Annotated in this window: 53 protein-coding genes and 2 tRNA genes (2 of these 55 cut by a window edge); 38 read left to right on the top strand and 17 right to left on the bottom strand. The window is 64.7% G+C overall.

The features are described 5' to 3' along the window. The 4 genes from RLDS_RS42650 to RLDS_RS42635 all read left to right on the top strand — a co-directional run. Positions 1-1062 carry the 3' portion of an ATP phosphoribosyltransferase regulatory subunit gene (locus tag RLDS_RS42650; RefSeq protein WP_021226543.1) on the top strand. Its footprint begins 69 nt before the window's first position, so 1062 of the gene's 1131 nt are visible here — the last part of the coding sequence; its start codon lies beyond the left edge, outside the window; its stop codon occupies positions 1060-1062. A 1129-nt stretch (positions 1063-2191) separates the two neighbouring features. After that, a complete protein-coding gene (locus RLDS_RS42645; RefSeq protein ID WP_021226542.1) occupies positions 2192-3481 on the top strand; it encodes an adenylosuccinate synthase in 1290 nt (429 codons plus the stop codon). Positions 3482-3486: 5 nt separating this feature from the next. Beyond that, on the top strand, positions 3487-3669 hold the full coding sequence (locus RLDS_RS42640; protein ID WP_021226541.1) for a hypothetical protein: 183 nt from the start codon (positions 3487-3489) through the stop codon (positions 3667-3669). Positions 3670-3762: 93 nt separating this feature from the next. Then, the gene (locus RLDS_RS42635; protein ID WP_021226540.1) at positions 3763-4647 is read left to right on the top strand and encodes a bestrophin family protein; all 885 of its coding nucleotides are present in this window, start codon (positions 3763-3765) and stop codon (positions 4645-4647) included. 11 nt (positions 4648-4658) lie between these two features. Here RLDS_RS42635 and RLDS_RS42630 read toward each other — a convergent pair whose 3' ends face one another. Both RLDS_RS42630 and pdxH read right to left on the bottom strand, forming a co-directional pair. Further along, positions 4659-5990, bottom strand: coding sequence for a dicarboxylate/amino acid:cation symporter (locus tag RLDS_RS42630; protein ID WP_021226539.1), 1332 nt, complete (start codon positions 5988-5990; stop codon positions 4659-4661). Between the two features lie 182 nt (positions 5991-6172). Continuing rightward, positions 6173-6748 (bottom strand): pyridoxamine 5'-phosphate oxidase, encoded by a 576-nt coding sequence (pdxH, locus tag RLDS_RS42625; protein WP_021226538.1) that lies wholly within the window; start codon positions 6746-6748, stop codon positions 6173-6175. Positions 6749-6887: 139 nt separating this feature from the next. On the opposite strand from pdxH, the gene RLDS_RS42620 reads away from it, so the two are divergent. The 6 genes from RLDS_RS42620 (at position 6888) to RLDS_RS42595 (ending at position 13658) form a co-directional block, all read left to right on the top strand. Beyond that, on the top strand, positions 6888-7832 hold the full coding sequence (locus RLDS_RS42620) for a DnaJ C-terminal domain-containing protein (protein ID WP_021226537.1): 945 nt from the start codon (positions 6888-6890) through the stop codon (positions 7830-7832). Positions 7833-7849: 17 nt separating this feature from the next. After that, entirely contained in the window at positions 7850-8815 is a 966-nt protein-coding gene (locus RLDS_RS42615) for a YihY/virulence factor BrkB family protein (RefSeq protein WP_021226536.1), read from the top strand. Then, the gene (fabI, locus tag RLDS_RS42610; protein ID WP_021226535.1) at positions 8812-9618 is read left to right on the top strand and encodes an enoyl-ACP reductase FabI; all 807 of its coding nucleotides are present in this window, start codon (positions 8812-8814) and stop codon (positions 9616-9618) included. Before RLDS_RS42615 ends, fabI begins: the two co-directional genes overlap by 4 nt. A 12-nt stretch (positions 9619-9630) precedes the next feature. After that, complete coding sequence (gene aroC / locus RLDS_RS42605; RefSeq protein ID WP_021226534.1) at positions 9631-10713, top strand: chorismate synthase; 1083 nt, start codon at positions 9631-9633, stop codon at positions 10711-10713. A 298-nt stretch (positions 10714-11011) separates the two neighbouring features. Then, positions 11012-12793: an SLC13 family permease gene (locus RLDS_RS42600; RefSeq protein ID WP_021226533.1), complete on the top strand. Its 1782-nt coding sequence runs from the start codon at positions 11012-11014 to the stop codon at positions 12791-12793. Positions 12794-12872: 79 nt separating this feature from the next. Continuing rightward, positions 12873-13658 (top strand): PhzF family phenazine biosynthesis protein, encoded by a 786-nt coding sequence (locus RLDS_RS42595; protein ID WP_021226532.1) that lies wholly within the window; start codon positions 12873-12875, stop codon positions 13656-13658. On the opposite strand, the gene RLDS_RS42590 is transcribed toward RLDS_RS42595, so the two are convergent. Beyond that, positions 13655-14779, bottom strand: a complete 1125-nt coding sequence (locus RLDS_RS42590) for a serine hydrolase domain-containing protein (protein WP_021226531.1) — start codon at positions 14777-14779, stop codon at positions 13655-13657. The two genes, RLDS_RS42595 and RLDS_RS42590, sit on opposite strands and share 4 nt — an antisense overlap. 37 nt (positions 14780-14816) lie before the next feature. Between RLDS_RS42590 and RLDS_RS42585 the strand changes: the two genes are divergently transcribed. The 4 genes from RLDS_RS42585 (at position 14817) to RLDS_RS42570 (ending at position 17463) form a co-directional block, all read left to right on the top strand. Next, the gene (locus RLDS_RS42585) at positions 14817-15137 is read left to right on the top strand and encodes a hypothetical protein (RefSeq protein ID WP_021226530.1); all 321 of its coding nucleotides are present in this window, start codon (positions 14817-14819) and stop codon (positions 15135-15137) included. Between the two features lie 113 nt (positions 15138-15250). Continuing rightward, the gene (locus RLDS_RS42580) at positions 15251-16102 is read left to right on the top strand and encodes a D-amino-acid transaminase (protein ID WP_021226529.1); all 852 of its coding nucleotides are present in this window, start codon (positions 15251-15253) and stop codon (positions 16100-16102) included. Positions 16103-16335: 233 nt separating this feature from the next. Then, complete coding sequence (locus RLDS_RS42575) at positions 16336-17340, top strand: helix-turn-helix domain-containing protein (RefSeq protein WP_021226528.1); 1005 nt, start codon at positions 16336-16338, stop codon at positions 17338-17340. A gap of 47 nt (positions 17341-17387) precedes the next feature. Continuing rightward, positions 17388-17463: transfer RNA gene (locus RLDS_RS42570), tRNA-Val, on the top strand. Between the two features lie 119 nt (positions 17464-17582). Here the strand turns inward: RLDS_RS42570 and RLDS_RS42565 are convergent. Both RLDS_RS42565 and RLDS_RS42560 read right to left on the bottom strand, forming a co-directional pair. Continuing rightward, the gene (locus tag RLDS_RS42565; protein ID WP_021226527.1) at positions 17583-18989 is read right to left on the bottom strand and encodes a sensor histidine kinase; all 1407 of its coding nucleotides are present in this window, start codon (positions 18987-18989) and stop codon (positions 17583-17585) included. After that, on the bottom strand, positions 18979-19632 hold the full coding sequence (locus RLDS_RS42560) for a response regulator transcription factor (protein ID WP_021226526.1): 654 nt from the start codon (positions 19630-19632) through the stop codon (positions 18979-18981). Before RLDS_RS42560 ends, RLDS_RS42565 begins: the two co-directional genes overlap by 11 nt. Positions 19633-19742: 110 nt before the next feature. Between RLDS_RS42560 and RLDS_RS42555 the strand changes: the two genes are divergently transcribed. Genes RLDS_RS42555 through RLDS_RS42545 form a run of 3 tightly spaced genes read left to right on the top strand, consistent with a single transcriptional unit; the run spans position 19743 to position 23662 of the window. Then, entirely contained in the window at positions 19743-20816 is a 1074-nt protein-coding gene (locus tag RLDS_RS42555; RefSeq protein ID WP_021226525.1) for an ABC transporter substrate-binding protein, read from the top strand. A 1-nt stretch (position 20817) separates the two neighbouring features. After that, on the top strand, positions 20818-22323 hold the full coding sequence (locus RLDS_RS42550) for an OprO/OprP family phosphate-selective porin (protein WP_021226524.1): 1506 nt from the start codon (positions 20818-20820) through the stop codon (positions 22321-22323). A gap of 31 nt (positions 22324-22354) precedes the next feature. Then, positions 22355-23662, top strand: a complete 1308-nt coding sequence (locus tag RLDS_RS42545) for a CitMHS family transporter (RefSeq protein ID WP_021226523.1) — start codon at positions 22355-22357, stop codon at positions 23660-23662. A 53-nt stretch (positions 23663-23715) separates the two neighbouring features. Here RLDS_RS42545 and RLDS_RS42540 read toward each other — a convergent pair whose 3' ends face one another. Then, positions 23716-24369 (bottom strand): YjbE family putative metal transport protein, encoded by a 654-nt coding sequence (locus RLDS_RS42540; RefSeq protein ID WP_021226522.1) that lies wholly within the window; start codon positions 24367-24369, stop codon positions 23716-23718. 90 nt (positions 24370-24459) lie between these two features. After that, complete coding sequence (locus tag RLDS_RS42535) at positions 24460-25911, bottom strand: ATP-binding protein (RefSeq protein WP_021226521.1); 1452 nt, start codon at positions 25909-25911, stop codon at positions 24460-24462. Positions 25912-26020: 109 nt separating this feature from the next. On the opposite strand from RLDS_RS42535, the gene RLDS_RS42530 reads away from it, so the two are divergent. Further along, complete coding sequence (locus RLDS_RS42530; RefSeq protein ID WP_021226520.1) at positions 26021-26461, top strand: c-type cytochrome; 441 nt, start codon at positions 26021-26023, stop codon at positions 26459-26461. Positions 26462-26528: 67 nt separating this feature from the next. Further along, positions 26529-29228, top strand: coding sequence for a phosphoenolpyruvate carboxylase (ppc, locus tag RLDS_RS42525; RefSeq protein WP_021226519.1), 2700 nt, complete (start codon positions 26529-26531; stop codon positions 29226-29228). Between the two features lie 39 nt (positions 29229-29267). On the opposite strand, the gene RLDS_RS42520 is transcribed toward ppc, so the two are convergent. Continuing rightward, positions 29268-30011 carry a hypothetical protein gene (locus tag RLDS_RS42520; protein WP_021226518.1) on the bottom strand — a complete coding sequence of 248 codons (744 nt, stop codon included), beginning with the start codon at positions 30009-30011 and terminating at the stop codon, positions 29268-29270. Between the two features lie 158 nt (positions 30012-30169). Between RLDS_RS42520 and RLDS_RS42515 the strand changes: the two genes are divergently transcribed. Both RLDS_RS42515 and rarD read left to right on the top strand, forming a co-directional pair. Continuing rightward, positions 30170-30391: a hypothetical protein gene (locus tag RLDS_RS42515; RefSeq protein ID WP_021226517.1), complete on the top strand. Its 222-nt coding sequence runs from the start codon at positions 30170-30172 to the stop codon at positions 30389-30391. 32 nt (positions 30392-30423) lie between these two features. Beyond that, a complete protein-coding gene (rarD, locus tag RLDS_RS42510) occupies positions 30424-31296 on the top strand; it encodes an EamA family transporter RarD (RefSeq protein WP_052034141.1) in 873 nt (290 codons plus the stop codon). A 6-nt stretch (positions 31297-31302) separates the two neighbouring features. Here the strand turns inward: rarD and RLDS_RS42505 are convergent, their stop codons facing one another. After that, complete coding sequence (locus RLDS_RS42505) at positions 31303-32634, bottom strand: dihydroorotase (protein WP_021226515.1); 1332 nt, start codon at positions 32632-32634, stop codon at positions 31303-31305. Positions 32635-32704: 70 nt separating this feature from the next. On the opposite strand from RLDS_RS42505, the gene ygfZ reads away from it, so the two are divergent. From ygfZ to RLDS_RS42465, 8 genes are all read left to right on the top strand, one after another. Further along, positions 32705-33451: a CAF17-like 4Fe-4S cluster assembly/insertion protein YgfZ gene (gene ygfZ / locus RLDS_RS42500; protein ID WP_031298330.1), complete on the top strand. Its 747-nt coding sequence runs from the start codon at positions 32705-32707 to the stop codon at positions 33449-33451. After that, positions 33448-34206 carry a glutaminyl-peptide cyclotransferase gene (locus tag RLDS_RS42495; protein WP_021226513.1) on the top strand — a complete coding sequence of 253 codons (759 nt, stop codon included), beginning with the start codon at positions 33448-33450 and terminating at the stop codon, positions 34204-34206. The genes ygfZ and RLDS_RS42495 overlap by 4 nt, the downstream gene beginning before the upstream one ends. 193 nt (positions 34207-34399) lie before the next feature. Then, positions 34400-34768, top strand: coding sequence for a 30S ribosomal protein S13 (gene rpsM / locus RLDS_RS42490; RefSeq protein ID WP_021226512.1), 369 nt, complete (start codon positions 34400-34402; stop codon positions 34766-34768). A gap of 111 nt (positions 34769-34879) precedes the next feature. Next, positions 34880-35269, top strand: coding sequence for a 30S ribosomal protein S11 (gene rpsK, locus RLDS_RS42485; protein WP_004208752.1), 390 nt, complete (start codon positions 34880-34882; stop codon positions 35267-35269). Positions 35270-35389: 120 nt separating this feature from the next. Continuing rightward, positions 35390-36454 (top strand): DNA-directed RNA polymerase subunit alpha, encoded by a 1065-nt coding sequence (locus RLDS_RS42480; protein WP_021226511.1) that lies wholly within the window; start codon positions 35390-35392, stop codon positions 36452-36454. A gap of 206 nt (positions 36455-36660) precedes the next feature. After that, a complete protein-coding gene (gene rplQ / locus RLDS_RS42475) occupies positions 36661-37086 on the top strand; it encodes a 50S ribosomal protein L17 (protein WP_021226510.1) in 426 nt (141 codons plus the stop codon). Positions 37087-37192: 106 nt separating this feature from the next. Continuing rightward, positions 37193-39433: a prolyl oligopeptidase family serine peptidase gene (locus RLDS_RS42470; protein WP_021226509.1), complete on the top strand. Its 2241-nt coding sequence runs from the start codon at positions 37193-37195 to the stop codon at positions 39431-39433. Between the two features lie 2 nt (positions 39434-39435). Then, positions 39436-40056 (top strand): hypothetical protein, encoded by a 621-nt coding sequence (locus tag RLDS_RS42465; RefSeq protein ID WP_021226508.1) that lies wholly within the window; start codon positions 39436-39438, stop codon positions 40054-40056. 60 nt (positions 40057-40116) lie between these two features. Here the strand turns inward: RLDS_RS42465 and RLDS_RS56010 are convergent, their stop codons facing one another. Both RLDS_RS56010 and RLDS_RS55365 read right to left on the bottom strand, forming a co-directional pair. Further along, positions 40117-40749 (bottom strand): hypothetical protein, encoded by a 633-nt coding sequence (locus RLDS_RS56010; RefSeq protein ID WP_152528060.1) that lies wholly within the window; start codon positions 40747-40749, stop codon positions 40117-40119. Positions 40750-41041: 292 nt separating this feature from the next. Further along, positions 41042-41374, bottom strand: coding sequence for a transposase (locus RLDS_RS55365; protein ID WP_084514829.1), 333 nt, complete (start codon positions 41372-41374; stop codon positions 41042-41044). A gap of 513 nt (positions 41375-41887) precedes the next feature. On the opposite strand from RLDS_RS55365, the gene guaA reads away from it, so the two are divergent. Together guaA and RLDS_RS0128315 are read left to right on the top strand one after the other, a co-directional pair. Beyond that, positions 41888-43459, top strand: a complete 1572-nt coding sequence (gene guaA, locus RLDS_RS42460; RefSeq protein WP_021226506.1) for a glutamine-hydrolyzing GMP synthase — start codon at positions 41888-41890, stop codon at positions 43457-43459. Between the two features lie 161 nt (positions 43460-43620). After that, complete coding sequence (locus RLDS_RS0128315; protein ID WP_021226505.1) at positions 43621-44319, top strand: GntR family transcriptional regulator; 699 nt, start codon at positions 43621-43623, stop codon at positions 44317-44319. A gap of 55 nt (positions 44320-44374) precedes the next feature. Here the strand turns inward: RLDS_RS0128315 and polA are convergent, their stop codons facing one another. Together polA and RLDS_RS42450 are read right to left on the bottom strand one after the other, a co-directional pair. Continuing rightward, positions 44375-47161 (bottom strand): DNA polymerase I, encoded by a 2787-nt coding sequence (polA, locus tag RLDS_RS42455; RefSeq protein WP_021226504.1) that lies wholly within the window; start codon positions 47159-47161, stop codon positions 44375-44377. 41 nt (positions 47162-47202) lie between these two features. Beyond that, positions 47203-48339 (bottom strand): serine hydrolase, encoded by a 1137-nt coding sequence (locus tag RLDS_RS42450; protein ID WP_031298326.1) that lies wholly within the window; start codon positions 48337-48339, stop codon positions 47203-47205. Between the two features lie 173 nt (positions 48340-48512). Here RLDS_RS42450 and RLDS_RS42445 point away from each other — a divergent pair, with 173 nt between their 5' ends. Further along, positions 48513-49352, top strand: a complete 840-nt coding sequence (locus tag RLDS_RS42445) for an alpha/beta fold hydrolase (RefSeq protein ID WP_031298325.1) — start codon at positions 48513-48515, stop codon at positions 49350-49352. A 108-nt stretch (positions 49353-49460) separates the two neighbouring features. Here the strand turns inward: RLDS_RS42445 and RLDS_RS42440 are convergent, their stop codons facing one another. Beyond that, positions 49461-49775 carry a hypothetical protein gene (locus RLDS_RS42440; protein ID WP_021226501.1) on the bottom strand — a complete coding sequence of 105 codons (315 nt, stop codon included), beginning with the start codon at positions 49773-49775 and terminating at the stop codon, positions 49461-49463. Between the two features lie 70 nt (positions 49776-49845). After that, the gene (locus tag RLDS_RS42435; protein WP_021226500.1) at positions 49846-50352 is read right to left on the bottom strand and encodes a MarR family winged helix-turn-helix transcriptional regulator; all 507 of its coding nucleotides are present in this window, start codon (positions 50350-50352) and stop codon (positions 49846-49848) included. A gap of 124 nt (positions 50353-50476) precedes the next feature. Between RLDS_RS42435 and RLDS_RS42430 the strand changes: the two genes are divergently transcribed. The 6 genes from RLDS_RS42430 to RLDS_RS42405 all read left to right on the top strand — a co-directional run bounded on the left by RLDS_RS42430 (position 50477) and on the right by RLDS_RS42405 (position 54825). Then, positions 50477-50551 (top strand) — tRNA-Gln (locus RLDS_RS42430). A 66-nt stretch (positions 50552-50617) separates the two neighbouring features. Further along, on the top strand, positions 50618-50845 hold the full coding sequence (locus RLDS_RS42425; protein WP_021226499.1) for a zinc-finger domain-containing protein: 228 nt from the start codon (positions 50618-50620) through the stop codon (positions 50843-50845). 44 nt (positions 50846-50889) lie between these two features. Next, positions 50890-52332 (top strand): metalloprotease TldD, encoded by a 1443-nt coding sequence (gene tldD / locus RLDS_RS42420; RefSeq protein ID WP_031298323.1) that lies wholly within the window; start codon positions 50890-50892, stop codon positions 52330-52332. Between the two features lie 75 nt (positions 52333-52407). After that, positions 52408-52983 (top strand): DUF924 family protein, encoded by a 576-nt coding sequence (locus RLDS_RS42415; protein WP_031298322.1) that lies wholly within the window; start codon positions 52408-52410, stop codon positions 52981-52983. Positions 52984-53138: 155 nt separating this feature from the next. Then, positions 53139-53477 carry a P-II family nitrogen regulator gene (locus RLDS_RS42410; RefSeq protein ID WP_031298321.1) on the top strand — a complete coding sequence of 113 codons (339 nt, stop codon included), beginning with the start codon at positions 53139-53141 and terminating at the stop codon, positions 53475-53477. A gap of 13 nt (positions 53478-53490) precedes the next feature. Then, a complete protein-coding gene (locus tag RLDS_RS42405; protein WP_021226495.1) occupies positions 53491-54825 on the top strand; it encodes an ammonium transporter in 1335 nt (444 codons plus the stop codon). Between the two features lie 165 nt (positions 54826-54990). On the opposite strand, the gene RLDS_RS42400 is transcribed toward RLDS_RS42405, so the two are convergent. Both RLDS_RS42400 and RLDS_RS42395 read right to left on the bottom strand, forming a co-directional pair. Further along, positions 54991-55962: a phytoene/squalene synthase family protein gene (locus RLDS_RS42400; protein ID WP_021226494.1), complete on the bottom strand. Its 972-nt coding sequence runs from the start codon at positions 55960-55962 to the stop codon at positions 54991-54993. A gap of 41 nt (positions 55963-56003) precedes the next feature. Then, a protein-coding gene (locus RLDS_RS42395; protein ID WP_021226493.1) for an LOG family protein crosses the window boundary here: on the bottom strand, positions 56004-56365 show its 3' portion. The gene runs 220 nt beyond the window's last position; only the last 362 of its 582 coding nucleotides appear in the window; the start codon falls outside the window, past its right edge; the stop codon is at positions 56004-56006.

The following is a 56365-nucleotide window of genomic DNA, read 5'->3' as shown; positions in this document are numbered from 1 at the left end:
TCCGCGCGGCTGGTGCGGCGCGTGCTCGATACCGTCGCGACCCATGGCTATGAACGGGTCATGCCCCCGCTCGCGGAATTTGAGGATACGCTGACGCAACGGCTCACCTCCATGCGGGCGCAGGATCTGGTGCGCGTGGTCGATCCGGTATCGCAGCGGACCCTGGCCTTCCGCCCGGACATGACCGCGCAGGTCGGCCGCATCGCCGCCACCCGCCTTGCCGCCGCGCCGCGCCCGCTGCGCCTCTCCTATGCCGGCCCCGTCATCCGGCAAAAGGCGAGCCAACTGCGCCCCGAGCGTGAAAAGATGCAGCTGGGCGCCGAACTCATCGGCAGCGACAGCGTCCCGGCCGCCGTCGAAATCGTCAACATCGCGATAGAGGCGTTGCAGGCCGCCGGCGTCACCGGCATCACCATCGACTTCACGCTCCCTGACCTTGTCGACATGCTCGCCGCCGGCCCGTTGCCGCTTGGCGGCGCCCAGGTCGAGGCGGTGCGCGCCGAACTCGACGCCAAGGATGCCGGCGCGCTCGCCGCCCACGGCCCGGCCGCCGCCGCCTATCTGCCGCTCATCGAAGCGACCGGCCCGTTCCACGCCGCGATGGAGCGGCTGGAGGCATTCAGCGCCCGTGTCGGCGGCGCGATCGACAGCCGCATCGCGGGCCTGCGCGCCATCGCCAAACCCATTGGCTGGGACATCACCCTGACGCTCGATCCCACCGAACGCCACGGCTTTGAATTCCAGACCTGGTTCGGCTTCTCGATCTTCGCCGAAGGTTTCGTCGGCGAAATCGGCCGCGGCGGCAGCTACGCCATCGCCCGCGCCGATGGCGCCGACGAACCGGCGATGGGCTTTTCGCTCTATCCCGACCCGCTGATCGACGCGGGCTTTGGCGGCGACAGCCCGAAACGCCTGTTCCTGCCCCTGGGCCACGACCCTGCCCGCGCGGCGGAACTGCGCGGCGAAGGCTGGCACACCATCGCCGCCCTCAGCGAAGGCGAAGACGGCTCCGCCCAACGCTGCTCCCACTGGCTCGATGGCGCAGGCCCGCGCGCTTATTGATCGCGGGGAATCCCGGACGGCCCGCCAAGCGGCCTCAATGAACGGCGAGGTTGAGTGGATAGGGGACTGTCGGCTTTCTGATTGTTGCGAGGCCTCGTAGGCGGCGAATGGGCCAAGCACCGCTCTGTGTTCGGCCATTCGAGCATAAAACTCAGTCTGGCTGGGCAGCTCATGTGCAAGACCAGCCCAATTGTCTGCAACCAGATTTGCGAAATCCGATGCTTTCATATGATCTACTTTTGTTGGACTTTCTGGCACTGAATAACCCATAGTTTCAATGGCTTGAATAGCTGACCAAGCGGCAAGGTTCGGGTTTTCCGCTCGACAAATCACGCTAACAAATGCACCGATGAAGCGATCGGGGAGCGTTTCTGCACCGGCTTTCACATGAAGCGGCACTATCCATACATCCAAATCCGCAAGCGGGTGTGGAGTATTCTTCTTCCGGCGAAATAGACCCATCTGACTTTCTATATGGGAACAAGCGAGCGTCCGATAGTGGTCGCTTCCTGCCATTCCTACAGTCGTCATGCCGGGCTTGACCCGGCATCCCGCTTTTCTTCGCTCAAATGAAGAAGCGGGATCCCGGCTCAAGGCCGGGATGACGGTGAATGAGGGTCGTTTCTACATAACTCCGTTCGCCCTGAGCTTGTCGAAGGGCCGTCCTGTTCCTCCGACCCATGGCCGGCCCGCCGGGCGACCGCCAGATCCATCCACCCCCCCCTCCAATGTAGGATTTTCTCTGATCTATTGGGGGGATGACGCCTGCGTCCTTCACACACGGCCCCGCCGCCGCCAGCCCGCAACGCGCCGCTTCGCCGCGCGGCGCGCCCATCGCCGGGCCGCCGACGCCGTTTCTGCCAGGTGTCGCTTCGTGGTCGCCTCATGGTCGCGTCGCGGTCGCTTCATGGGCGCATAGGCCCTGCGACACTGTGAACTTCGGCCGAAGGCGACACGCCCGCGCGACCCTCTCTCCCGACGCTCCGGCGCGGCCAGCCTTGACGCGGCGGCCCCATGCCGCTACCCCGCGCCCCGCATTCGGACGCCCGCGCGTCCCTCATCCCACCGGCATGCCGAGTCCCGTCGAAGGGCATGGCCGGTCACCGCGGCGGGCGGAAGGATTGTATCCATGGCAAATGTGACCGTGATCGGCGCCCAATGGGGTGACGAGGGCAAGGGCAAGATCGTCGACTGGCTGTCGGAGCGCGCCGATGTCGTCGCCCGCTTCCAGGGCGGGCATAATGCCGGCCACACGCTGGTCGTGGGGGACAAGGTCTACAAGCTGTCGCTGCTCCCTTCGGGCATCGTGCGCGGCACCCTGTCCGTCATCGGCAATGGCGTGGTGCTCGATCCCTGGCATTTCCGGGACGAGGTCGCCAAATTGAAGGGGCAGGGGGTGGAGATCACCCCCGACAATCTCGAGATCGCCGAAACCTGCCCGCTGATCCTGCCCTTCCACCGCGACCTCGACGGCCTGCGCGAGGATGCATCAGGCGCGGGCAAGATCGGCACCACGCGCCGCGGCATTGGCCCCGCCTATGAGGACAAGGTCGGCCGCCGCGCCATCCGCGTGTGCGACCTTGCCCATCTTGACGATCTGGGGCCGCAGATCGACCGGCTGACCGCGCATCATGACGCACTGCGCGCCGGCTTTGGCGAAGCCCCGATCGACCGCGCGGCGCTGATCGCCGACCTGACCGACATCGCCGCCTTCATCCTCCCCTTCGTCAAGCCCGTCTGGCTGACGCTCAACAAGGCCAAGAGCGAGGGCAAGCGCATCCTGTTCGAAGGGGCGCAGGGCACCTTGCTCGATATCGACCATGGCACCTATCCCTTCGTCACCTCGTCCAACACGGTGGCGGGCACGGCGGCGAGCGGCACCGGCCTTGGCCCCAGCGGCGCGGGCTTCGTGCTTGGCATCACCAAAGCCTATACCACCCGCGTCGGCTCCGGCCCTTTCCCCAGCGAACAGGATAATGATATCGGCCAGCGCCTGGGCGAGCGGGGCCATGAGTTCGGCACCGTCACCGGGCGCAAGCGCCGCTGCGGTTGGTTCGACGCCGTGCTGGTGCGCCAGTCGGTCGCGGTATCGGGCGTCACCGGCATCGCCCTTACCAAGCTCGACGTGCTCGACGGCTTTGCGGAGCTGAAGATCTGCACCGGCTATCGCATCGGCGACCGCAGCTTCGACTATCTCCCCGCCCATGCGCAGGACCAGGCGCGCGCGGAGCCGATCTACGAAAGCATCGGCGGCTGGAGCGAAACCACGGCGGGCGCGCGCAGCTGGGCCGAGCTGCCTGCGCAGGCGATCAAATATATCCGCCGGATCGAGGAGCTGATCGGCTGCCCGGTCACGCTCGTATCCACCTCTCCCGAACGCGACGACACCATCCTCGTCCGCGATCCCTTCGCGGATTGATCGCCATGGCGGGAGAACGGTTCGAGCGTCACAAACAGCCCTGGACCCAGGATGAAATCCAGAAGCTGCACACGCTGGCGAAAAAGGGGATGGCCTTGAAGGCCATCGCCAAGGCGCTGACGCGCAGCGAGGAATCGGTCAAGGCCCGCGCCAAGCAGGACGGGTTGTCGATCGCGAAACTGCGCTGATCGGCGATGACTGTAATTTTTCGTTGCAGGGCCTGGGGCCGGGAGCATCGCCGCTGATGCTGCGTTGCGGCATTTCTGTTTTCGGAGAGCCGCATGATTGTTGATCCCATCCCCAGTTTCCGCCGGATCGCATCCGAAGTCTGGAAACCGCTGACCGTGCTGTTCATCTGGGATTGCGCGGTTACAGTCACTTATTATCTGCTGCCCTTCAAAGCGCCCGAACTGCCGCTCACCATTTTCGGGTCCGCGCTGGCGCTGTTCCTCGGCTTCCGGTCGAACAGCGCCTATCAGCGCTGGTGGGAAGCGCGAACCCTGTGGGGCGCGATGATCAACGCCTCGCGCAACCTCGCCCGCGCCACCCGCAACTTCATGCCGGACCCGGACTCGGCCGCACTCAAGCGCGAAATCGTCAAGCGGCAGATCGCCTATGTGAACGCCCTGCGCTGCCAGCTGCGCCGCCAGCCCATCGGCGATGATGTCACCAAATTCCTGACGGCGGAGGACAAGGGCAAGGCGCTGGCCCGCGTCAATCCCGCCAACGGCCTGCTCGACAGCACCGGGCGGCGGATCGACATCGGCCGGCGCAATGGGTGGCTCGACACCATCCAGCAAACGCAGATGGAGGCGGTGCTGGTCGACATCGCCAATGCGCAAGGGGGGATGGAGCGGATCAAGAACACGCCGCTGCCCGTGCAATATCGTTATCTACCGACCATCTTCACCCATATCTTCTGCATCGCCCTGCCGATTGGCCTGGTGGAAACCCTGGGCTTTGCCACCCCGCTGGGGTCGACGGTCGCGGGGTTGATGTTCCTGGCCGTGCTGCGGATCGGCGACGATCTGGTCGATCCCTTCGCCAACACCGTGCACGACAATCCGCTGACGGCCATGTGCCGCACGATCGAGATCGACCTACTCCAGTCGATCGGCGATCCCGCGCCCGACCCGATCAAGCCGGTGCGCGGGGTATTGTGGTAACGCGCGGCGGATCAGCCCTTGCGCGGGTCGTCCACCATGTCGGACGCCAGCTCCAGCCCGCGCCGGCCATCGGATGCCGTATGCGCCGGGGCCTTGGGATGCGGCACATCCTCCGGCTCCTCGACCTCCAGCATCCCTTCCCATTTGGTGATGACCGATGTCGCGATCGCATTGCCCAGCACGTTGGTCGCGGTGCGGCCCATGTCCATGAAGTGATCGACCGCCAAGATGAAGGCGATGCCCTCCACCGGCAGGTCGAACTGCCCCAGCGTCGCGGCGACCACCACCAGGCTGGCGCGCGGCACGGCGGCGATGCCCTTGCTGGTCACCATCAGCACCAGCAAAATGGTGATCTGCGTGGTGATCGGCAGGTCGATGCCATAGGCCTGGGCGATGAAGATGGTCGCGAAGGTCGCGTACATCATCGACCCGTCAAGATTGAAGCTATAGCCCAGCGGCAGCACGAAACTGTAAATCCGCCGCGGCACGCCGAACCGGTCGAGCTGCTCCAGCATCTTGGGATAGGCCGCCTCGGACGATGCGGTGGAAAAGGCGATCAGGATCGGTTCGCGCACATAGCGGACCAGCTTGATCATGCGCTTGCCCAGGAACAGCGACCCGGCCAGGAACAACAGGCCCCACAGGCAGAAGATCGCGATGTAGAATTCGCCGACCAGCTCGCCATAGGTCTGAAGCACGCCAAGGCCCTGCACGGTGATGGACGAAGCCAGCGCGCCGAAGACGGCGAGCGGCGCGACCCGCATGACATAGCCGGTCACTTGCAGCATCAGTTCGACCATCGCCTCGATCACCGTGACGATCGGCTTGCCCTTTTCGCCGATCGCCGTCAGCGCGACGCCCACGAACAGCGAGAAGACGACGATCTGCAGAATCGAATTTTCCGCCATCGCCCCGATCATCGAGGTGGGGAAGATATGCAGCACGAAGTCGCGGAAATTCAGGCCCTCTGTGCTGACGCCCGCATCCACGCCCGATCGGACCAAATTGAGGCCGACGCCCGGCTGGAAGAAGTTGACGAGGATCAGGCCCAGCGTCAGCGAAATCAGGCTGGCGATGATGAACCAGGCGAGCGCGCGCCCGCCGATGCGGCCCAGCGCCGCGCTGTCGCCCATATGCGCGATGCCCGCGACCAGCGTGGAAAAGACCAGCGGGGCGATGATCATCTTGATGAGATGCAGGAAAATGTCGGCGAGCAGATGGAAATAGCTGGCCACCTCCTTGGCGGTGGCGTCATCGCCCCCGACCCAGAGATTGGCCACATAGCCGGTCAGCACCCCCGCGACCATGCCGATGAGGATGAACGCCGTCAGTCTGTTTCGCATCAAATTCCTCTAAAGCCGCCCGCAGGCATGCCCCCGCCTTATTTTTCCGTCTGTCAGGCCAGACACCTAACAGGCGCATGGCCGCCCGGCAATTGCGCGCGTCCCGTCGCATCAGGCAAGACGAAGCAGGACCGCCTTTCCGCCCCTGCCGCGCGCCGCCATCCTGGGGCTAACGGCATTTGTCAGGGATAGAGCAGCCCCTCGCGCCAGGTCTGGCCATCCCGTTCGAACAGGCGCCGTTCATGCAGGCGATGCGCGCGATCCTGCCAGAATTCGATGCGCTCGGGCGTGACGCGAAAACCCGACCAGTGCGGCGGTCGCGGCACCGGACCGCCTTCGAAGCGCGCGCTCGCGTCGTCGAAACGGTTCATGAATATCTGCCGGTCGGGCAGGGGGCGGGACTGGTCGGATGCCCAGGCGCCAAGCTGGCTGTCGCGGCTGCGCGTCGCGAAATAGGCGTCGGCGGTCGCGTCATCGACCGCATCCACCTGCCCCTCGATCCGGATTTGCCGCCGCAGCGATTTCCAGTGAAACAGCAGGGCGGCATGCGGATTGTCCAGCAGCTCGCCGGCCTTGCGCCCTTCGAAATTTGTATAGAAGATGAAGCCGCCCGGCCCATGCCCTTTCAGCAGCACCATCCGCACCGACGGCCGCCCGCGCGCGTCGGCGGTCGCCAGCGCCATGGCATTGCTGTCGTTGATCTCGGTTTCCCGGGCTTCGGCAAACCAGGCGTCGAAAAGCGTGAAGGGATCGGTCATGCGCGCGTTCTAGGCGGCCAGCGCCATGCTGTCGATATGTGTCACCCGATCTCGCGCCTGCGCGCATGCCCGTCTTGAATGTCGGTGATGCATCGTCCACATAGGTTTCAAGTGATGCTTTTTTGCAACAGGTAGATGAATGGCCGATCCCTATTCCATTTTGGGCGTAGCGCGCAGCGCCAGCGAGGCGGAGATCAAATCCGCCTATCGCAAGCTGGCCAAGGAACTGCATCCTGACCGGAACAAGGATAATCCCAAGGCTGCGGAAAAATTCTCCGCCGCGACCAACGCCTATGATCTTCTGTCCGACAAGGATAAGCGCGCCCGCTTCGACCGGGGCGAAATCGATGCCGAAGGCAATCCGACGGCGCCGTTCGGCTTTGGCGGTGGCGGGGGCCAAGGCGGCTTCCGCGGCAACCCCGGCGGCCAGTCGGCCCATTTCGAATTTGGCGAAGGCGGCGCCGATTTCGGTGACATTTTTGAAGGGTTGTTTGGTGGCGCTGGCCGCAGGGCAGGCGGCGGCGCGGGTTTCGGCGGCGGCTTTGGCCGGCAGGCGCCACCGCCAAAGGGCGCCAATGTCGCCTACAGGCTCGCCGTCCAGTTCACCGACGCCGCGACGTTGGCGCCGCAAAGGATCACCTTGCAGGACGGCAAGACGATCGACCTCAAATTGCCGGCTGGCGTCGAAACCGGCACGCAGATGCGCCTGTCGGGCAAGGGGCAGGCCGGACCGGGCGGGGCGGGGGACGCGATCGTGACGATAGAGGTCAAGCCGCACCCCTTTTTCACGCGCGACGGCGACAATGTCCTTCTGGACCTGCCCATCACCCTGGATGAAGCCGTCAAGGGCGGCAAGGTCAAGGTGCCGACCGTGGATGGTCCCGTCATGCTGGGCGTTCCGGCGGGCACGTCGTCGGGGAAGACGCTGCGCCTGCGCGGCAAGGGTTTTACCGGCAAGGATGGGCGGCGCGGCGACCAGCTCGTGACGCTCCACATCGACGTGCCGGCTGATGATCCTGCGATCCGCGCGCTGGTGGAGGATTGGCAGGACGCCCGGCCCGTGCGCGCCCATCTGGGCGTGTGAGGCGTTAAGCTCGGCTGATGCCGATGCCGTCCCCCCTGTCGCCCGAATCGCGCCGCCGGTCCGGCCATGGTGCGCGGGCGCGCCTGCACCGCCAGATCGACAGGGTGAGGCCGGGGTCCCATGGTTTCGAAGTGGCCAAGCGGGTGCTCGTCGGCACCTATAGCGATGGCTTCATTCACGCCGGCAATCTCGCCTATCTCTCGCTGCTGACCCTGTTCCCCTTCTTCATCGTCGCGGCTGCGGTGGCGAGCATATTCGGCCGGACGGAGGATGGACTTCAGGCGCTCAACGCCTTTCTGTATACCGTGCCGCGCGGCGTGGCCGATGTCGTGCGCCAGCCGATCAACGATGTCCTGACCGCCCGGTCCGGGCCATTGCTGTGGCTGGGCGGCCTGGTCGGGCTTTGGACGGTAGGAAGCCTTATCGAAACCATCCGCGACATATTGCGCCGGGCCTATGGGACAAAGAGCACCAAGGCGTTCTGGCAATATCGTCTAAGCGCCATCGGCATCACGCTGGTCAGCGTCTTTGCGGTCATGTTCGCCTTTTCGATGCAGGTGATCATCGCCGGCATCGACCAGTTTCTGCTGCGCCTCCTTCCCTGGGCCGATGACGCCATTGCCCTGGTCGCGTCGGCCCGACTGGTGCCGATGGCGGTGGTGTGCGTCGCGCTCTGGTCCCTCTTCGTCGCTCTCACCCCTACCGCCTACAAGGACAGGCGGTTTCCCAAATGGCCTGGCGCTGTCGCGACCGCGCTCTGGTGGTATGGCACGACCCTGTTGTTGCCGCCCACCTTGGCGCTGCTGGGCGGGTATGGGCGCACCTATGGCAGCCTTGCCGGCGTCATGATCACCCTGATTTTTTTCTTTCTCGTCGGGCTTGGCGTGGTAATTGGCGCGGAATTGAACGCGGCGCTGGCCGAATTTCCCGATGAGGAAACGGACGCGACCGTGCAGGACAAAGGGAACGGAACGACGATATGACAGGCTTGATGGCAGGAAAGCGCGGCCTCATCATGGGGTTGGCCAACGACAAGTCGCTGGCCTGGGGCATCGCCAAGCAATTGCACGCACAGGGCGCGGAGCTCGCTTTTTCCTATCAGGGCGATGCCCTGGCCAAGCGCGTAAAGCCGCTGGCCGAGCAGGTCGGCTCCGATTTCCTGATCGATTGCGACGTCACGGACATGGACAAGCTCGACGCGGCCTTCGCACAGATCGAGCAACGCTGGGGCAGCCTCGATTTCGTCGTCCACGCCATCGGCTTTTCCGACAAGAATGAACTGCGCGGCCTGTATGTCGACACCAGCCTCGACAATTTCCTGCTGACGATGAACGTGTCTGCCTACAGCTTCGTCGCCGTGACCAAGCGTGCCCGCGCGCTGATGCCCAATGGCGGCAGCATCTTGACGCTGAGCTATTATGGCGCGGAAAAGGTGATCCCGCATTATAACGTCATGGGTGTTGCCAAGGCGGCGCTGGAAACCAGCGTCAAATATCTGGCGATGGACCTGGGACCGGAAAATATCCGCGTCAACGCCATCTCCGCCGGGCCGATCAAGACGCTCGCGGCCAGCGGCATCGGCGATTTCCGCTATATCCTCAAATGGAATGAACTCAATTCGCCGCTGCGCCGCAACGTCACGATCGAGGATGTCGGCGGCGCGGGCCTCTACCTTCTCTCCGATCTCGCGTCCGGCGTGACCGGCGAAATCCACCATGTCGACGCAGGCTACAACGTCATCGGCATGAAAGCCGAGGACGCGCCGGACATCGCGCTCGATAAATAGGGCGCGGGACACATGAGCTTCAACAGTTTCGGTCGCGTCTTTCGCTTCACAACCTGGGGCGAAAGCCATGGCCCCGCGATCGGCGCTGTGGTGGACGGCTGCCCGCCCGGCCTGCCGCTCACGGAAGCGGACATTCAACCATGGCTCGACCTGCGCAAACCCGGCACATCCAAATTCACGACCCAGCGGCGCGAAGCGGATGAAGTGCGCATTCTGTCGGGTGTGTTCGAGGGCCGCACCACCGGCACGCCGATCAGCCTGATGATCGAGAATATTGATCAGCGGTCCAAGGATTATTCGGACGTCGCCAGGGCCTATCGCCCCGGCCACGCCGATTATGCCTATGACGCCAAATATGGGTTTCGCGACTATCGCGGCGGCGGGCGCTCCTCGGCGCGCGAGACGGCAAGCCGGGTGGCGGCGGGCGCGGTGGCGCGGCTCGTCATTCCGGACGTCGATATTTTCGCCTATGTCAGCGAGATTGGCGGCGACGCGATCGATTATGCCAATTTCGATCCGGCGCAGATCGGGGAAAATCCGTTTTTCTGCCCGGACCGGCAAGCCGCCCAGCGGTGGGAGGCGCTGGTTGACGCGGCTCGCCTCGACGGTTCGTCCCTGGGCGCGGTCGTCGAATGCGTCGCATCGGGCGTCCCGGCTGGGTGGGGGGCGCCGCTCTATGCCAAGCTGGACAGTGAACTGGCCGCCGCGATGATGGGCATCAATGCCGTCAAAGGCGTCGAGATCGGCGACGGCTTTGCCGCGGCGCGGCTGCGCGGCGAAGACAATGCCGATCCGATGCGGCCGGGCGCCGATGGCCCGACCTTCCTCGCCAACCATGCGGGCGGCATCGCCGGCGGCATTTCGACCGGCCAGCCGATCAAGCTGCGGGTCGCCTTCAAGCCGACCAGTTCCATCCTGATCCCCGTCGATACCGTGACGCGCGAGGGCGACGCATCGCAGATCATCACCAAGGGGCGGCATGACCCGTGCGTGGGTATTCGCGGCGTACCCGTGGTGGAAGCCATGATGGCGCTGGTCCTGGCCGATCAGAAGCTGCTTCACCGCGCCCAGTGCGGCGGCGGCGCAGCCGACTGACGCGCCGAACCGCGCCAATCCTGCGCCGGACGTCCGTTCCATGCGAGACGACTCGCCCCGGTTACGCTATTATGACGATCAACGCCCGCGGGAGGGCGTGCGGCAGAGCGTAAGCCTGGGGAGCGTCACTGCGCGTCAAAGCGTTTTCTGCGGAAAGCGCTATGATGAAAAAGCGTGGATTGACGGTCAAAACGTCCCCTCAACGCCGCGACACGGGCCAGCCATGCAACCATGGCTGGCCCATTTCGTTGACCCGGGCTAAAACGCGGTTCCACGCGTTCCAGGGGGCCAACGCCAGATGCACTTCATGTCCGCGCTCTTGGGCGTCTATCGCGCGGAAATCGGCCTCATCATCCTTGCGCTGATGTTCGTGGAATTCGTGCGCGAACGCTATTCGCCCACGGTCGTCTCCGTGCTGGGCGCCTGCGCCTATGCCGCGCTGGGATTGCTGGATGAAAAGGGGCTTTTCTCCGTCTTCTCCAACAGCGCGCCGCTGACGATCGGCGCGATGTTCGTGCTTGCCGGCGCACTGATCCGCACCGGCACGATCAATCGGGCGGCGGATTTCGTTATGAAGCGCGCGGAAAAACATCCGCGCCTGGCGATCGTGGAGGTGATGCTGGGCGCGACGGTGGCGTCCGCCTTCCTCAACAATACGCCTGTCGTCGTCGTGCTCATCCCCATCATCTTCAAATTGTCGCAGGTCACGGGCGTCCCGCTCAAGAAGCTGATGATGCCGCTCAGCATCGTGGCGGTGCTGGGTGGCTGCATCACGCTGATCGGCACATCGACCAATCTGATCGTCGCGGGCATCGCGGCGGATCAGGGTATGACCCCCTTTGGCATTTTCGACATCGCGCCCTTCGGCATTGCCGGCACCGTCGCCGGACTGGCGGCGCTTGTCGGCCTGTCCTTCCTGCTGCCCAGCGATCCGCCGGCCATATCCGGCCAGGATGGCGGCAATGCGCAGGATTATCTGACCGAACTGGTGGTGCCCCATGACAGCGAATATATCGGTCGGGAAATCGGATCGCTGACGCTGTTCGGGCGATCGGCCGCGCTGCTCGGCCTCAAGCGGGCGGGGGAGATACGGCGCGGCGACCTGTCGCAGGAGGAATTGCACGCCGGCGATCGCCTGATCGTGCGCGCCGACGGCACGGCGATCATGACGCTGCGCGAATCAGGGCATTTCGAACTGGGCATCGCCGCGGATTCCGAAACATCGGGGCGCGAGGGCACGGTGATCGAGGCGATGGTCGCGCCCAGCCATCCATCGATCGGCGAACGGCTGATGGATATCCCCTTCCTCCACGCCCTGCGCGTACGGATCATCGGCATCAATCGCGCCCGGCATCTGCCCGGACCCAATCTCGCCGAAGCCCGCATTCGCGGCGCTGACCGCCTGCTGATCGCGGGCAGTGACGATGCGATGCGCTCGCTGCGCGACAATCCCAACCTCATGGGTGTGGACATCAGCCGCACCCGCGCCTTCCGCCGGAACAAGGCGTGGATCGCGATCCTGGCCATGGCGATGGTGATCGCGCTGTCGGCGCTGGGTATCATGGGCATCGGCCTTGCCGCGATCATCGCGGTCGGTGCGATCCTCGCCACCCGCTGCATCGACGCGGAGGAGGCGTGGGGCGCGATCGACGGGGATGTCCTGGTGTTGATCTTTGCCATGCTGGCGGTCGGCGTCGCGCTGGAGCAGGCGGGCAGCGTCACGATGATGGTGGGCTGGATCACGCCGTTGATGCAGGTGGCGCCGCCCTGGGCGCTGATCTTCATCGTCTATTTCGCCGCGCTGATCCTGTCCGAATTGCTCAGCAACAATGCGGTGGCGGCGTTGATGACGCCGATTGTCATCGCCCTCGCGCATCAATTGCAGGTCGACGCACGCCCGCTCGTCATCGCGCTGATGATCGGGGCCTCCGCCTGCTTTGCTACGCCGATCGGTTATCAGACGAATGCGCTGGTCTATGCGGCGGGCGACTATCGCTTTGCTGATTTCGTGCGCATCGGCGTCCCCCTCAACATCATCGTCGGCCTGGCGGTCTGCGGTGCATTGGTGTTGCTGGGCTGAACGGCCAGTCGGAACCGGCCGGCCCTGTCCAACGGCGCAGCAACCGGGCAGAAGGCCGCGCAACGAAAGGATGCCCCTGATGACCAGCCTGCCCTTCACCCAGGTCGACGCCTTTGCCGATGCGCCCTTTACCGGCAACCCGGCCGCCGTCATGCCGCTCGATGCCTGGCTGGACGACGCGACGCTTCAGGCCATCGCGCAGGAAAACAACCTCTCCGAAACCGCCTTTACCGTAGCGACGCCGGACGATCCGGATGCCGATTATGCGCTGCGCTGGTTCACGCCGACGCTGGAAGTGAAGCTGTGCGGTCATGCCACGCTGGCGAGCGGCCATGTGCTGATGGAGGGCGATGCGGTCCGCTTCCGCACGCGGCATGCCGGGATACTCACCGTATCGCGGGACGGGCAGGGCTATGCCCTGTCGCTGCCGGCCTGGACCATGACGCCGCGCGATTTGCCCGATCTTGCCGAAGGGCTGGGCGGCGCTCCCATCGAATCGTATTGGCGAGACGGCGGCTACAGCCTCTTTCTCTTCCCCGATGAAGCCGCCGTGCGCGCGCTGACGCCGGATTTCGCAACGCTACGGGGGCAGGGCGACGTCATGCTCATCGCCACCGCGCCCGGCGCGGATAGCGACATCGTCAGTCGCGTGTTCGTGCCTGGCGGCGGCGTGGATGAAGATCCGGTGACTGGCTCGGCCCACTGCCTCCTTACCCCCTTCTGGGCGGAACGGCTGGGCAAGACGCGGATCAGCGCGGTGCAGGCGTCTGCCCGGGGCGGTCGGCTCGGCTGCGCGCTGGAGGGCGACCGAGTCATCCTGACCGGCGCCTGCCGCACCGTGATCGAGGGACGCTTTCTGCTTTAACCCGGAAACAACCCCATCAATCGCGCCAGCCCCGCGCGCACCGCGCGGCGCTGCTCCTTGCGGGGGGACATGCCGATGCGCACGACGGTCAGCCGCTGCGATGGCGAAATCAGGATATATTGGCCATTATGCCCGACGCAGCCGAACAGGCTTTCGGGGGCCTGGCCGGGCATCAGCGCGCTTTCGTCGCTGGCCCGGTTCAGCCAGATATGCAGCCCATAGGCCGGATTGCGCCGCGATGGCGTGGTCATCAGGTCGATCCATTTTTCCGGCAAAATCTGATGTCCCGCAGGCGTGCGTCCACGCCGGCGGAGCAATTCGCCAAAGCGCCCATAATCGCGCGCGGTCATGTGCAGGATGCTGCCGCCGATCATCGTGCCATGCGCGTCATATTCAGGCGTCAGGCTGGGCAGCTTGCCCGGTGCCTTCAACCGTCCGTCGATGAACATCTGCATCGCGCGTCGGCGCACGTCGGGGTCCTCGCTGTTTGTCAGCATCCGCGTCATCAGGTCCGACAGGATCATCGTGCTGCCGGTCGAATAAGCGAAGTTTTCGCCCGGCGCATGAGCCAGCGGCTTGGCTTCGGCATAGGCGGCCATGTCCTGCGCCCCGTCCTGGAACAGCATGCGCACCGTATCGCCCGCCGTGACCGGTTCGCCATCCTCGACATGGTCGATGCCCGAACTCATGGTCAGCAATTGCCGCAGCGTGATCCGCCCGCGCGGATCGCCCGGCTGGCTCCAGGCGGGCACGGGCACCGGCGCGTCGAGCGCCAACCGGCCGTCCGCGACCATCAGGCCTGCCAGCACGGCGGTTACGGTCTTGGCCATCGACCAGGCCAGCAACTTGGTATCAGGGCCAAAACCCGGCGCGTAGCGTTCCGCGACGATCTGACCGTCACGCATCACGATCAGGGCGCGAGTCTCACCCATGTCCGCATTGTCGAACAGCGGGTCGATCGCGGCGCGCAGCGTGCTTTCTCCCGTCACGACATCGGACGCGACAATATAGACAGGTTCGGCGGTCGGGGCCGCGCGCCCGGCCAGCGATCCGGCGGCGACGAGCGCGACGATGCCCGCGGTCAGGCCAAGACGCTTTACGATTCGGCTGTGGATCTGCATAAGCCGGCGCCTTTACAGGCGAGCGCGGGAAAGAGCCATGGCGGTTCGACGGAAATGGTGGATCGGGGCGATGCTGATCGTTCTCATATTTCTTGGCCTGCTTGCCTGGCAGTGGCCGACCTTGCATGCCCGCGCACAACTGGGCGCTGCCTATGGCGCGCGCATCGGCTGTTCCTGCCATTATGTCGAAGGTCGGCCGATGGGACAGTGCGCGGACGACAAGGAACCTGGCATGGCGCTGGTACGGATGACCGACGTGCCGGAGCAGCGGGCCGTGCGGGCCAGTGTTCCGCTGCTCGCCACACGCACGGCGCGCTACAAGCCCGGCTGGGGGTGCCTGCTCGATCGTCGCGACTGACGCGTGACACGTCGACTGAAATTTGCAGCGTCCATAACCTGCGGAATGGTTGACCCTGTCAGTCGAAGCAGGAAAAGCATCCCACCGTCTGTTGCTGAGGAAATCCACCCGTCATGTCCGTCGCCTATCTGAACGGAACCTATTTGCCGCTCGATGAAGCGCGCATTTCGCCGCTCGACCGTGGCTTCCTGTTTGCCGACGGCATTTACGAGGTGGCGGCGGTCATCGACGGAAAATTGGTGGACAGCGCGTCGCATCTCGCGCGGCTGGAACGTTCGACCAGGGCGATCGGCATCGACCTGCCGCTTAGCCTGGAAGAGATTGAGGCGGTGCAGAAGCAGCTGGTCGTCCGCAATGGCCTGACCGAAGGGCTGGTCTATCTTCAAGTGACGCGCGGGGCTGACACGACACGCGATTTCATCCCGCCGGCAGGTCTGCAACCCACTATGTTCCTGTTCGTGCAGGCCAAGCCGTTCCTCGACATTCCGGCGGTGCATGACGGTATCGCCGTCGCCACCGTTCCCGACCTTCGCTGGGCGCGCCGCGATATAAAGAGCGTGGGGCTGCTGGCGCAGGCCATGGCCAAGCAGGCCGCGAGGGAGGCTGGCGCGCAGGAAGCCTGGATGGTAGAGGATGGCTTCGTGACGGAAGGCGCATCCTCCACTGCGTTCATCGTCACTGAGGAGGGCATCGTCACCCGGTCCTACAGCCAGTCGGTGCTGGCGGGCTGCACGGGCGCGGCCATCGGCGCGCTGGCGCAAGAAAAGGGCCTTGCGCTGATCCGCCGCTCCTTCACCGTCGCCGAAGCCAAGCAGGCGAAGGAGGCTTTCATCACCAGCGCATCCACCTTGTGCCAGTCTGTGGTGCACATTGACGGAAGCAAGATCGGGGATGGCCGGCCCGGGCCGGTCGCCATGCGCCTGCGCGCGCTCTACATAGAATTTGCCCGCGCTACCGGGGTTTAAGCCAAATCATCCAAATCGGACATGGTTTTCCCGCAGCCGCTGAAGGCGCGGAGGCGCAAGCAAATTGGGCCATGATACCGCCGGGACGGACGGAAAATGGATGGAAGATGGTGCAAACCGGGAAAGACTCGGGGCTAAACGTCGCATTTCGCCTCCAAATCGGGTGAAGAGGGGGGTGATCCCATCCGTTCTTGCGCTAGGGTTGGGAACGAAGCTGGAACAGGGACCGCGCAATGACGGATGATTTCCCCCAATTCATGCCATCGGGCAACATCACCTTGCCGATAGGCGCGCCCGATGACCGGCAGAGCCTGCTCGTCATCGCCGATTGGGCGGATATGGAAGAGGTCGCGCCGATTGCGGACGCCGCGAAACTGCGTCTGCTGGGCGTGACGGGCCTTGCCGACGCTTCGGCCAGGCTGGATGAGCAGACGCAGTGCGATACGCTCCTGCTGTTCTGCCCGATCATGACCGCGACGCTGGAACGGCTGCTGGTCCAGGTGGAAACGCAGGCGATCCAAACCGGCATGGCGGTCGTGCTGGTGGCGGGGTGGGACACGATAGACCTTGTTTTTGCGTGCATCCGCAGCGCCCATACGCAGTTGCTATGCGATCCCGACCCGGTGGAACTGGCCGCTGCCCTTGTCGCGGCGGGTGAACATCGCCCCCTTTCCGGCAGCCTGCATGAGGTTGATCGCGAAGGCCTGCGCCTTCAGCAACTAAGCGAGGAAGTCGGTCGCCTGGCGCGTACGCTCGATGCGCTGACACAGCGGAACAAGATCGCCGCCGCGCCCAGTTTCGACCTTGGGCCGCGCATTTCCGACCGGCCGAGCGACTATATCGGCATGCCGGTCATTACATCCTTCACGGAGCCTGCGCGCCCCGCCCCGGCGGCGGCTTTGACCGGGCAACAGGTGCGCGACATGCTGCGCGCGCGGCGCATCCGGGCCGATTTCCTGCCCGGCGAGCTGTTCGCCGATCCGGCCTGGGACATGCTGCTCGATTTGCTTGCCGCCCGGCTGGAACAGGAACGCGTATCCGTCTCCAGCCTGTGCATCGCCGCCGCCGTTCCGCCCACGACGGCGTTGCGCTGGATCCGCACGCTGACCGACAAGGGCATGGTGCTGCGGCATGCGGACCCCCAGGACGGCCGCCGCGTCTTCATTTCGCTGGCGGACGACACCGCCGAAGCCATGACGCGCTGGTTCGGCGCCAGCCGTCGATTGCTGTGCGGCTGAGGCTTGACCGCCGCACCATTTCGCCGCAATAGGCGCCTTCCCCACGGGGGCGATTAGCTCAGTTGGTAGAGCGTCTCGTTTACACCGAGAATGTCGGCGGTTCGAGCCCGTCATCGCCCACCATAAGCGCCCTGGCGCAGGCACAACGTCCATAAAGGCGATGCCGTCCATCCGTTTTTCTACATCGATGCCGATCGTCCGGTGCCCCCCGCCGGCCATGAATCACCCGCCACGGCCATGCGTCATTCGTCGCTGCCTGCCGCGATCGTTGGAAAGCGCACGGTGACCGACAGGCCCGGCTCCTCGTCCTGCAAGAATACGACAGCGCCCATGCGCGACGCGGCGGACTGGACGATGGCCAGCCCCAGTCCGGTTCCATCCGGCCCGTTGGCGGCCCGCGCCCTGTAAAAACGTTCGAACACCCGTTCGCGGTCCTCCGGCGCGATGCCGGGGCCATCGTCCCGCACCCGCAGCAGCACCGCATCGGCTTGACGCGACAGCAGGACGCCTACGGTGCCGCCCCGCTGATTGTAGCGGATGCCGTTATCGACAAGGTTCGCCATTATCTCATAGACGAGCGTCCGATGCGCCGGAACGACATATGGCGCGTCGTCCGCGACCTCCAATGTCAGTTCGACCCCGCAATGGATCGCCTGGTTGATGAGCCGACCGATGACGGCACGGCTCACTTCGCGCAGGTCGACGGCTTCGAGCGGCGGCGCTTCGCCGCTTTCCTCGGCGCGCGCGAGCGCGAGCAATTGGGTGACGAGGCGTTCAAGCCGCTGCACCGCCTCATCGATTTCGTCCAGTGCCGCAACCGATCCTCGTCGCGCCAGCGCCACTTGCACCCGCAGGATCGACAATGGCGTGCGCATCTGATGCGAAGCGTCTGCGGTAAAGCGCCGCATGCTGCTGGTCGCCCGGTCGAGTTGCGCCAGCAGATGATCGAACGCCGTCGCCAGCGGGCGCAATTCATGGGGCAATGGGCCTGCGTCCAGCGGCGAAAAATCGGGTCGGCTGCTGGCGTCGCGGGCCTCGATCGTGCGGCGCAAGCGGGCCAATGGGCGCAAGCTCCATCCCAGCGCCGGGCGGAGCAGCAGGACGGCGACGCCCACCAGCGCCACCTCACCGACCAGCAGCGCGATGATCATCCGCCGTGTCAGCGCGGACCGGTTGTCGAGCGTTTCGGCGACCTGCACGATGACCGGCCGTTCGATGCGCGGCAGCATGCGTTTGACTTCCGCGATGCGTATGTCCTGATCGCGAAAGCGCGCAAAGCGAAAGCGGGGCTGATCGATCGCCAGTGTCGCCGGGTCCGGCGCTGGCAGGTCGGTATAGCCCGTCAGCAGGTCCGGCCCCACCGCGATCCTGTAATAGACATTGTCGCGCTCGCTATTTTCCAGCATGCCAAAGGCGGCCGGCGGCAGGTCAAGCGTCACTTCGCCCCGTTCCACCTGAACCGTTTCGGCGATCGCCCCCAGCGCGCCGCCCAGCACGCGGTCGTTTGTTCGGCGAACGACATCGGAAATCAGCGTCGCTCCGCCTATCCCGATGATCGCCGCCGCGCCCAGCAACGGCCCCAGCATCGCCGCCAGCAACCGGGTGCGCAGGGCGATCGCGTGCGCTTTGGGGCCGCCTTTACCCTGCATCGAGCATATAGCCGACGCCGCGCACCGTCCGGATCGTCGGTCCATCGGGCGCCAGCTTGCCGCGCACGCGCGTCACATGCACCTCGATCGCGTTGCCGCCGACCGGCTCGTCAAAACCGAACACTTCGCCGATCAGCATTTCGCGCGGCACCACCTGCCCCGCACGCGTGGCGAGCGCTTCGAGCACCGCCAGTTCCCGGCGGCGCAGGTCGATTAACCGTTCCCCCACCGCGACCGCGCCGGTCGACCGGTTGATGGTCAGCGACCCGACACGAATCTGCGGCGTCGGGTCGCCGCCGCGACGACGCCCCAGCGCGCGCACGCGCGCTTCCAGTTCTTCGGGATCGAACGGCTTGCGCAGATAATCGTCCGCGCCCAGGTCCAGCCCGCGCACGCGGTCATCCAGCGCGTCCCGCGCCGTCAGCATCAGGACCGGCACCTTTTCGCCGCGGCGGCGCAGATCGGCCAGCACGGCAAATCCGTCCATGCCCGGCAGGCCCACGTCCAGGATGATCAGCGCATAGGGTTCGCTGCCCACGATGGCGAGCGCATCCTCTCCGGTCGGGACATGATCGACGGCATGGCCGCTTGCGCGCAACAGTGCCGAAATGCTGCGGGCCAGGGCAGCGTCGTCCTCGATCATCAAAATGCGAATGGGGCACCTGCTGATGAAAGGTTGATGACAGCTTGGCTTCGTAACGAACCCCTGCATCTTAATCCGGCGACAGAAGCGGACGAAGCAAGGAGTGGATGATGCAACGGGTTATTCGGATCATGGCGCTGTTGGCAAGTCTGGTTGCGCCGGTCGCCACCGCCGTGGCGGAGCGGCCGACGGGCTATCCGCGCTCCTATGACCAATTGATCGCGGCGGCGCGCGCCGAGCGGCAGGTCATTGTCTACGCCAATGCCGACACGTCGGAAATGGCGCCGGTCATCGTCGCGTTCCAGCGGCGCTATCCCGGCGTCACCGTCCGCTATACCGACCTTGGCTCCAACGAGATGTATCGGCGCTTCGTCGCCGAAACGCGGGCGCGCAAGGCATCGGCGGACCTGGTCTGGTCCTCGGCGATGGACCAGCAGGTAAAGCTCATCAACGATGGCTTTGCGCAGGCTTATGCCAGCCCCGAAAAGCCCGCGCTCCCCGCCTCGGCGGTGTGGAAGAATATGGGATATGGCATCACGGCCGAACCCATCGCCTATGTCTATAACAAGAAAGCCGTGCCCAATCCGCCGCGCAGCCATGCCGCGCTGGAAACGATGCTGCGCCGGGATCGCCGTGCGCTCATGGGCAAGGTCGCGACCTTTGATCCGGCGCGGTCCAACACCGGCTATCTGTACCTGACACAGGATTACGCCATCACGCGCGATACCCAGTCGCTTGTCGAAGCGATGGCCGCCACCCGGCCCGTGCTCGCCACCACGACCGAACCGATGCTGCGCGGCGTGGCCGAGGGCCGGTTGGCCATCGCCTATAATGTGATCGGTTCCTATGCGCTGGAGCGGGCGCGGCGCGACCCGCGGATCGGCGTCGTCTTCCCGCAGGATTATACCATCATTCTCTCGCGCATCGCGTTCATCGCGCGCGAAGCGCGGCACCCTGCCGGGGCCAAGCTGTTCCTTGATTTCCTGCTGTCGCGTCAGGGCCAGTCCCTGCTTGCCCGGCACAGCCTCTGGCCGGCGCGCACCGACATCCGCGCGCGCCGGCTTCCTGCCGCGCAGGCGCGCCCCGTGCGCGTGGGGCCTCAGCTTCTCGTCAATCTCGACCGCCTCAAACAACAGCGCTTTCTGCGCCAGTGGCGCGAGACCTTAGCCTCTGGAGCCAGATAAAATGCCTGCTATTCCGCTACGGGCCGGCTGCGCCGCCTTGGCGCTCATCGCCGCAACCCCCGCCTTGGCGCAAACGCCCAGTGCGCAAGAGCTGGCCGCGCTCGTCAAGGCGCAGGCGGCTGAAATCGCCACCCTCAAGGCCCGGCTCGACCGGCTGGAGGGGCAAAACCCGCCAGTTGCGACGGCCGCGACCGCCGCAACCGCCGCGCAGCCTTCAACAGCGCCCGATCAACAGGTCGCGCAACAGCAATCGGCCCCGCCGCTGGTCATCACCCCGTTCGCGCCGCAGATCGTGCCGCCCGGCCCCGCCGACCTTGACGTGGCGCAGGCCCGCGCCGTCGCCGCCAACCCGGCCGGGGTGACGACCGAATGGGGCGCGGGCCTGCCGGTTTTCCGGTCTGCCGATGGCGTCTTCACCTACAAGCCGCGCGGCCGCATCCTGGTCGATGTCAGCTCGACCTACGGGTCGCGCTACAAGGGCCGTAATACCACGACGACCGGCATGCGCGCCTTGCGTCTGGGGCTGGAAGGCGGCGTCGGCCCGCATTTCTTCTATCAGTTCGAAAGCGATTTTTCGGAAAATGAGGTCGATATCGTCACCGCCTTCCTTGGCTGGCGCAATCGCCTGGGCAGCAAGGTCGACTATGACGTGCGCGCCGGCCATTTGTTCAACGATCGCGCCTTTGAAGGCAGCACCGGATCGGATTCGACGCCGTTCCTCGAACGCAGCACCGTATCGACCGCCATCATTCCGCAGCGCGGCTTCTATGGAATCGGGATTATGGGCCGGCTGTTCGGCCCGGACTGGCATGCCTCGGTCAGCGTGACCGGCGACCGGATCGATGGTCAGCAGGCGACAAATGACAGCCGCACCGTGGCCGCCCGCGCGCACTGGAATCCGATCAAGACCGACCGGTCCCTGCTCCATGTCGGCGCCTGGGGCTTTGACGAGGCGCTGTCGTCGGCAGCGAACACTCTGACGCGCAGCACCGTCATCGGCGGCCGCTTCAACGGCGCCGTGCGGGTGTCGACCGGCGAATTGCTCGGCGGTCGATCGACGACCGGCTATGGGCTGGAACTGGGCGGCTATGCCGGCAGCCTGTGGGTGATGGGCGAAGCGGGCCGACGCGTGGCGCGGCTGACCGGCGACCGGCCGGATTTCGGAAGCAAGGCGTGGAGCCTGTCCACTGGCTTTTTCCTGACCGGCGAATTGCCACCCTACAACCCGCGCCTCGGCAGCTTTGGCCAGCCCAATGTGCTCAGCCCCACTTTCGATGGTGGTCCCGGCGCGATCGAGCTGACGGCGCGGTACGAAAATCTGGATTATACCGACCTGGCGCTGGGCGGCGATGGCTGGGCCGCGACGCTGGGCGTCAACTGGTATCTCAACAGCTTCACCCGGCTTCAGCTGAACGGAATCCATTGGCGCACCCATAATCGCGCCGGCGACTTCACCGGCAGCGACGACGGCCAGACCGTCAGCGCCCGCGTCGGCGTCACCTTCTGATCCTCCTCTTGTCCCTTCCAAGGATGCAGCAATGAACCTTGCCCTGCTCGGCTTCCTGATGGTCGCCACCTTCATGACGCTGATCATGACCAAGCGGATGACGCCGCTCGTTGCCCTGATCCTCATTCCCTCCATTTTCGGGGTGATTGCCGGCCAGGCGGCGGGCCTGGGCGACATGATGATCGACGGGATCAAAAACCTCGCCCCCACCGGCGTCATGCTGCTGTTTGCGATCCTCTTCTTCTCGACGATGACCGACACGGGCCTGTTCGACCCGCTGGTCGGGCGGCTGGTGCGGATCGTCCATGGTGATCCGCTGCTCATCCTGCTGGGCAGCGTGGTGCTGTGTGCCATCGTCAGCCTCGATGGCGACGGCTCCACCACCTACATCATCACCATCGCCGCGCTGTTGCCGCTCTACAAACGCTTCGACATGAAGCGCATCTACCTCGTCTGCCTGCTGATGGTGACGAGCGGGATCATGAACCTGACGCCATGGGGCGGGCCGACCGCCCGCGCGGCAAGCGCGCTCAAGCTGGATGCCGCCGATCTGTTCCTGCCGCTCATTCCCGGCATGATCGCGGGCCTGGCCTTTCTGCTGGGCCTCGCTTTCTGGTTCGGTATCAAGGAACGGCGCCGCCTGGGGCATGTCCATGTGCCACAGCGGGAACCCGTCGACATCGCCGATCTGGGCGTGTCGCAATATCCCGAAGCGCGCCGCCCGCACCTGCGCTGGATCAATGCCGCGCTGGTCGTCGCGCTGCTTGGCCTGCTCGTCTGGGGCATCCTGCCCTTATCGGTGCTCATGATGATCGCCTTTGCGATCGCGATGGTGGTCAATTACCCCCGCGTCGCGCAGCAGAAGGAACGGATCGCGGCGCATGCCGGCAATGTGCTGTCGGTCGTTTCGCTGATCTTTGCCGCGGGCATCTTTACCGGCATCCTGGGCGGCACCGGCATGGTGGAAGCGATGAGCAAGGAAGTGGTCGGCTTCATCCCGCCTGCGCTCGGTCCCTATATGGCGCCGATCACGGCGCTGCTGTCCATGCCTTTCACCTTCTTCATTTCCAATGACGCCTTCTATTTCGGCATGCTGCCGATCCTGGCGGAGGCGGGCGCGCATTATGGCGTAGAACCGATGGCGATCGCGCGCGCCTCGCTCATGGGGCAGCCGGTGCATCTGCTCTCGCCGCTGGTGCCCTCGACCTATCTGCTCGTCAGCCTGGCGGGCATCGACCTTGCCGATCATCAGCGCTTCACGCTGCTACCGGCCGCCGCCGTCTGCATCGTCATGACGCTGGCGGGAATGATCGCGCTCGCTTTCCCCTTCGTCGCCTGACGGGGGGGCAGGCCATGACCCGGAGTCCCGATCGGGTCATGGCCTGACCGACATCAAAATAGCGCCGCGATCCCCGTGGCGGGATCGACAATGCCTTCGTAGATCATCTTGCCCGCGACATAGAGGATCACCAGCAGGCCGATATAGGCAATCGCGCGATAGCGTTCGATGACGCGGGCCAGCAGATTGGCCGCAACGCCCATCAGCGCGACCGACAGGACCAGTCCGACGACCAAGATGCCCGGATGCTCGCGCGCCGCGCCCGCGACCGCCAGCACATTGTCCAGGCTCATCGACACGTCCGCGACCGCTACGGCCCAGGCCGCCTGGGCAAAGCCCTTTGGCGCCGCGGGGCCGGCGACATCCCCGGCGTCTTCCGCCTCGCCGTCCGAGCGCAACTCGCGCCACATCTTCCATGCGACCCAGACCAGCAACAGGCCGCCGGCGAAGACCAGTCCCACCAGCTGCATCAGCTGCGTCACCATGAGCGCAAAGGCGATCCGCAGCACCAGCGCCGCGATCACGCCGATGGCGATCACCTTGCGGCGCGAAGCGGGCGGCAGTCCGGCCGCCAGCGCGCCCACCACGATCGCATTATCCGCCGCCAGCATGATGTCGATCAGCACCACCTGGCCGAAGGCGGCCAGCGCCGATGGCGATCCCAGCTGGGAAAAATCGGACAATATGGTCGTCCAGACATGGCTCATAAACAGCTCCGCTTCTTTTCAGGGAAAATGCGGCGGTGCTGTATGCGGGCTTGCTGTCATCAACCTTTCAGCCGTGCAAAGCGGCTATGCTCACCCCTCCGCGACGGCGGTCGACAGGCCCAGGCCCGGCAGGCCGATCGAGCGTTTGCCCGAAAAATCGGTGCGCGCGACGATGACGCCCAGTTTCTCCATATAGTCGATCAGCCGGCGTACGCGTCCGGGCGAACTGGTGCCATAGGCGCGGGCCAGCGCACCGTCGTCGGGGCAGGGCTGCCCGTCGATCGCCGCGCGCGCGATCAGCAGGAAAGGGGCCAGCATATCCTCTGGCACCGGCTCTGACGCGCGGATGGCGTCCTGCCAGCGCGGGTCGTCACCATCGGCCATGCCTGCCTGCGCCATGGCGAAGCGCTTGCGAAAGGCCGGCAGGTCGAGCGGCGATTTTTTGATGCCCTTCATCCGGCAGCGCACGCCAAAATCCTGATACAGGCTGGCGACGCCGGGCGTGGCGTCGCCCAAATCCGCGACCATTTCCTCCAGCACCGCGATCACGACCGGCTCATTTTCGCCGAAATCCAGTTCGGGCGCGGCGGGCTTGGCCTGTGGCGCGTCGGCCAGCGCGCGCATGATCTCCTCGGCCGGGCGGGGCGGGGGGTCGGCGCGCGGCGGGGGCGCGGGCAGCGCATCGGCTTCGGCCTTGGCGAACAACAGCTCCTGGAAATCCTCCGTCGCGGCGACCGGCGGCGGCATCAGCTTGTGGGCGCCGCCCCGCGATCCGGTCTTCACCGCGCCGATCTTCACATTGACGGGTCGCCGCGCGATCGCGGGGCCAAGGCCCAGGAAGCGGCCCCGCTCCAGGTCGCGAATCTGCTCCGCCTGCCGCCGCTCCATGCCCAGCAGGTCGGCCGCGCGCGCCATGTCGATATCCAGGAAGGTGCGCCCCATCAGGAAGTTCGACGCTTCCGCCGCCACATTCTTGGCGAGCTTCGCCAGCCGCTGCGTCGCGATCACGCCGGCCAGGCCGCGCTTGCGCCCCCGGCACATCAGGTTGGTCATGGCGGCCAGCGACAAACGGCGCGCCTCGTCCGATACGTCGCCTGCCGCGACCGGCGCGAACATCTGCGCTTCGTCCACCACGACCAGCGCGGGATACCAATGGTCGCGCGGCGCGTCGAACAGGGTGGACAGGAAAGTGGCGGCGCATTTCATCTGCGCCTCCAGCTCCAGCGAATCGAGGCTCAGCACCACTGAAGCGCGATGTTCGCGGATGCGGCCCGCCATGGTGACGATCTCGCGCTCATTATAATCGCCCGCGTCGATCACGACATGGCCATATTGGTCCGCCAGCGTGACGAAATCGCCCTCGGGGTCGATCACCACCTGCTGCACCATGGCGGCGCTTTCCTCCAGCAACCGGCGCAGGAGGTGCGATTTTCCCGACCCCGAATTGCCCTGGACGAGCAGGCGGGTGGCGAGCAATTCCTCCACATCGACCAGCACGTCCTTGCCGTGATGATCGGTTCCTATGCTGATGCTGGCGGTCACGGCAGCGTCTTTGGCCCAAGCGGGCGGTTCAGTGCAAGGGGGGGGGACAGCCTGTCCCCTGTCCAGCCCGTCCGCTGGCCATTAGGATCAGCCACGAAGGAGCGAGAGCATGCGTTACGGTGCGATGAAAATGGCCCTGATCCTGATGCTAGTCCTGGCGGGATGCGCGGACGACCGCCGGGCGGAAAGGCTGGCCGCCGCCGGCCCCGATCCTTCGCTCGATGCGCTTTTGACCGTGGCCGATGCCAATGCTGGCGCACGCAAATTCGCGGCCTGCGCCGCCTGCCATAAGGCGACGAAAGGCTCCCCCGACATGGGCGGACCCAATCTCTACGGCGTCTATGGCCGGCCGATGGCGCAGCAGAGCGCGCGCTACAGCTACACCGCCGCCCTGCGCGACGCCGGTGGCCGCTGGGACGCGCGGACGCTTGACGCCTGGATCGCCCGTCCGCAAACGGTCGTGCCGGGCACCAAGATGATCTATCCCGGCGTCGCCGACCCGCTCGACCGCGCCGACATCATCGCTTTCTTAAGGCGTCAGGCCGATTGACCGGCGCAGGCAGGCAAAGCCTTCATTCGCCTTGACGAGTCCCATACTGCAGTGCAGCATATTATCCATGGAGAGCCACGCACAGCAAACCGCCCCTGCGATCACGCAGAATCCCGATATCCGCTATCTCGGGCGGCTGCTGGGCGACGTCATTCGCGCCTATGGCGGGGAAAAACTCTATCAGCAGACCGAATATATCCGCTCCGCCTCGGTCGATCGCGCGCGCGGTGTGCAGGGCGCGGACCTCACCGATACCGGGCTGGATGCGCTCAGCCTCGATGATACGCTGAATTTCACGCGCGGCTTCATGCTGTTTTCGATGCTCGCCAACCTGGCGGAGGATCGCCAGGGCGTCGCTGCCGAACCGGGCGCCGATGTCGCCTCCGCGCTCGCGCGTCTCGAATCGCAGGGTGTGGGGCGCGACGCCGTGCTCGACCTTCTGGCGCACAGCCTGATCGTGCCGGTGCTGACCGCCCACCCGACCGAGGTGCGGCGCAAGAGCATGATCGACCATAAGAACCGCATCGCCGACCTGATGCACCTGAAAGATGCGGGGCGCACGGAAACGGCGGACGGGGAAAATCTGGACGAAGCGATTTTTCGCCAGATCGCGCTCCTGTGGCAGACACGCCCGCTGCGCCGCGAAAAACTGTTCGTGGCCGACGAAATCGAAAATGTCCTCGCTTATTTTCGGGACAGCTTCCTGCCCGTGCTGCCCGCGCTCTATGCCCGGTGGGAACGGGTGCTGGGGGCGCGGCCGCAAAGTTTCCTGCGCGTGGGCAGCTGGATCGGCGGCGATCGCGACGGCAACCCCTTCGTTCAGGCGCCCCAGCTGCAATATGCGTTGAAGCGCGGCGCGGCGGCGGCGATCGCTTATTATCTGGACGGCGTCCATGCGCTGGGCGCTGAACTGTCGCTGTCGACCGAACTTGCCCATGTGCCCCAGGCGGTGCTGGATCTGGCCGATGCCAGCGGTGATGACGCGCTCAGCCGCAAGGATGAACCCTATCGCCGTGCGCTCAGCGGCATCTATGCGCGCCTTGCCGCGACCTGTGTGTCGCTGACCGGGGGCCAGCCGGCGCGGCCATCGGCGCTCAAGGGCGAACCCTATGCCAGCCCGGCCGACCTGCGCCATGATCTGGTCGTCGTCGCGCAGGGGCTGGCGAGCGAAGGCAATGGCGCGCTGGCGAGTGGCGGCGCGCTCGGCCGCCTCATCCGCGCGGTCGAAACCTTCGGCTTCCACCTCGCGACGCTCGACATGCGCCAGAACAGCGCCGTGCACGAACGCGTCGTTGCCGAACTGCTCAAGGTCGCGGGCGTGGAGGCGGATTATCTCGCGCTCGACGAATATGCGCGCATCGCGCTGTTGCGCCGCGAACTCGCCAACAACCGCCCGCTCGGATCGCGCTTTTCCGCCTATTCCGAAGAAACCGCGTCGGAACTGGCGATCGTCCATGCCGCCGGCGAAGCACACCGCCTCTACGGGCCGCAATGCATCACCCATTATATCATTTCCATGGCGCAGAGCGTCTCTGACCTGCTGGAAGTGAACATCCTGCTCAAGGAAGCGGGGCTGTGGCGGGTAGGCGACAATGGCGATCCGCCGCACGCCGCGATCATGGCGATCCCGCTGTTCGAAACCATCGGCGATCTTGAGGCCGCGCCCAAGATCATGTCCGCCTATTTCGGCCTGCCCGAAATCGCCGGCGTGGTGAAGGCGCGGGGCCATCAGGAAGTGATGATCGGCTATTCCGACAGCAACAAGGATGGCGGCTACATCACCTCCACCTGGGGTCTCTACAAGGCGAGCAAGGCGCTGGAGCCGGTCTTTGCGGAGGCGGGCGCGGCGATGCAGTTGTTCCATGGCCGGGGCGGGGCGGTCGGGCGCGGCGGCGGCTCTGCTTTTGCCGCGATTCAGGCCCAGCCCAAGGGCAGCGTGCAGGGGCGTATCCGCATCACGGAACAGGGCGAGGTGATCGCCGCCAAATTCGGCACGCGCGACGTCGCCATGACCAATTTGGAAGCGACGACCAGCGCCACCCTGCTCGCCAGCCTGGAACCGGAAGGCATTTCGGAGCGCGACGCTACGCGCTTTGCCGGGGCGATGGATGAGTTGTCGAACAGCGCCTTCGCCGCCTATCGCGATCTGGTCTACGGCACCGATGGATTCCGGGATTTCTTCCGCCAGTTGACGCCGATTCAGGAAATTGCCGGGCTCAAGATCGGATCGCGCCCGGCCAGCCGCAAGAAAAGCAGCCGGATCGAGGATCTGCGCGCCATCCCCTGGGTGTTCAGCTGGGCGCAGGCGCGCGTCATGCTGCCGGGCTGGTATGGCGTGGGCCAGGCGCTCGCCGGGTTCGAGGACAAGGCGCTGCTGGCCGACATGGCGCAGCATTGGTCCTTCCTCAAATCCGCACTCGCCAATATGGAAATGGTGCTAGCCAAATCGGACCTGGGCATCGCCGCGCGCTACCTGCCGCTGGTGGAGGATCAGGGACTGGCCGACAGCATTTTCGGCCGCATCCGCGAAGGCTGGCAGGCGGCGCATGACGGCCTGTTGCAGGCGACGGGCCAAGGCCGGCTGCTGGAAAAGAACCCGTCGCTCGAAACCTCGATCCGCCTGCGCCTGCCCTATATCGAGCCGCTCAACCTGTTGCAGGTCGAACTGTTGAAGCGCCATCGTGCGGGCGAGGATGACCCGCGCATCAAGGAAGGCATCGAATTGTCGATCAACGCCATCGCCACGGCCCTGCGCAACAGCGGCTGACAGGCATGCGAAAGCAGGGCTGCTTGCGACCGGGGGCCTTTAGCGCCCCTGGTCCGCGATGATGTCTACGCTCGTGCGGCCGCCCGGCGCATCGGTGAACAGGATGAAATAGGCCGCGCCATCGGACGCGCGGGTGCCGCCCAGCACATGGTCGCCGCCCATGATCTTGTGTTCGCCATCATATCCGGCGCGGCGGGCAAGCGTATAATAATAATCCATCACCCCCTGGCGCGGCACCGGCGTCACGAAACTTGCCGCGCGCAGCGTGCAGCCATCGGCCTGCGCGCCCGCCGCCTCCATCAGCTGCGCGCCGGGATAGAGAGGGAACCCCTCGGGCAGGCGCTGCGCCCATTCCATGCCGTAATTCAGCTTCTTGGCGCAATTCGCATTGCCGCCCTTCGCCGCCGCCTGCTCGCGCGCCACCGCGCCCAGCGTGGCGGTCGACGCCATCGCTTCGCCCGTGGTCGGGGCGGGGGCCGACAGCAATTTGCCGCCTGCCTGTCGCACGGCCTGCGCCTGCGCCTTGGCCGCGTCCCCGCTCATCACCGGCACCGCGCCACTGGCGGGCTTGTCGGCGGGGCGTACCGCATCGCGATTGGCCTGCCCCACAAGCTGCGGATCGACCAGGATCGGATCGTTAAGCGCCCCCTTCATCGCCGAGTCCGCCGCATTATTGGTCAGCTGCGCGTCCAGCGCGGCCAGTTCGCCCTCCTTGTCCTTCTTGTTGCAGGCGGCGAGCGCCAGCAGCAGCGATGCGGCGCATACGGATCGAAACAGGGCCATTCTTCACTCCTTTGTAAATGAGCGATGAAGAGGGAAGGTTAAATCTTCGTTAGGACTTTTGGTGAATCTGCCGGTTTTTTTGCTTGAAGGCCAGTTTCGAATGACTGGCCCCGGTCCCCTGTCTTGCTCTGGCACAGGTTCGACGGCATGTGTTCACGATGCTCAATCTTCTGTCAGGCCTTATCGGTCTTGTCACCCTCATCCTCATGATCCCGGCAGTGTTGCCGCTTCTGGGTGCGCTCAACTGGATATTGGTGCCGATCGCGCTGTTCGGCGCCTTCATCGGCCTGATGTCATCGAAGAAGAGCGGCCAATATTTCTGCCTGATCGTCGCGGGCTTCGGCGCGCTGCGCCTGTTCCTGGGCGGAGGCATTGTCTGACGCAGGCCCACGCCGAAACGCGGCGCGGCCTGCTGGCCGCGACCGCCGCTTACGGGCTGTGGGGATTGCTGCCGCTGTTCTTTCGGCTGCTCCATCATGTCGATCCCACGGAAATCGTGACGCAGCGAATCCTCTGGTCGCTGCTGCTGATCCTGCCGATCCTTGCCTGGCGGGGCACATTGCCGATGTTCCGCGCCGCCTTTCGCAATAGCCGCTTGATCGCTGCGCTCGCCGGATCGGCGCTGATGATCGGGATCAACTGGCTGACCTATGTCTGGGCCGTCAACGACAATCACGTCGTTGCCGCCAGCCTTGGCTATTTCCTCAATCCGCTGGTCAATGTCCTGCTCGGCGTGCTCGTGCTCAAGGAACGGTTGCGCCGGCCCCAGCTGCTCGCCATCGCGCTCGCCGCCATCGGCGTCGCCATCCTGGCCGCCTCGGCGCTTACGACGCTCTGGATCAGCCTGACCCTGGCCTTCAGCTTCGCCTTCTACGGCCTGCTGCGCAAGCTGACGCCGGTCGCGCCGATGACGGGGCTGGGCGTCGAAACCGCGCTGCTGGCGCCGCTCGCCATCGCCTATCTGGTCTGGGAAGCGAGTCATGGCGGCATCGGTTTCGGGCAGGATATGTCCACCAGCCTGCTGCTGATCCTGTCGGGCGGCGTCACTACCGTGCCATTGGTGCTGTTCGCCACCGCGGCCCAGCGCTTGCCGATGGCCACGCTGGGGCTGATGCAGTATATCGCCCCGACGCTGCAATTTCTGTGCGGCGTCCTGCTGTTGGGCGAAACGCTGAGCATCGGTCAGATGCTGAGCTTTGGCCTCATCTGGGTCGGCCTTATCCTCTTTGCCGGCGACAGCATCGCCACCGCCCGGCGCAACCGGACGGCGGTGGCGGCCGCCTGACCCGGTTCAGCTATATTCGGTCGCCTCGAACCGCACCGGCTCGCCGATCGCGGCATTGGCCAGCGCATCCTCCCACATCACGCGATTGCCGCGGATGATGGTGCCGACCGCCTTGCCGGTCAGCCGATCGCCGTCGAAGGGCGACCAGTCGCAGCGCGACGCCAGCCAGTCCCTGTCCACCGTCCATTGTTTCTTGAGGTCGACGACGGTGAAATCCGCGTCATAGCCGACGGCGATCCGCCCCTTGCCCACCAGCCCGAACACACGCTGCGGCCCCGACGAGGTCAGCTCGATGAAGCGGCGCAGCGTCAGCCGCCCTTGCGCCACATGGTTGAGCAGCAGCGGGATAAGCGTCTGCACCCCCGGCATGCCGCTGGGGCTGGCGGGGTAGGGCTTGGCCTTTTCCTCGATCGTGTGCGGCGCATGGTCGCTGCCCAGCACGTCGGGCACCCCCTGATTGAGCCAGAACCACAGGCCGTCGCGATGGGCGGCGCTGCGGATCGGCGGGTTCATCTGCGCATAGGTGCCCAGCCGCGGATAGGCGTCCTCGGCCGCCAGCGTCAGATGCTGCGGCGTCACCTCGCAGGTGGCGATATCCTTGTTCTGGCCGATATATTCCAGCTCGGCCGGCGTCGTCACATGCAAGATATGTATGCGCCGCCGCGCCTTGCGGGCCAGCGCGATGATCCGCTTCGTGGCGATCATCGCGCTTTCATCGTCGCGCCAGACGGGGTGCGACGACGGGTCGCCCTCCACCCGCAAATCCTTGCGCGCGTTCATCCGCGCCTCGTCCTCGGCATGGATGGCGACGCGGCGCGTGCCGCTCGCCAGCACGCGCGACAATGCATCGTCATCGTCGACGAGCAGGCTGCCCGTAGAGGCCCCCATGAAGATCTTGACCCCCGACGTGCCGGGAATCCGCTCCAGCTCCTTCAGCTGCTCGGCATTGTCGGCGGTGGCGCCGACGTAAAAGGCATGGTCGCACCACATGCGATGATGCGCGCGCTTCAGCTTGTCGTGCACCTGCTCGGCCGTGTCGGTATTGGGATTGGTGTTGGGCATTTCGAACAGGGCGGTGATGCCCCCCATCACCGCAGCGCGGCTGCCCGATTCCAGATCCTCCTTATGCTCCAGCCCCGGTTCGCGGAAATGGACCTGGCTGTCGATGCAGCCGGGCAGCACGTCCAGGCCCGTGCAGTCGATCAGCTCGCCCGCATCGCCCAGATTGGCGCCGATCGCCGCCACCTTGCCGCCGCGCACACCCACATCGACCTGCTCCGCGCCGCCGGGCGTATGGACCGTGCCGTTCTTCAGGATCATGTCGAAAGTCTGGGTCATGGCAAATTCCTGTCTGCTCTGGCCGCGCGAACGGCTTGGCTTCGTCCTGTCGCCGTCCTACCTAAAGCCGATGACCGGCACCACCCTCACTGACCGCGCGCTCCTCAGAATTTCGGGGGAGGAGGCGCGCCCCTTCCTCCAGGGCCTGCTCACGCGCGACGTCCTGACCTTGCAGTCCGATCATCCGCGCTGGACCGGGCTGCTGACGCCGCAGGGGAAGGCGCTGTTCGACTTCATCCTGTGGGGGGATGGCGACGACGTGCTGATCGATTGCGAGGCGGCGCAGGCCGATGCGCTCGCGAAACGCCTCACCCTCTATCGCCTGCGCCGCAAGGTGACGATCGCGCGCGAAGCGGCGCTGGCGGTCCACTGGTCGCTGGAGGTAGCGGACAAGCCGCATGATCCCCGCCTGCCGGCGCTCGGCCATCGCTGGCTCGCGCCGGCCAGCCCCGACGCGGGGGCGGAGGCCGCTGCCGCCTTCCGCGCCCATCGTCTTTCGCTGGGCATATTCGAAGGCGTGGAGGAACTGGGCCAGGACCAGATCCTCTGGCTGGAAACCAACGCGCAGGAACTGGGCGGCGTCGATTATGACAAGGGCTGCTATGTCGGCCAGGAAAATACCGCGCGCATGCACTATCGCAACAAGGTCAGCCGCCGCCTGGTCGCCGTCCCGCTCGACCAGGCCGATGACAAGCGCCAGCGCGCCGCGCTGCGCGACCTTGGCCTGTCGATCGAACTGCGCCGCGTGGAGGGGCTGGACCCCGCGCTGCTGCCCGACTGGCTGGCCGCCGCGATCGCGGGGGAAGCGGCGGTATGATCCGCGCTTTGCTGGCGGTACTCGCCGCCTATGCCCTCATCGCCCCGGCGCGGGCGGAAACGCCCTGGACGCTGGTCAAAACCTATCCGCATGACCCGACCGCCTTTACCGAGGGGCTCTTCTATCATGACGGCGCGCTCTATGAGAGTACGGGGCTTGAGGGCCATTCCGATATTCGCAAGGTGGCGCTCAAGAGCGGCAAGGTGCTGCAACGCCGCGTCGTCGACCCGCCCTATTTCGGCGAAGGCATCGTCAACTGGAAGGACCGGCTGGTCAGCCTGACCTGGCGGCACCGGCGCGGTTTCCTCTGGTCGCTGGCCGACTTCGCGCCCCGGGGCGAATTCCGCTATGAAGGCGAGGGGTGGGCGCTGACGCAGGATGGCCGGCACATCATCATGAGCGACGGCACCGCGCAACTGCGCTTCCTTGATCCCGATAGCCTGGCCGAACAACGGCGCATCACAGTCACCTGGAACGGCCGCCCGGTGCAGCGCCTCAATGAACTGGAATATGTCCGCGGCGAAATATGGGCCAATATCTGGTATGACACGCGCATCGCCCGCATCGACCCGGCGTCGGGCGCGGTGATCGACTGGATCGACATAGCGCCCCTGCGCGCCAAGGCGGGCGTCACCGACAGCGAAGCGGTGGCCAATGGCATCGCCTATGACGCCGCGCGCGACCGGATTTTCGTCACCGGCAAATATTGGCCCAAACTGTTCGAGATCCGCGTGGAAACCCGGCCGCGCGGTTGACTCGGGCATGCCGAATCGCTAATGGCGACCCTCCCCAACACGCTGGCGAGCGGCAGTGCTTTTCGCACTGGCCGTCTTTTTTGCGTCTAAGGGAATAGGAAATCGGCCATTTCTCCTTGCCAGGGAGGCATGGCCCGGACGCTTTGAGATAGGGTTGCGCAAGCGGCCCTGTGGAGCAGGAGAATAAATTACCATGGCACGTATTGCGGGTGTCAACATCCCGACCAACAAGCGCGTGATCATCGCGCTCACCTACATTCACGGCATCGGCCGCCACACCGCCGTGTCGATCGCCGACAAGCTGGGCATCGACCATAGCCGCCGCGTGCAGGACCTGTCCGACGCCGAAGTGCTGCAGATCCGCGAAGCCATCGACGCCGACCTGACGGTCGAGGGTGATCTTCGTCGCGAAACCGCGATGAACATCAAGCGCCTGATGGACCTCGCCTGCTATCGCGGCCTGCGTCATCGCAAGGGCCTGCCGGTTCGCGGCCAGCGCACGCACACCAATGCGCGCACCCGCAAGGGCAAGGCGAAGCCGATCGCAGGGAAGAAGAAGTAAGTAAGGCGCCCGGAAAACAGTCCGGGGGACTGTTTTCAGCCTTACTCCGCCGGAGGCAGCCCTCCTTGGGCACAGCCTAGGCTTAGCAGATTTTGTAGGAAGAGCAGCAAAATGGCACGCGAACCTCAGCGCATCAAGCGCCGCGAACGCAAGAATATCTCGGCCGGCGTCGCGCACGTCAACGCCAGCTTCAACAACACCATGGTCACCATCACCGATGCCCAGGGCAACGCGATCAGCTGGTCCTCGGCCGGCATGATGGGCTTCAAGGGTAGCCGCAAGTCGACCCCTTATGCGGCGCAGGTCTGCGCCGAAGACGCTGGCCGCAAGGCGGCCGAACATGGCGTTCGCACCCTGGAAGTCGAAGTCAAGGGTCCGGGATCGGGCCGTGAATCGGCTCTGCGCGCCCTTCAGGCCGTGGGCTTCCACATCACCTCGATCCGTGACGTCACGCCGATCCCGCACAATGGCGTGCGTCCGTCCAAGCGTCGCCGCGTCTAACCGCAGCGTTGCCTGACATGCGGGCGGCGGACGCGTCGCCCGTTTTCCCGTTTGCATCGCCGGAACGTTCCTGTCGGGTCAGGATCATACAGCGTTTCGGCCCATCCCCAGGGGAAATACATGACTGTCAACATGAAGAACTGGCAGGAATTGAAGAAGCCCAACAGCCTCGAAATCAAGGCGTCGGGCGACGGCAAGCGCAAGGCGACGTTCGTTGCCGAACCGCTGGAGCGCGGTTTCGGCCTGACGCTCGGCAACGCGCTGCGTCGGGTTCTTCTGTCCTCGCTTCAGGGCGCGGCGGTCACCTCGATCAAGATCGAGAACGTCCTGCATGAATTCTCGTCGCTGACCGGCGTGCGCGAAGACGTGACCGACATCGTCCTCAACATCAAGCAGGTCGCGCTGAAGATGGAAGGCGAAGGCCCCAAGCGGCTTCAGCTTTCCGCCACCGGCCCTGCCGTGGTGAAGGCCGGCGACATCAGTGTCGTGGGCGATATCGAAGTGATGAACCCGGACCTGGTGATCTGTCACCTCGACCAGGGCGCGACGCTCAACATGGAACTGACCGCTGACGTGGGCAAGGGCTATGTCCCCGCCGTCGCCAACCGTCCGGCCGATGCGCCGATCGGCCTCATCCCGGTCGATGCGCTCTATTCGCCCGTGCGCCAGGTCGCCTACAAGGTGGATAACACCCGCGTCGGCCAGGAACTGGACTATGACAAGCTGTCGCTGACGCTCGAAACCGACGGCACCGTCACGCCGGAAGACGCGGTGGCCTATGCCGCCCGCATCCTGCAGGACCAGCTTCAGCTCTTCGTCCACTTCGAAGACGCGCTGCCCGCCGCTGCGCCCGCCGCCGGCCATGCCGCTGGCGCCGCCGCTTCGGAAAGCGAAAGCGACGCCAACCAGATCAACCGCTATCTGCTCAAGAAAGTGGACGAACTGGAACTGTCGGTCCGCTCGGCCAACTGCCTCAAGAACGACAACATCATCTATATTGGCGACCTGGTCCAGAAGACCGAGGCCGAGATGCTGCGCACCCCCAATTTCGGTCGCAAGTCGCTGAACGAAATCAAGGAAGTGCTCTCGTCCATGGGTCTGCGCCTGGGCATGGATATCCCCGGCTGGCCGCCGGAAAATATCGAGGAAATGGCCAAGAAGCTCGAACAGGAGCTGCTGGGCTGAAAAATCTCCGTTCGTCCTGAGTAGCCGCTGAGCTTGTCGAAGCGGCGTATCGAAGGACCGAGCGCGGCGCGAAGGGCTTCGATACGGGCCTTCGACTTCGCTCAGTCCCTACTCAGCACGAACGGTCAGGGATGAAGGGCGGCATCCATCACACCGCCTGGTCTGGGCTACCTCACACGGGCCCTTAACGAACGAAGGAAATGAACATGCGTCATAAAATCGGTCATCGTAAGCTTCAGCGCAGCTCCGGTCATCGCACCGCCCTGCTGCGCAACCTTGCCGCCTCGCTCATCAAGCATGAGCAGATCCTGACCGGCACCGCCAAGGCAAAGGAACTGCGTCCCTACGTCGAAAAGCTGATCACCCTCGCCAAGAAGGGTGGCCTGTCCAATCGCCGTCTGGCCAGCTCGCGCCTGCAGGACGAGGCGCAGCTGACCAAGCTGTTCGAAGTTCTGGCCGAACGCTACAAGGATCGCAACGGCGGCTACACCCGCGTCATCAAGGCCGGTTTCCGCGCGTCGGACGCCGCCCCGGTGGCGATCATCGAGCTGGTCGACCGTGACGTCGATGCCAAGGGGCAGGATTCCGGTCCGGTCCAGGGCGCTGACGAGGACGAATTCGAAGCCGCCTGATAATCGCCGGTCCTGCTGCGCGGGACGGGATGCTTTACCGACGGGCCGCGTTTCCTTAAGGGAAGCGCGGCCTGTTTCGTGATAGATAAAGACCATGGAAGAGAGGATGCGCGGCCTTGCCCTGATCCTGCTGTCGCTCTGGCTGGGCGCTGCCCCGGCCATCCTGCGCGCCAATCCCGACGACGCGAACATCGCGGCGAGCGACCCCGCGCTGCGCTATCCGCGCGCGCTGCGGCAGGACATAGTGGAGGATCATTTCGGCGTGTCGGTCGCCGATCCCTATCGCTGGCTGGAAAATGACCTGCGCGCCGACCCGGCGGTGCGCGACTGGGTGGCGCAGGAAAATGCGCTGACCCGCCGCTATCTCGATGCGCTGCCGGGGCGCGACGCGCTCAAAACGCGCTTGCAGGCGCTCTTCGCCCATGGCCGCTACACCGTCCCGCGAAAGGCGGGCGGCCGTTATTTCTACGGCTATAATCGGGGGCTGGAAAACCAGACGCCGCTTTATGTGCGCGAAGGGCTGACAGGCCCGCAGCGGCTGCTGCTCGATCCCAACCGCTGGGCGCAGGACGGCGCCAGCGCGCTCGCTGAATGGATGCCCTCGCCCGATGGCCGCATGCTTGCCTATGCCGTGCAGGACGCGGGCAGCGACTGGCGCACGCTGCGCCTGATCGACGTCGACAGCGGCCGCACGCTCGACGATGCCGTCCAATGGGTCAAATTCTCGCAGACCGCCTGGGACGGGCGCAGCGAAGGCTTCTTCTACTCCCGCTTCGCCGCGCCCGGTCCCGGCGAAGCCTTCCGCTCGACCAACCTTGGCCAAAGCCTCTATTATCACCGCATCGGCGCCCCCCAGTCGCAGGATCAGCTGATCTATGCCACGCCCGACCGACCCCGCCTCAGCCATCAGGCGCAGGTGACGGCGGACGGGCGCTGGCTGGTCGTCAGCTCGTTCGAAGGCATCGACCCGCACCGCGAAATCCATGTCGCGCCCCTGACCGGCGGCCCCATCGTCCTGCGCCGGCTGGTCCGCGGTCCCGCGCAGGACTGGCGGCTGATCGGCAGCCGGGGGGCGACGCTCTATTTTCTCACCGATCATCATGCGCCCCGCCGCCGCATCGTGACGCTGGACGCCGCCAACCCCCGCCGCAAGGCACAGGAAATCGTGCCCGAACGCGACCAGACGCTGGTGGGCGGCGCGCTGGTGGGCGATCGGCTGATCCTCGCCTCGATGAACGGCGCGCAGACGATCGCCGAGCTGGTCGAGCTGGACGGGCGCAAGGTCGGCGACGTGCCGCTGCCAGGCTTTGGCACGGCGGCGGGCTTTGGCGGTCGGTCGGGCGATCCGGAGACGTTTTTCAGCTTTTCCGGCTTCGTCACCCCGGCCAGCATCTACCGTTTCGACACCGCGACCCGCCAGTTCCAGCTTTTCGCCCAGCCCGACCTGCCGTTCGACCCGCAGGATTATGGCATCGAACAGCGGCTCTACCCGTCGAAGGACGGCACGACGATCCCGCTCACCATCATCCGCAAGACCGCGCTGGCCGACAGCGCGACCGCCGCGCCGACCATCCTCTATGGCTATGGCGGCTTCAACATCAGCCTGACGCCCGGCTATTCCGCGACCCGCATGGCTTGGCTGGAGCAGGGCGGGGTCTATGCCATCGCCAATCTGCGCGGCGGCGGCGAATTTGGCAGAGCCTGGCACGATGCCGGGCGCGGCCCCAACAAGCAGAATGTGTTCGATGATTTCATCGCCGCGGCCGAATATCTCAAGGCCAATGGCTTCACCCCGCCCGGCGGCTTGGCGATCGAGGGGCGGTCCAATGGCGGCCTGCTGGTCGGGGCGGTGGTGAACCAGCGGCCCGACCTGTTCGCCGCCGCGCTGCCGGCCGTGGGCGTCATGGACATGCTGCGCTTTGATCGCTTCACCGCCGGCCGCTACTGGATCGACGATTATGGCTCGCCCGCCGACAGGCGCGCCTTTCCGCTGCTCTACGGCTATTCGCCCTATCACAATATCGCGATGGACAAGGACTATCCCGCCATCCTCGTCTCCACCGCCGACACCGACGACCGCGTCGTCCCCGCGCACAGCTTCAAATATGCCGCCGCGCTTCAGGCCGCTGACCTTGGCGCGCGACCGCGCCTGCTGCGGGTCGAAAGCCGCGCCGGCCATGGCGCGGGCAAGCCCGTCGACAAGCTGATCGACGAATATGCCGACAGCTATGCCTTCGCCGCCCATTTCACCGGCCTTGCGATCAGCCCACGCCCCGCCGCGGCGCCGCGTTCAGCCACTGGACAGCCGGCCGCGATTATGGCTCCTTCAGCCGCAGGAGGGCAGTGAGCATGATTGGGACCAAGGCACGCTGGATGACCGGAGCGCTGGTGAGCGCGGGCCTGTTGCTGGGCAGCGTTAGCGCCGCCGAAGCGCGTCCGCGCTGGGATCGGGGCTGGGATCGGGGCTGGGACCGGCATCACCGCCATCGCGGCAACGGCTTTGGTCTGGGCGATGCCATTGGCGTCGCCGCGCTGGTCGGCGCCGTCGCGATCGTCGCCAATTCCATATCCAAGGACCGCAAGCTGCGCGATCCGATCACCGGCGGCGAATATGACGCACCGCCACCCCGCACCGGCACCGATTATGGCGATGACCTGGGCAGCGATGCGCCGCCGCCCCCCGCCGACGACGCCGATTTCTCCGATATCGCCGCGCAGGACGATGCGCTCGCCGACAGCTGCGCCCGCGCCGCCCGCGACGAAGCCGAGCGCGACGGCGGCTATGCGGATGTCCGCACCATGGCCAGCCCGGTCGCTACAGCCGATGGCGGCTACAATATCGACGGCCAGGTCGAACAGCGCGCCAGCAGCCGCGCCGCCACCGGCCAGACCCGCCGCTTCACCTGCACATTGGACCGCGACGGCCGCGTGGCGCAGATTTACCTCAGCCGCGACTTCGTTTCGCGCTGAACCGAAGCGAGGTCTGATTCCTTGATGGGCTAAAAAACGGTGGGCATGGCAGGACTCAGATCAACTATCCCCAAAAAGCGCTTGTAGCTTCCTTATATCGCGCGAGGGTAAAATTGTCGCCGCATGGTCACACCCTTGAGAAAGATCACTAAATTTCGCGGCGACATGCCCTAGGTCATAGTACATGACCTTTATGTCATGGATGCTCAGTTTGAGTGCAACTGCTTTTCCGTTATGCACTCCTGCAACGCCACAATAATGGTAGTGGTTTCCATCAGGCTTGAGCATGACGCCGATGGACACTTGGCCATGGACAAGCAAATTCCTCTTCCAGTTAATCGGAGATGTTACATTCATCATGTCAACGAGGTACGATTTGGATTTAGGGTATAGCGAGAGATATTTATTCAATGCCTTCCTAAGAATTTGGGCCCGCTTTGAATAGTTCTCACGTTTCCATCTTTCATTAACGTTTAAGTCTGTGGTTTTTTGCAGCCTTTCAATTAGGTTGTTGACGCATTCTTCGATCATCCCCCACGCCAAAATTAAGTTCCCTACTGGTTCTATGAACGGAGGAGGAAGCGTAATCGACTTGAATGGCGATTTTAGGTAAGCGAGTTCTACCATTGGGACGGGTACGTTGATCAGAGTGTTGCCGTGCTCGTCGAGTTCATGAAGAGGTATTTCCGACAATGAAAACTTCCCCAAAAGAGGCCAGCTATCTCTACGTGGACACTGCGGCACGCGAGGAGGCAACTATGAGGCGGATGCTCGCCACTCTCCCGAGCCACAAGCCTATCAGCAAGCGCAAAATAGTCGAGTCTGAAAGAATGCATAACGCCGCTTCTTTGGCGTTCTGGTGATGTGCGGGATCGTCGCCAGTTTATGCGGCGATTGGGTCAGCCCGGTGATAGGTCAGACGCTTTGCGGCTATGCCCGTTAGGGCCATGTCAGCGCGCTCAACGTCATTCGTTTTTCAGGTGTTCTAGCGAAAATCAAACTCTGCCGTGTAGCGACCAAGAGTCAGCCTCGCCCATGTGGTGTGAGGTGCTAATCGTGCCGCGCTTGAAGATTGATAGGAAGTTTCCGGCGGTGTCGCTGCGCCCGAAGCTGCCGGTAGTGACGTATCCTCGACGCTTTGGTTCATAACCAGATGATCGGCAAACTCGCCACCTACACGGGCGTGAACCATGCTCTCGTCGGTCATCAGATGCGAGGCGCGATCGACGGTCGCGACGATTCGCGAGCGAAGGTCTTTCCCGTTAACGTAGGAGACGTAAAAACTGCGGACCTGACCGTCACCCTCGACCAGCATCATGAAGCCTTCTTAGCAGAGGGCTTGCGGATAGCGCGGTTCTCAGCCCGGCCTCCGACAAAGGTTCGTCTGCCTCGACACCGGTATTCGCGCCGTCAATTAGGCTACTTGGCCGCATCCAACACTCTTCCAATGTTGGAAAATAGCTGATCTATCCTGCCAGATGTCGGTCCATGCCTCCTTTCACACGTCGCCCCTCATGCCGCCTCGGCAACGCCCGTTCGCACGGCCATTCGCTGCCGAACCCCTGTCGCTCAGATGTCGCTTCGTGGTCGCCTTGTGGTCGCTTTCTGGTCGCTTCGGGCGTCAAAAGCCCGACGACACTGTGAACTTTGCCCCTGTCGCTTTTACCAACGGCCGTGCCATGCCCGCGGCCCGTCGCACGGGCATCGCGGCCACCCCGGTGACCGGGCGACCCCCTCGCGCCGGGCGCATGGCCCGCTCAACTGGACATTGCGCCAAGGGGCGACTAACCGGGCGCGAATCCCTTCCACCATTCGACATAAAGGCGATTCGATGACGCTGCCCCTTCAGGATACGATCCTCATCGTGGATTTCGGCAGCCAGGTGACTCAGCTTATCGCCCGACGCGTGCGCGAAGCCGGGGTCTATTCCGAAATCGCCCCCTTCACCGCCGCTGCCGAGGCGTTCGAGCGCCTGAAGCCCAAGGGCATCATCCTGTCCGGCTCTCCCGCCGGCGTTCCCGACGAAGGCAGCCCGCGCGCGCCGCAGGCGCTGTTCGACGCCGGCGTGCCGATCCTCGGCATCTGCTACGGGCAGCAGGTGATGAGCCATCAGCTGGGGGGCGAAGTGCGTCCCGGCCATGAAACCGGCGAGGGCGGCGAGTTCGGTCGCGCCTTCCTGACCGTGACCGAACCCTGCGCCCTGTTCGACGGGCTGTGGGAGGTCGGCGAGCGGCATCAGGTATGGATGAGCCATGGCGACAAGGTCACGAAATTCGCGCCGGGCTTCAAGATAGTCGCCGTGTCGGACGGCGCGCCCTTCGCGGTCATCGCCGACGAAGAGCGGAAATTTTACGGCACGCAATTTCATCCCGAAGTCGTGCACACGCCGGACGGCGGCAAGCTGATCGCCAATTTCGTCCGCCATGTCTGCGGCCTCGCCGGCGACTGGACCATGGCCGAGTTCCGCCAGGTCAAGATCGCTGAAATCCGTAGCCAAGTGGGCGACGGCCGGGTCATCTGCGGCCTGTCGGGCGGCGTCGACAGTGCGGTCGCGGCGGTGCTGATCCACGAGGCGATCGGCGATCAGCTCACCTGCGTCTTTGTCGACCATGGCCTGATGCGTCTGGGTGAAGCGGAACAGGTGGTGAGCCTTTTCCGCGAACATTATGGCATCAAGCTTGTGCATGTGAATGCGGAGGACCGTTTCCTTGGCGGGCTTGCCGGTCTCACCGACCCGGAAAAGAAGCGCAAGTTCATCGGCGGCGAATTCATCGCCGTGTTCGAGGAGGAAGCGAAGAAGATCGGCGGCGCGGACTTCCTGGCGCAGGGCACCCTCTATCCCGACGTGATCGAATCCGTCAGCTTCACCGGCGGGCCGTCGGTGACGATCAAGTCGCACCATAATGTCGGCGGCCTGCCCGAGCGCATGAACATGAAGCTGGTCGAACCCTTACGTGAACTGTTCAAGGACGAAGTGCGCGTGCTGGGCAAGGAGCTTGGGCTGCCCGACATTTTTGTCGGCCGCCATCCCTTCCCTGGCCCGGGCCTTGCCATCCGCATCCCCGGCGAAGTCACCAAGGAACGCTGCGACATATTGCGCAAGGCCGACGCCATCTATCTGGAGGAAATTCGGGGCGCGGGCCTCTATGACGCGATCTGGCAGGCGTTCGCCGTGCTGCTGCCCGTCCGCACCGTGGGCGTGATGGGCGACCACCGCACCTATGACAATGTCTGCGCCGTGCGCGCCGTCACCTCCACCGACGGCATGACCGCCGACATCTACCCCTTCGACGCCGCTTTCATGAGCCGCGTCGCCACCCGCATCATCAACGAGGTAAAGGGCATCAACCGCGTCGTCTACGACTATACGTCCAAGCCGCCCGGCACGATCGAGTGGGAGTGATTTTTAGTAACGCGCGGATCGGGATGCCGCGCTTCCAAATCATCTCCACTGATGTCTGGCGCCGCCCATCCTTGGGCAATTCGGCCGGATATCCTATCGACCTTGGCCCATCGGCCGTCGTTCTGGCAGCGTAAAAGGGGGTAGTCGGGGTGGATAGCAGCATGCGGAGCGGCGACCAATATCTGGCGCTCTCGGGCGACGAACCGTCGGCACACCCGCGCAGCCCCTTTGAAAAAACCTATCGCGGGATCGTGCGCGGCATTTATGAGGGGCGTTATGCGCCGGGGCAACGGTTGATCGCCCCCGACCTGATGGCGGAATTCCAGGTAGGGCGTGGCACGATCCGGGAGGTGCTGAACCGCCTGGCATCCGGTGGAATCGTCAGCATCATCAAGAACCGCGGCGCCAGGGTGCGAACCTTGTCTCGCGCCGAAACGCTGGGCATTCTGGACATTGTCGAACTCATGCTGGGACTGGCGGCGCGCAAGGCGGCGGATGCGATCACGGACCCGGACGCGGCGGCCCAGCTCCAAATTCTCGAACAGGTCGTGCAATCTCACAAGAGCTTGACGGATTTCGATGCCTTCCTGAAAGCGCGGGAAGCCTATTACCGCTATATTGTCGCGCTGAGTGGCAACGCGGAGCTGGGGCGGCTTTTCCCCGGAGCGCAGGTTCAAATTATGCGCCTGCAGTTGCGGACCTTCAATCGCGTCGCGGACTCCGTCCAGTTTGACGATTACGCCAAGATGACCTCGGCCATCCTCTCGGGTAATGGCGACATGGCTGAACAGGCGGTAAGACGGCATGTCCGGGAAACGGCCGCACAAGTCGCCGCACTGCCTGATCGGGCCTTTTCCTGACTGTCAGGATCAACTTAAATAGTGGCCTCCTTGCCGGGTGGCACGCTGCTTCTTCTCAATGCGCTGCGCCCCAACTTGGGCCGGTGCCGATTTCGACACCCAGCGGGACGCTGAGTTTCACCATCGGTTCGGCCGCCGTTTCCATCACGCGGCGGATGACCGTGCTGGCCGCCTCCACATGGCCCTCCGGCACTTCGAACACCAGTTCGTCATGCACCTGGAGAAGCATTTTGACGCCCGGCAGCCCGGCCGCCTCCAGCGCTGGTTCCACGCGCGCCATCGCTCGCTTGATGATGTCGGCGCTGGTCCCCTGAATGGGTGCATTGATCGCGGCGCGTTCGGCGCCCTGCCGCTCATGCTGGATCGCCGCCTTGATGCGGGGGAACCATGTCTTTCGGCCAAACAGCGTTTCGGTGTAGCCCCGCTCACGCGCCTTCTCGATCGTTTCATTGATATAGATGCTGATGCCGGGGAAGCGCTCATAATAGCGGCTGATCATGTCCTGTGCTTCATCCGCGCTGATTTCCAGCCGGCCGGCAAGCCCCCAGCGCGAAATGCCGTAGAGGATGGCGAAGTTGATCGTCTTGGCGCGACCGCGCGTGTCGCGGTTGACCTCGCCGAACAATTGCTCGGCGGTGGCGGCGTGGATGTCCTCGCCCGCGGCGAACGCCTCCTTGAGCGCAGGCACATCGGCCATGTGCGCGGCCAACCGCAACTCGATCTGGCTATAGTCCGCCGCCAGGATGACATGGCCCGGCTCCGCGACAAAGGCATGGCGGATTTGCCGGCCGACTTCGGTGCGGATCGGAATATTCTGCAAATTGGGATCGGTCGAGGACAGGCGGCCGGTCTGCGCGCCGGTCAGCGAATAGCTGGTGTGGACGCGGCCCGTATCCCTGTTGATCTGTGCCTGCAAGGCATCGGTATAGGTGGATTTGAGCTTGGAGAGCTGCCGCCATTCCAGCACCTTGGCGGCAATGGGCGCGCCTTGCGCCTTCAACTGCTCCAATATGGTGACGTCGGTGGAATAGGCGCCCGACTTGCCCTTCTTGCCCCCCTTATACCCCATCTTGTCGAACAGGATCGCGCCCAATTGCTGGGTCGAGCCGATCGCAAAGGGCTGGCCGGCGATCTCATGGATTTCGGTTTCCAGCGCGGCGATGCCGGCGGTGAATTCGGCCGACAGGCGCGACAAGGCTTCGCGGTCCACCTTGATGCCGCGATGCTCCATGCCGGCGATCACACCGACCAGTGGCCGGTCAACCAGTTCGTAGATCCGGTTTGCCCCCTCATTCGCCACCCGCGCCTTGAACCGCTTCCACAGGCGCAGCGTAACGTCGGCGTCCTCCGCTGCATATTCGGTCGCGCGAGGGAGCGGCACTTCGGCAAAGCTGATCTGGTTCTTGCCCGTGCCCACCACCTCCTTGAAGCTGATGCATTCATGGCCAAGGTGCGTGCGCGCGGCTTCATCCATGCCATGGCCGGACAGCGATTTGCCCGCTTCCAGGTCGAAACTCATGACGATCGTGTCGTCATAGGGCGCAACCTCGATCCCGTGGCGGCGCAGAACCGTCATGTCATATTTGAGGTTCTGGCCGACCTTGAGCACGGCGTCATCTTCCAGCAGCGGCTTGAGCTTTGCGAGGACCAATGCCTTGTCGAGCTGCCCGGGCCGCTCGGCGAACATGTCGGTGCCGCCATGGCCGACCGGGATGTAGCAGGCCGCGTTTGGCCCGACCGCCAGGCTGATGCCGACAAGGCCGCAGGATACGCAGTCGAGCATGTCGGTTTCGGTATCCACCGCCACCACGCCTTGTTCCCGGGCCGCCGCGATCCAGCGATCGAGCGCGTCCTGCGTCACCACCGTTTCATAAAGGCTCCGGTCGATCGCGGGTTCATCGGCAAAGGCGGGAGGGGGCGGAGCGGCCTCATCCGTCGCAGCGGCGGCGGCTGCCGCCACCGCGACCGCCGCGGCCGGTGCGCCCAGGCGATTAAGCAATGTCTTGAAACCATGATGCTCCAGAAAGGCCTGGAGCGGTTCGGGCGGAATGCCCTTGAGCGTCAGTTCCTCCAGCGGCTCGGGCAGGTCCATCGCATCGTGCAGCGCAACCAGCCGGCGCGACAATCGCGCCATGTCGGCATGGGCGATCAGATTTTCCTGCATCTTCGATTTCTTCATCGAAGGCGCGGCCTCCAGAGCCGCCTCCAGCCCGCCATATTCGGTGATGAGCTTCGCCGCCGTCTTGGGGCCGATACCGGGTATGCCCGGCACATTGTCGACGCTGTCGCCCATCAGCGCCAGCACGTCGCCCAATTGTTCGGGCTGCACGCCGAACTTGCCCATGACATAGTCGGCTCCGCGCCGCTCATTCTTCATCGTGTCGTACATGTCGACGCCGGGCTGGATCAGCTGCATCAGGTCCTTGTCGGAACTGACGATGGTGACATGCCATCCCGCTGCGACCGCCGCCTTGGTGTAGCTGGCGATGATGTCGTCGGCCTCAAACCCGTCTTCCTCGATGCAGGGCAGGGAAAAGGCGCGGGTGGCGTCGCGGATCATGGGGAATTGCGGAACCAGATCCTCGGGCGCGGGCGGGCGGTTCGCCTTATATTGGTCGTACATATCGTTGCGGAACGTGTGCGACCCCTTGTCCAGGATCACGGCCATGTGCGTTGGCCCCTCGGCTTTGCCCAGCTCCTCGGCCAGCTTCCACAACATCGTCGTATAGCCATAGACCGCGCCCACCGGCTGGCCATGGCGGTTGGTCAGCGGCGGAAGCTGGTGATAGGCGCGGAAGATATAGCCCGAGCCGTCGACGAGGTAGAGGTGATTCTGGGTCATGGGCAGCGGGATAGCCTGTATCCGCGCGCCCCTCCAGCCCGCTACCGCGTCTCGTGGTTCGCCGCGACCGCCTTCGACACCGCCTGCATCAGCGCCCAGCGTTCGGGGATCGGCACGGTGGTCGACCCGATCATGACCGCGACGGCATAGCTGGTGCCATCGGGCGCGGTCATGATGCCAACGTCGTTATAGCCGGTCGAGCGGGGCGCGAGATCCTGCCCGGTTCCGGTCTTGTGCAGATAATGCCAGCCGGCCGGTACGCCGCCCTTCACCCGTTGCGGCCCCGTCTTCGCTTCGCTCATGATATTGAGCAGCAGCCGCGTCGATGCGGGTGACAGCATGTCGCCCTGCTTCAGCTTTGCCAGCGCGGCGACGATCGAACTGGGGGCCGCGCCATCGGGCGGATTAGACAGATAATTGTCGAGCGCTTTCACCCGCACCGACATGGGCAGCTTCGCGCGCGCCGCATAGAAATTGCGGCCCAGCGAATAATCCTGCCGCCAGTCCAGCCCCGCCGTTGCCGATTGCAGCAATCGCTCGCCCGGGCCGAAGCGGATATCCTTGATCATCCGCCGCGCCAGGAACCCGCGCACCGCGTCCGGCCCGCCCCCCGCGCGCAACAACGCGTCGTTGCAGGTATTGTCGCTTTGCGTCATCGCCCGGCGCATCAGGTCGGAATAGCTGGTGGTCCAGCCGCCCTGTTTTGCAACCAGTGCCGCGCTGGGCTGGTGGAACAACGTCAAGTCGTTGCGCGTCAGCGTCGTCGTGTCGGTCAGGCGCAGCTTGCCCCGGTCGACCGCATCCAGAAACGTCATGCTGACCCACAGTTTCGACACGCTTTGTTGCGGGAACAGGGCGTTGCCGTTCCACGCGACGGTCCAGTCCGCGCCCACGCGGCGGACAGCGATGCCGACCTTGCCCTTGAAGCTTTGGCCAAGGTTGCGGATAACGCTGACCAGCGCCGGGGGCGGCGCCTCATTCTGGTTGATATCCTGATAGGGCAGGGGAGGGTTGGCGACCTGACGGATCGGCCAGCTATTGGTGGTGGGCTGCGGCTTTTGCGGGGTGGCTGCGGCAGCCAGGGCGCGTGGACGCTCGGGCGCGCTGACGCAAGCGGACAAGGCGGCGATCAACAGGACAAGGCGCGCCGTCGCCCCCCGGCTTTCTCTAAACGACATGAAATTCCCCGAACTTATGGTGATCATAGGCCGTTGGCTCGGTCCTCGCTTCAAGGCAGATGCGACGAATGAGTCCGCAAATGCGATGGGGGGAGGGTCGATGCCGCAACCTCTTGATCCTGGGCAGGATATGCGCAGTTGCGGTTCAGGGGCAACCGGGCAATAGCCGCGCCATGACCATGGGCATGAACAGACGCACGCTTCTGATGGGCGGTGGCGCGGCGGGGCTGGGATTATGGGCCGGGGGCGCAAGCGCCGCACCCTTCGTGTCGCGCCGGATAGACGTGGCCGTGCGGGGCAACGGTCGGGACGTGGTGCTGATCCCCGGTCTTGCCAGTGGGCCCGGTATCTGGAACGGTCTGGTGGCGGCATTGCCGGGCTATCGCTTCCACCTCATCCATGTGCGCGGTTTCGCCGGACTTGCCGCGCAGGCCAACCAAAGCGGCCCGCTCATCCAGCCGCTGGCCGACGAGATCGCGCGCTACATCACGGCCGCCGGTCTCAAACGCCCGGCGGTCATCGGTCATTCCATGGGCGGCACGCTCTCGCTGAAGCTAGGGTTGAGCGGCCGGGCAGGCCGCGTGATGGTGGTGGACATACTGCCCGCCGGCGCGGCGATGGTGGGTGGCACGGCAAGCGGGCTTGGCTTCCTGGCTGATCAGCTCAGCAGCTACCTTACCGGCACGGCGGCGGGGCGGCGCTATCTGGCCCAGATCGTCGCGCAGACGCCTGGCGCGAAAAACAGCGATCCGGACGTGATCGCCAATGCCCTGCGCGACCTGGCCAATGCCGATCTCGGCCCGCAATTGCCGCGTTTGACAGTGCCGCTTCATGTCGTCTTCGCCGTCGGGTCCGACGCGCAGCAGGCCGCCGCCATCACGCGCCGCTTCCGCGAGGCCTATGCCGGCGCCAAGGCGGCACTGCTCAAACCGATAGGTCCCAGCGGCCATATGGTGATGGCGGACCAGCCGGCGCGATTCCTGGCGCTGTGCAAGATGTTTCTGGCAGGCTGACTTGCTTTGCCAATGTGAAAACGGCCCGGCATCCTGTAGGGAAGCCGGGCCGTGTCATGCGTGTCGAGGCGTTCGCTAGTGGCGTTCACACCCCAAGGCTGTAGCCTGTCAGTCGTTCTTCAGATCGCGACCAGCATCCTGCAGTGCGTCGCCAACATTATCCTTGGCCTCGCCGGTTTCGCGCTTGGCATCCGCGGCCGCCTCATCGGCGGCGGCGTCGACGCGATCGGCTCCGCGATCAATCGCCTGACCGGCATCGTCCAGGCCGTTGTCGATGGCATCGCCCGCATCATCGGCGGCGCGGCTGATGTCGTTGCCCATGGAATCGCCGGTCCGCTCCAGATTGTCCTGGGTCTTTTCCGAGCAGGCCGACAGGCCCGCAGCGGCGATCAGGGTCATTCCAGCGATAATCGCAGTGCGCATGATGGTTCCTCTCTTCCATTGCGTAGACAGGCACAAGCGCAGCAGGGCCGATAAAGTTGCGTGACCGTCATCATCCACCGCGCAGGCCAAAGACCATGGACCGGTCTTCTTCGGGGATCAGACCCTCCAAGACCCGCCAAAATCCGGTGACCGATCCCTGTCCCGCCTGGGCATAGGCCGCCGCCATTTTCTCCCGCAATGCGCGAAACAACTCGGCTTCGAGCGCCGCGCCCTGCGGGCTGAGCCGCAGCAGCTTCTGCCGCCGGTCGCTCGCGCCGACGCGGGTTTCGATATAGCCCCGATCGATCAGGTCGTTCAGCACCCGGCCCAGCGATTGCTTGGTGATGGCAAGCAGGCGGAGCAGATCCTTGACCGTCAGGTCGGGCTGGCGCGAAATGAAATAGAGCGCGCGATGATGCGCCCGGCCCAGCCCCTGCGCCGCCAGCCCTTCGTCGATGGACCGCGTCAGCGCGCCATAGCCGAAATACAGCATTTCGATGCCGCGCCGTATCTCGTCCTCGCGCAGGAAAAGCGGCGAGGCCGGACTGATCTGGGAAGAGGAAGAAGGCGGAGCCATGAAAGCGAAGTTCCGAATAAAGGGGTACGCCCCATATTGGCGTTGTCAAACTGTGATGACTAGGCTTTCCTTTCGCGCAGCAACCGCTATATGGCGGTCCGCGCTGGCGTTGCCGGCGCTCTGCTGGGGCGTAGCCAAGCGGTAAGGCAGCGGTTTTTGGTACCGCCATGCGCAGGTTCGAATCCTGCCGCCCCAGCCAGTCTATCCGCGCTGCATATATATTGACCATATTGCGGTGCAGTGCGGCCGCTGCTAATTCCGTTTCATGATCCAGCCGCCCGAAATCATCCGAGTCTCGAAAGCCCGTGTGTCCTGTGATGGGTCGGGGGATATTCCCGCGGCGCTTGGGCATCCGCGGGTGTTCCTGGAAATTGACGAGCATGGCTATGTCGATTGCGGCTATTGCGACCGCCGCTTCGTGCTGATCGGTGGTGTGGCCGATACGCCCGATGTCGTCACGAAGCCGGATATCGCATCGGGCGCCAGCCTGTAAGCTTTTCGGTTGGGTTGCGGCCGGGCAGCGCCTATATCGGGCGCATGACCGATACCGCTTCCCTTTTCACCGACGCCCGTGGCCTTCTGTACCGTCCGGGCTTGCTCGATCCTGATGGCGCGCGCCGGCTGACGGCGCAGGCGCTTGCGCGCTGCGACGACGGTGAGCTTTATCTGCAATATCGCGCCAGCGAGAGCTTCGGGTTTGACGATGGCCGGTTGAAGACGGCCGATTATTCCACCGATGCGGGCTTTGGTCTGCGTGGCGTATCGGGCGAGATGACGGGCTTTGCCCATGCCAATGATTTGAGCGAGGCGGCCATCGCCAAGGCGGCGCAGACGCTGACCTTGCTCGATCCCGCCAAGGATCAGCCGGCCCCGCCGCCCCAGCGCACCAATCGCCATCTTTATACCGATGCCAATCCGCTCGAAATCGTGCCCTTTGCGGAGAAGGTCGCGCTATGTGCTGAGATCGACGCCGCTGCGCGCGCGCGCGACCCCCGTGTCGCACAGGTGTCGGTCAGCGTCGCGGGCAGCTGGTCGGTGGCCGAAATCGTGCGTGCCGACGGCTTCACCGCGACTGACATCCGGCCGTTGGTCCGCCTCAACGTCTCCATCATATTGGAGGAAAATGGCCGGCGGGAAACCGGCGTGTTCGGCATTGGTGGTCGTTATCTCTACGATCAGGTGATGGATAAGGCGGTGTGGAACCGCGCAATTGACGAGGCGCTGGCCCAGGCGCGCGTCAATTTGTCGTCCGTCGCCGCGCCGGCGGGCGAAATGACCGTGCTGCTTGGTCCCGGTTGGCCAGGCGTTCTGGTCCACGAAGCGATCGGCCATGGGCTGGAAGGCGACTTCAACCGCAAGGGCACTAGCGCCTTTTCCGGACGCATCGGCCAGCGCGTCGCGGCACCCGGGGTCACCGTGGTCGATGACGGGAGCATCATGGATCGCCGCGGATCCTTGTCCATCGACGACGAGGGCACCCCGACGCAGGAAAATATCCTGATCGAGGACGGAATATTGCGGGGCTATATGCAGGATCGGTTGAATGCCCGGCTGATGGGCGTGGCGCCCACCGGGAATGGCCGCCGCGAAAGCTATGCCCATGCGCCCATGCCGCGCATGACCAACACCTTCATCAAGGGCGGGCAGGATGATCCTGCAGAACTGCTCAGCCGCATGAAGAACGGGATTTTCGCCAAGAGCTTCGGCGGCGGTCAGGTCGATATCGTGTCGGGCAAGTTCGTCTTTTCCTGCACCGAGGCCTATAAGGTGGAAAATGGCAAGCTGGGCGATCCCATCAAGGGCGCGACGCTGATCGGTGACGGTCCAACCGCGCTGACCAAGGTCATCGGCATCGGCAATGACTGGGCGCTCGACGAAGGCATCGGTATGTGCGGCAAGGGCGGGCAGAGCGTGCCGGCCGGTGTCGGCCAGCCTACGTTGCTGATGGAGGGGCTGACGGTGGGTGGCACGGCGGCATAGGCTTTCCTGCGCCCAACCGAGCCGCCTGTCCCGCCAAGCGTGGGAACTACTGGTTCGGTGCGACATTTGTTCTGCATGAACATGCTGACCGACAGCCATGATGCCGTGACCGCCGACTGGGCGGCCGCGCTGCTCGATTTCTGGTTCAATCAGGTTGGTGAAGAAGGATGGTGGAGCCATGATCCCAGGCTGGATCGTGTCTGCACCGAAAAATTTGCCGAGCTTTGGCGCGACAAACAGGCTCAACCTGCTGAGGATTTTCTGGATCGCGCCGATGATGCTTTGGCGGCGATCCTTTTGTTCGATCAACTGCCCCGCAATATGTTCCGGGATAGCGCGGACGCCTTTGCAACCGATGCCCTGGCCCGCGACATTGCCCGCGGCGCGATTGCGCAGGGCTATGATGTGCAGATTGGCGGGGCGGGACGCTGCTTCTTCTACATGCCCTTCATGCATAGCGAAGATCGCGAGGATCAGGACCTGTCCCTGACCCTGTTCGAAGGAGCGGGCGACGCCAAATGGCTCGATTTCGCCCGGCAGCATCACGCAATCATCGCGCAATTTGGCCGCTTTCCCCATCGCAATGCCGTGCTTGGTCGCGAAACCCGCGACGAGGAACGGGATGCTGTCGCCAAGGGAGAGAATTGGTAGGCGGCTTGCCCAAAAAATAGGCAACATTCCTCCACTGCTCAATTTTGCAGCGGGTGCTCTGCTGCGAGCTGGCGTGAGGCCCGCATTAACGCGCCTTTAGCAATTTGGCACGCCCCTTGCTGCTATGTCCCCGCACACCATTCACAGGGGGCGACATGAAACTTGTCATGGCTATCATCAAGCCGTTCAAGCTGGACGATGTCCGCGAGGCGCTGTCCTCGCTCGGCATTGCCGGCATGACGGTCAGCGAAGTGAAGGGCTTCGGTCGCCAGAAGGGGCAGACCGAAATCTATCGCGGCGCCGAATATTCCACCAACATGGTCCCGAAAATCAAGGTTGAGGTCGTCTGCGAAGATGATCTGGCGCCGCGCGTGGTCGAAGCGACCCAGGCGGCGGCCAATTCGGGCGCCATTGGCGATGGCAAGATTTTCGTCCTCGATGTTGGTCAGGCCGTGCGCATCCGCACAGGCGAGACTGGCGAAACCGCGCTGTAAGAAGGGGGAAATGATGAGCTTTTCCAAGAAATTCTGCGGCGTGGCGGGGGCTGGCGCCCTGTCGCTATTCGCCGCTCTGCCCGCATGGGCGCAAGAGGCGGCCGCTGCCGCCCCGACGCCGGACAAGGGCGACACCGCCTGGATGATGATGTCGACCATCCTCGTCCTGGCGATGATCCTGCCGGGCCTTGCCCTTTTCTATGGCGGCCTCGTCCGCACGAAGAACATGCTGTCGGTCATGACGCAGATTGGCGCGGCGACCTGCTTCGCCATGCTGATCTGGGTCATCTATGGCTACAGCCTGGCCTTTGCCGGCCCGAGCAACGGTTTCATCTCCGATCTTTCCAAGGTGTTCCTGGCCGGCATCACGCCGGATTCGACGGCGGCGACCTTCACCGACGGCGTCGTCATTCCCGAATATGTGTTCGTCTGCTTTCAGATGACCTTCGCGGCGATTACGGTATCGCTGGTGCTGGGGTCCGTGGTCGAGCGGATCAAATTCTCCGCCGTCATGGTGTTCGCCCTCATTTGGCTGACCATCGTCTATTTCCCGATCGCCCATATGGTGTGGGCCGCTGGCGGCCTGTTCTTCGAAATGGGCGCGCTGGATTTCGCCGGCGGCACCGTGGTGCATATCAATGCCGGTGTCTCGGCGCTGGTCGCCTGCCTCATCCTGGGCAAGCGTATCGGCTATCCCAAGGAGCCCATGCCGCCGCACAGCCTGACGCTGACGGCGGTCGGCACCGGCCTGCTGTGGGTCGGCTGGTTCGGCTTCAACGCCGGCTCGGCGCTGGAGGCCAATGGATCGGCCGCGCTGGCCATGATCAACACCTTCGTCGCTACCGCTTCGGCCGGTCTGTTCTGGATGCTCGCCGAGCGTGTCAATGGCCACAAGGGGTCTGCTCTGGGCTTCTGCTCGGGCATCATCGCTGGCCTCGTCGCCGTTACGCCGGCAGCGGGCAATTCGGGTCCGTTCGGCGCCATCGTCCTGGGCGCGGCCGCATCGGTCATCTGCTTCTACACCGTCACGGTTCTCAAGCCGAAGCTCGGCTATGACGATAGCCTCGACGCCTTTGGCATCCACGGCGTGGGCGGCATGATCGGTGCGATCGGCACCGGCATCGTCTATTCGCCCTCGCTGGGCGGTCCTGGCGGCGCGGACTTCTCGATCGGCGGCCAGCTGGTGACGCAGATCCTGGCGACCGTCACCACGATCGTCTGGGCGGCCATTGGCACCGCCATCGCCATCTATATCGCCAAGGCCGTCACTGGCCTGCGGGTCAGCCAGGAGGTCGAATATGAAGGCCTAGACCTCGGCGAACATGGCGAGCGTGCCTACAACCCGTAAGTTTCACTGATTTGGCCGGGCGGCCACCCCTGACAGAGGGATCGCCGCCCCGCCTTCCGATGTTCCTCCTGCGAACATGCCTTGGGCCGGTGCGAAAGCATCGGCCCATTTTTTTTCGGGGGGGGCAGGGCGTGCCGATCGGCCTACTGGCGATCCCGTTCTGGCTCAGGCGGCAGGCCGACGCCAAAGGCTCTCAGGCCGGACGGTTCCCCCAGGCCAGCGCCGTGCGCGCCCGATCACCTGAAGCCCCGCGCGCGCGACCCACATCAGCTTGTCGCTCTTGCGCGTCACCACGCGATGATCCCACGCCATTGGTCCGCGCCGCGCTACTGTGCGAGCGATGTCGCCATAGATGCCGGCCGCGGCAAGCACCGCCCAGGCCGCACGGGGTTGCAGCGCGCCGGTGCCGTGCCGCGCGCTCGCCTCATAGGCGGCGGCCATGTCGGCGAGCCGGCGGCCAAGGATGGCAAGGCGGGGGCGAACCCACGGTTTCATATGCTCGCCCGGCGGAATGTCCATTTCCACCAGCCATTCCACGGGCAGGTAACAGCGGTCCGCCGCTTCATCCTCGCCAATGTCGCGCGCAATATTGGCCAGTTGAAAGGCAAGGCCCAGATCACAGGCGCGATCCAGCGTCGCGTCGTCCTGCGGATCGACCCCCATCAACACCGCCATCATGCAGCCGACCGCACCGGCGACATGATAGCAATAGCGCAGCATGTCATCCTGGCTGCGCGGTCGCCAGTCGCGGGCGTCCAGCGCAAATCCTTCGATGAGATCATGGGCGTAGCGATGGGGGATCGCGCATTCGCGCATCACCAAGCCAAAGCCGTCAAAGGCTGGATCGCCTGTGGGTTCGCCGCGCAAGGCGCGATCGGTCATCACCCGCATGTCCGACAGGCGGGCCTGCGCATCGGCAACGACGCTCAAAGCCCCGCCATGATCCTGGCCGTCGGCAATGTCGTCGCACTTGCGGCACCAGGCATAGAGCAGCCAGGCGCGTTCCCGCGTCTGCCGGTCGAACAATTTGGAGGCCATGGCGAAGCTTCTGGAACCGCGCGCGATGCTGTCGCGGGCATGGGCGACCAGAGCGGTGCGGTCAGGGACGGCGCGATCGGGAGCAATGGGATCGGTCATGGGCGTAACCCATGCCCGCGCGCATCGCCGGCGTCGAGGGGTTACAGCCGCGCGGCCTTCATCGCGAATATTGTTTCGTGGGGCTGATAAGCCGCCATCGCATCGACCAGCGCTTCGATACTGTTTTCATGGACCAGAATGCCGGCATGCTGCGGCCGGATGAAGCCGCTGTCCACCATCTGGCGGTTGAAGCCGATCAGCTGGTCGTAAAAGCCGGCGACGTTGAGTAGGCCGACGGGCTTATCATGATAGCCCAGCTGCGCCCAGCTGATCGCCTCCCACAATTCATCCATCGTGCCGACGCCGCCGGGCAGGGTCACGAACCCGTCCGACAGGTCGGTGAATAGTTGCTTGCGCTGATGCATGGTCTGGACGACGTGCAGCTGCGTGCAGCCCTTGTGCG

Source organism: Sphingobium lactosutens DS20 (assembly GCF_000445105.1).
GTDB classification, from domain to species: Bacteria; Pseudomonadota; Alphaproteobacteria; order Sphingomonadales; family Sphingomonadaceae; genus Sphingobium; species Sphingobium lactosutens.
The sequence above is the reverse complement of the archived record's forward strand: the minus strand, read 5'-3'. Positions and strand labels throughout refer to the sequence as shown.

Bases quoted from the DNA above. Each gene is read 5' to 3' on its own strand.
- RLDS_RS42645 (WP_021226542.1), top strand. From the start codon at position 2,192: ATGGCAAATGTGACCGTGATCGGCGCCCAATGGGGTGACGAGGGCAAG.
- RLDS_RS42640 (WP_021226541.1), top strand. From the start codon at position 3,487: ATGGCGGGAGAACGGTTCGAGCGTCACAAACAGCCCTGGACCCAGGAT.
- RLDS_RS42635 (WP_021226540.1), top strand. From the start codon at position 3,763: ATGATTGTTGATCCCATCCCCAGTTTCCGCCGGATCGCATCCGAAGTC.
- RLDS_RS42630 (WP_021226539.1), bottom strand. From the start codon at position 5,990: ATGCGAAACAGACTGACGGCGTTCATCCTCATCGGCATGGTCGCGGGG.
- pdxH (WP_021226538.1), bottom strand. From the start codon at position 6,748: ATGACCGATCCCTTCACGCTTTTCGACGCCTGGTTTGCCGAAGCCCGG.
- RLDS_RS42620 (WP_021226537.1), top strand. From the start codon at position 6,888: ATGGCCGATCCCTATTCCATTTTGGGCGTAGCGCGCAGCGCCAGCGAG.
- RLDS_RS42615 (WP_021226536.1), top strand. From the start codon at position 7,850: ATGCCGATGCCGTCCCCCCTGTCGCCCGAATCGCGCCGCCGGTCCGGC.
- fabI (WP_021226535.1), top strand. From the start codon at position 8,812: ATGACAGGCTTGATGGCAGGAAAGCGCGGCCTCATCATGGGGTTGGCC.
- aroC (WP_021226534.1), top strand. From the start codon at position 9,631: ATGAGCTTCAACAGTTTCGGTCGCGTCTTTCGCTTCACAACCTGGGGC.
- RLDS_RS42600 (WP_021226533.1), top strand. From the start codon at position 11,012: ATGCACTTCATGTCCGCGCTCTTGGGCGTCTATCGCGCGGAAATCGGC.
- RLDS_RS42595 (WP_021226532.1), top strand. From the start codon at position 12,873: ATGACCAGCCTGCCCTTCACCCAGGTCGACGCCTTTGCCGATGCGCCC.
- RLDS_RS42590 (WP_021226531.1), bottom strand. From the start codon at position 14,779: ATGCAGATCCACAGCCGAATCGTAAAGCGTCTTGGCCTGACCGCGGGC.
- RLDS_RS42585 (WP_021226530.1), top strand. From the start codon at position 14,817: ATGGCGGTTCGACGGAAATGGTGGATCGGGGCGATGCTGATCGTTCTC.
- RLDS_RS42580 (WP_021226529.1), top strand. From the start codon at position 15,251: ATGTCCGTCGCCTATCTGAACGGAACCTATTTGCCGCTCGATGAAGCG.
- RLDS_RS42575 (WP_021226528.1), top strand. From the start codon at position 16,336: ATGACGGATGATTTCCCCCAATTCATGCCATCGGGCAACATCACCTTG.
- RLDS_RS42565 (WP_021226527.1), bottom strand. From the start codon at position 18,989: ATGCAGGGTAAAGGCGGCCCCAAAGCGCACGCGATCGCCCTGCGCACC.
- RLDS_RS42560 (WP_021226526.1), bottom strand. From the start codon at position 19,632: ATGATCGAGGACGACGCTGCCCTGGCCCGCAGCATTTCGGCACTGTTG.
- RLDS_RS42555 (WP_021226525.1), top strand. From the start codon at position 19,743: ATGCAACGGGTTATTCGGATCATGGCGCTGTTGGCAAGTCTGGTTGCG.
- RLDS_RS42550 (WP_021226524.1), top strand. From the start codon at position 20,818: ATGCCTGCTATTCCGCTACGGGCCGGCTGCGCCGCCTTGGCGCTCATC.
- RLDS_RS42545 (WP_021226523.1), top strand. From the start codon at position 22,355: ATGAACCTTGCCCTGCTCGGCTTCCTGATGGTCGCCACCTTCATGACG.
- RLDS_RS42540 (WP_021226522.1), bottom strand. From the start codon at position 24,369: ATGAGCCATGTCTGGACGACCATATTGTCCGATTTTTCCCAGCTGGGA.
- RLDS_RS42530 (WP_021226520.1), top strand. From the start codon at position 26,021: ATGCGTTACGGTGCGATGAAAATGGCCCTGATCCTGATGCTAGTCCTG.
- ppc (WP_021226519.1), top strand. From the start codon at position 26,529: ATGGAGAGCCACGCACAGCAAACCGCCCCTGCGATCACGCAGAATCCC.
- RLDS_RS42520 (WP_021226518.1), bottom strand. From the start codon at position 30,011: ATGGCCCTGTTTCGATCCGTATGCGCCGCATCGCTGCTGCTGGCGCTC.
- RLDS_RS42515 (WP_021226517.1), top strand. From the start codon at position 30,170: ATGCTCAATCTTCTGTCAGGCCTTATCGGTCTTGTCACCCTCATCCTC.
- RLDS_RS42505 (WP_021226515.1), bottom strand. From the start codon at position 32,634: ATGACCCAGACTTTCGACATGATCCTGAAGAACGGCACGGTCCATACG.
- ygfZ (WP_031298330.1), top strand. From the start codon at position 32,705: ATGACCGGCACCACCCTCACTGACCGCGCGCTCCTCAGAATTTCGGGG.
- RLDS_RS42495 (WP_021226513.1), top strand. From the start codon at position 33,448: ATGATCCGCGCTTTGCTGGCGGTACTCGCCGCCTATGCCCTCATCGCC.
- rpsM (WP_021226512.1), top strand. From the start codon at position 34,400: ATGGCACGTATTGCGGGTGTCAACATCCCGACCAACAAGCGCGTGATC.
- rpsK (WP_004208752.1), top strand. From the start codon at position 34,880: ATGGCACGCGAACCTCAGCGCATCAAGCGCCGCGAACGCAAGAATATC.
- RLDS_RS42480 (WP_021226511.1), top strand. From the start codon at position 35,390: ATGACTGTCAACATGAAGAACTGGCAGGAATTGAAGAAGCCCAACAGC.
- rplQ (WP_021226510.1), top strand. From the start codon at position 36,661: ATGCGTCATAAAATCGGTCATCGTAAGCTTCAGCGCAGCTCCGGTCAT.
- RLDS_RS42470 (WP_021226509.1), top strand. From the start codon at position 37,193: ATGCGCGGCCTTGCCCTGATCCTGCTGTCGCTCTGGCTGGGCGCTGCC.
- RLDS_RS42465 (WP_021226508.1), top strand. From the start codon at position 39,436: ATGATTGGGACCAAGGCACGCTGGATGACCGGAGCGCTGGTGAGCGCG.
- RLDS_RS55365 (WP_084514829.1), bottom strand. From the start codon at position 41,374: ATGATGCTGGTCGAGGGTGACGGTCAGGTCCGCAGTTTTTACGTCTCC.
- guaA (WP_021226506.1), top strand. From the start codon at position 41,888: ATGACGCTGCCCCTTCAGGATACGATCCTCATCGTGGATTTCGGCAGC.
- RLDS_RS0128315 (WP_021226505.1), top strand. From the start codon at position 43,621: ATGCGGAGCGGCGACCAATATCTGGCGCTCTCGGGCGACGAACCGTCG.
- polA (WP_021226504.1), bottom strand. From the start codon at position 47,161: ATGACCCAGAATCACCTCTACCTCGTCGACGGCTCGGGCTATATCTTC.
- RLDS_RS42450 (WP_031298326.1), bottom strand. From the start codon at position 48,339: ATGTCGTTTAGAGAAAGCCGGGGGGCGACGGCGCGCCTTGTCCTGTTG.
- RLDS_RS42445 (WP_031298325.1), top strand. From the start codon at position 48,513: ATGACCATGGGCATGAACAGACGCACGCTTCTGATGGGCGGTGGCGCG.
- RLDS_RS42440 (WP_021226501.1), bottom strand. From the start codon at position 49,775: ATGCGCACTGCGATTATCGCTGGAATGACCCTGATCGCCGCTGCGGGC.
- RLDS_RS42435 (WP_021226500.1), bottom strand. From the start codon at position 50,352: ATGGCTCCGCCTTCTTCCTCTTCCCAGATCAGTCCGGCCTCGCCGCTT.
- RLDS_RS42425 (WP_021226499.1), top strand. From the start codon at position 50,618: ATGATCCAGCCGCCCGAAATCATCCGAGTCTCGAAAGCCCGTGTGTCC.
- tldD (WP_031298323.1), top strand. From the start codon at position 50,890: ATGACCGATACCGCTTCCCTTTTCACCGACGCCCGTGGCCTTCTGTAC.
- RLDS_RS42415 (WP_031298322.1), top strand. From the start codon at position 52,408: ATGAACATGCTGACCGACAGCCATGATGCCGTGACCGCCGACTGGGCG.
- RLDS_RS42410 (WP_031298321.1), top strand. From the start codon at position 53,139: ATGAAACTTGTCATGGCTATCATCAAGCCGTTCAAGCTGGACGATGTC.
- RLDS_RS42405 (WP_021226495.1), top strand. From the start codon at position 53,491: ATGAGCTTTTCCAAGAAATTCTGCGGCGTGGCGGGGGCTGGCGCCCTG.
- RLDS_RS42400 (WP_021226494.1), bottom strand. From the start codon at position 55,962: ATGACCGATCCCATTGCTCCCGATCGCGCCGTCCCTGACCGCACCGCT.